The following is a 41,409-nucleotide window of genomic DNA, read 5'->3' as shown; positions in this document are numbered from 1 at the left end:
CGGGCCCATCACAAGGGGCGATATTCTGAGGGTTTGCGCCTGTCTTCAAGCAAATTTCAGTCTCGTTCGCGGCGTTTCCTGGGATACCGAAGGGCAACACTCCGCCCTGAGAGATCAGGTTCGTGTTGACCTCCGCCGCTGCGGACGTGTCCAGCTGACTTACCCCGAATATGCCTCCGAACGCTGTTGCCCACGGGATTATCGGTGTCTGGACACGCACCTCACTCAGATTCGATGTGAAGGAGATGCATTTGCTGTTGGGAGGTTCGACGAAACGAGCGGGCTTGTTCGGGTCGGCACAGTTCGCCCACTCGGTAGTCCACTCAGCTAGGGTCATGTCCGGTGAGACGGTCGCAAACGTTATCCGGATGATTTCGGTCTCGGCGTCAACCATCGCCTGGGCCTTGGTTCGATTGGCGGTAAATATTGCGCCGGCAACGGCCCCCGTGTCCGCAGCAGACTGATCTTGGCGCTTCAGTGCCCATGCCGCAGCACCGTCAACAGCTATCGCGGCGAAACCTAGAAGGACCGTCAGGACAATCATCACCGTGATTGCGGTTGCCCCATCTTCGCGTGAAGTCGTTTTACTCAAGAGCACATGAACGTCCCGCCAGCCCACCACGCAACATCGCCCGAGCCTCCGGCAGGCTGCTCAACGCGGAACTCGATGGTCGACGTCAGCGATTTGTTACCGAAGACAGCATCGAAGAACCCAGTCAGCGTTTTAAGGTCGGCGGCGACGGTTATTTGAGCCGATGCTCCCACCGATCCTTCTCCGCTCACCGTCGGCGACGTTGCAAGCGGAGTGAGTTGCACCGATACGTTCTGGTTGGGAAGGATGATGTCCATCCGATCACAGACGAGTTGACCCACGATGTCAACATCGCCAACATTCACCGCCGCCGCTCTGGCACCCTCGCGGGCTCCGAAACGAACATCGCTTATTTGAGCGAACGCCCACGAAGACTCGATGACTCCGAAGAGCAGTATCAAGAGCAACGGGAGGACCATTGCGAATTCAACGAGGGCCGCGCCTGACTCCGAACGCCTGAAACGAGAAGATCGGCTGGGTTGGTGAGTTTCCTCGCCGGACTCACGAGTCAGGTGTGGCACCCGAGGGGTGTTCTTGGCGAAGATCTTCATACGCTACCTCCAACTTCCGGCGTGCCCGGTGGCACCGTACTCGTACGGTGCCGGGGGCCACTCCAACGATCGTACCGATGTTCTTGTACGAGAGGCCCTCGATCTCGCGCATCCATAACAGGTGTCGATCCTGGTCCGACAGGTGGGACAGAGCCAGGCGAATGTCCGAGTGCTCTTCCTTGGCGATGACGATTTCGTCCAGCGTGGCGGGTTCGGGTTCCGCGGGTTCGTTCTTTTGTGCGTCGCGCCGTTTGGCTCGGAGCCAAGCTCGGATTTGGTTGCGGGTAATCGCCCAGAACCACGCTTCGAACGTACCCGAGTTTCTCAGCGTCGAGATCTTCGTAAGAACTGTCTCGGAGACGTCTGCCGCAATGTCTTCCTGTACGGTTTGGCTGAATCCTTGATACCGGAGAAATGCCGCGAGACGCGGTTGCATTGTCCGATAGACGGCCTCGAGCGCAGTTGGATCGCCGTTCTGCGCGGCCTTGACTGAAGCAACAGTGGGCGGCCACGGTTCGGGATTCATCCGACCAGCTTTGGATCTTTGGTTGATCGCGACATGCAATTAGTCGGTCCGAACACACAGCGTCCTTTAGCGTTGTCGTCCAGCCTATACGTTGTTGAACGTCCATGGCCCTACCCGTCCTCGTTTCCGTTTCCGTTACCACCGGAACTATTCTCGCTGCCGCCGTCCTGACCCGGGGGAGTGAAATCGTCGTCCTGACCCGGGGGAGTGAAATCGTCGTCCTGACCCGGGGGAGTGAAATCGTCGTCCTGACCCGGGGGAGTGAAATCGTCGTCCTGACCCGGGGGAAGCGAACCATCGGGTTGGCCTGGTGGTATGAACTCATCGTTCTGACCTGGCGGCACAAACCCACTGTTGTGGCCTGGTGGCACCCGCCACTCGGACCCTCCGGCAACAGCGACGTCGTTGGAGCGTCCTATGAGTTCTGCTCTTGCAATGCCAACACCCGAAGGTGCAGCGTTGACGAAGCTCTCCGCTGCGGCTACCAGAGCGGTGACCGAAGGTTCTAAGTCGGCGGGGTCACTCGACGGCGAAGCGGGACCATGAATCGCCGCAGCCAGGTCCTCAATGTCGCCAGCGAGCATCTGATCGGTATCTATGACTGCCTCGGACACGAGCATCAAAGCCGCATCCGATTCGCCCCGGACCAGCATGACACGGGCCTCATCGAGACGTTCGCTAGGACCGCCGAGGTCGAACCCGACAAAGCTTGCCAACCGTTCGTACACTCGGTCGATCGAATAGAGAATATCACCGGGAGCCGCTCCATCGCTTGCGGCTGCCATGCCTAAGTTTCCGAAGACAACTAGGCCAACGGAGGCGACAGCGACACGTGGGGTACGTAGGAATCGCGTAAGCGTCTGCGGCTCCCGGTGAAACCTTTCAGGGAAATCATGCTGAGTACCTGCGCGGTCCATCAGCGCATGTGCGTACCTATGAAGTTCCTCAACACCCACGCGTTTTCCCATGTCGATATACAAGACGCGTTCATGGGACAAGTGTTACGCACTATTTCCTCATGTAGTCACATTGTTCCGATCCAGTTGGCCACCACCGCCTGGCGCAGGTACAAATCTGCCGGCAGCTTTCGCCTATCACATCTGGGTGAAAGACCAGCAGGAACGCCCCTTTACGTCACAGTGACGGTTCACGCCCGAGGTTCCAGTACGAAGAAGAACTCCCCAAAAACGCCAAACACGCTGGTTGTGGAAGCTACCAACACGTCAGGATGCGAAACGCCTGTCCGGATGAAACCTTTGGTGAAATTGGGCATCGAACTGGTGCGCGTTGATTCTGGTAGCGGATAGAGGGCGCCGACCCCTCACGAGACACGTTGATAACATTGACCCAGTTTGAGGAGGATGCCACCATGCCCGGGCCGCGGCCCGGAAGACACCGTTCAAAGGTAGCGGCCATGCCGCAACATAGAACGAAGCGCCTATAATCCACGTTATGTAAAGCTAGACGGGCTTTGGTGGAACCCCACTACTTCCCACTGTGGGAAGCTCGGCTGCTCTCCAGGCTCGGAAGCCGCCGCTGATGTCGCTGATTGCGGTGAAGCCGATGTCGGATAGCACCGCGGCTGCCCAGCTTGAGGAATACCCGTCGTTGCACACGAGAATCATGTGGTGGCTTAGATCGTTCACGCGTCTGTCGGTCGCTTCGGCGTCTGGGTCCATGCGCCACGGCAACACCGACAGGGCGATGACAACCGCATGCGGGATGGCTCCCTCGGCGGTGCGGTCGGCGGCGGTGCGGATGTCGACAATGGTTGCGCCGCGACGTTGGGCGACGAAGGCGTCCGCTGGACTCAAACGTTCGATCTTGGCGCGGGCATCGGCAAGAAAATCGCCAATTGAGTAACGTGGAACTTGTTCCACATCGCCAGATTACTGCGACTCGCCCGTTGCAAGAGCGCTTGTCGTTGCATGTTCATCTGGTGTGCGCAAGAACCTACGCCTCAACACCCACACCACAATCGGAACCCACAAGAACGGCACGGCGGCGCCGGCCACCAGGGCGATGAATCCAGTCAGACCCTGCAGCGCCTCGACGCTGGCGCCGAAGCTGTCCCTGAACCCGGGTCCATCACCTGAATCCATGGCACGCAGAGCAATCCCCTGGGTGTCGCTGATAGCGCGTCCGGCCATAGGCACACCGTTCTCATCCGCCGGCTTGGCGGTGATCCGAGTCTGTGTTCTGAGGTTGCGCTCCAATGGAATCTCGTGTGCGACGACGAAGGACTGCCCCGTTTCGAGCACGCCGGTCGGGTCACCAAAGACGACCACGAGGTCCTTGAGCTCGATCGCTAGGACGTTGTCTGTTATCGCAAACTCTGTAAGTGGGGTATCACCGGTGTTGGTCACTTCCCAGCACACAGTCGCCTGCTCGCCTTCGTCGACGACCGCCGTGCCCGCTCCAGGACAGGACGCTCCCCCGTCAGTACCCGGATACGCAGAGACAGCAACGGAGATCGCCGTGCGGCTGGCGGCTTCGGTGAGATTGATGACAATCGTCGCCAGATCGACCAGTCTCTGGGTGGTGCGCAGTTGGCCCCGCTGGGTCTCAAGATCAGTTTCTCGTTGCAGGAGCTGGGTCTCAAGCTCTGTGACCGTCTTCACGTCAGTTGCCTGTTCAAGAAAGGCGCGCAACCGAGCAACGCTGGCCTCTGCTGTGACAATGCGGCTTTCAAGGTCAACGATCCGTTCTGTGACGTCGTCGGCCGTAATTCGCTGGTCACGCACCTCACCGATAGTGCCGAGGTCGTCGAGCGCTCGGAGAAAGTTCTCCGGCGGTACCTTGAACGTCAAGACGCTGCTCGGTTCAGAGCCGCCGATCGTCCTTTGGCCAAATAGGAATCCGCCATGCCCGTTGATCACGGAGATAGCTTGGCGGCTTGTCGCCGCCACGTCGCTAACTGCAACTGTCATGTCAGCGGTGAAAATGATGTTGCGGCCAATGTTCGCAACCTTTGCAGCCACCACTCCCCCATCGCCGACCTTGCGGGCGACTAGCGGGGCGTCCACTGCCACGGCCTCGGCGGCCGAGCCCTGTGTTGTGGCGGTCGCGCCGACCTGGAGTTCGACTTCTCCTTGGAACGCTTGGGCACCGGCCGACGTCACATCGGGCGATGAATGATCGAACGCACCGCTGTCGGACGAGCTACTACACGCAGCGCCGATCAGGACGAGCAGTATGAGTGCTGCAAAGACCCTTGTTGTAGAACGCATCTTGGCCTCCTCAATGGTTGTCCCTCTATGACGCAGTCAAGCGAACGAATAGTTCTATCGCCGTATCCTGCAACCATTAGACATCCGGGATGCGCTGGCGTTGGTAGGATCGCCCTTTCAAGGAGCCGTGTGACTGCCACTCTTGCCATTTTCGGAGCGTTGCTCTTTGGCACCTCTGATTTTATTGGCGGGTGGCTGGCAAGAAGGTCATCAGTCTTCCGTGTGGCATTTGGTGAACAGATCGCAAGTTTCTTGGCATTTGCGCTCGTGGCCGTCGTCGTCCCAGCACCCGAGGTAACCACCACGGACCTTGTCGCAGGCGCCGTTGCCGGCCTTGGAGTCATCGTGGGCCTCATCGCGCTTTACGCAGCGTTTACGCATGGGCCGATCAGTGCGGTCGCCCCGATCGCTGCGGTCGTCGGTGCTGTTCTGTCAGTGGCGGGCGGTCTTGCACAAGGCGACTCGGCAGGTCCGCTGTTCGTCGTCGGTTCTGTTGCGGCGCTGGGTGGCATCGTTTTGGTCACCCAGGGTGACACACAGGGGTCTTCGGCCGGTGTGTCCCGAAAGGCAATTGGACTTGCGGTTCTTGCAGGGGTTGCGTTTGCTGCTTTCTTTTTGGGCTTGGCACAAACTTCATCGGGCGCAGGTTTGTGGCCGCTCGTCGCCGCACGGGCAGCCGCCTTGCCCGTTGTGACAGTGCTCGTGTGGGTAAAGACAGGTGGATTTTTGGTAAGCCGCCGCGATCTCAGACTCAACATGGCGGGCGGGTTGATCGGGTCCGCGGCTGCGGTGTTGATCATCGTGGCGCTCCAAAGGGGGCCGGTTGTCCAAGCTGTCGTTCTCGGCGGCCTGTACCCTGTGAGCACCGTGGTCCTGGCATGGCTCATATTGCGTGAGCGGCTGCGGCCGGTCCAGTGGGGCGGCGTAGCCCTTATTCTTGCTGGAATCCCGATGATCTCGGCGACTTAGGGTGGCCGCGACGAAGGTGAGTACGCAGATGGCACAATCGGTTAATCCCACGACAGGCGAAACGATCGCCTTGTACACGCCGCATTCGCCCGAATCTGTACGACGCGCGATCGACACGTCGGCGGCCATCCAGGAGGAATGGGCGCACGTTGTCTTGGCCACAAGGGCGGTGCACATGCGTAACCTTGCTGAAGTTCTCACCGCGCAGCGCCAGGAGCTCGCGGAACTCATGGCGCTCGAAATGGGGAAACCTGTCACACAGGGCCTCGCGGAGGCGGACAAATGTGCATGGGTGTGTCGCTATTACGCCGACGGCGCGCGGCAGATGCTGGACGATCTGCCCGTCGAGACTGGGCGGTCAAAGAGCTACGTTGCCTACCGTCCGCTCGGCGTGATCCTGGCCGTGATGCCTTGGAACTTTCCGTTCTGGCAGGTGTTTCGCTTCCTCGCACCGGCTTTGATGGCGGGGAACGGCGGGATATTGAAACACGCGTCGAACGTCACGGGTGCAGCGCTGAAGATCGATGAAATGGTCGTCCAAGCGGGTTTCCCCGACGGACTCTTTAGAACGGTCGTGCTCCCTGCCGACAGAGTCACCGAGGTTCTCGACCATCCAAAGATCGTGGCCGCAACCCTCACCGGGTCAGATGCGGCGGGCAGGGCGATTGCTTCGAAAGCTGGAGGACTGCTCAAGAAGACGATTCTCGAACTCGGCGGTTCCGACCCGTACCTCGTGCTCCATGACGCCGACGTGGACCTCGCCGTCGACGTCTGTGCAGCAGGTCGTATGCTCAACGGTGGCCAGTCGTGCATTGCTGCCAAGCGATTCATCGTCCACATGTCCATTCTTGAGGAGTTCACCGCAAAACTCACTACTGCAATGGGTGGCGCTGTAATGGGAGATCCGATGCTCGCAACGACAACATTGGGTCCTTTGGCGAGGCGCGACTTGCGCGATGAACTCCATGGACAGGTGGTTCGTTCGGTCGATGCGGGGGCCCGACTAGTACTAGGAGGAGCGATTCCCGATGGGCCTGGTGCGTTCTACCCTCCGACGATACTGGCCGACGTTGTGTCCGGGATGGCCGTGTTCTCCGAAGAAACCTTCGGGCCGGTCGCCAGCATCACATCATTTAGGGATGAAGAAGACGCCGTAACCCTGGCGAATGACAGCGAGTTCGGTTTGGGTGCCGCGGTGTTCACAAAGGACATCGCCCGGGGTGAGCGGATGGCACGCGATCGGCTCCAGGCTGGAGCGTGTTTCGTGAATGCGATCGTCGCCTCAGACCCGAGACTACCTTTTGGCGGTATCAAAGCATCCGGCTACGGCCGCGAATTGGCGACCATCGGTATGCACGAATTCCTCAACATCAAGACCGTCGTTGTCAGTTGAAGACCGATGGCACCCGCCATCTATTCGATGATCGAGTTCTCAATCGCGGGTGTGCCCGCCGACAACACAAAGATTCCCGGAAGTCCTGCGGTCTCGAACCGCTCGCTGACGTTGCGCCTCAAGACCGAGTTGCGAATCGTCAGCGTACCGGTGCGGTTGTTAGATACGAAGAATATTCCGCCGCCACCCTCACGAGCATTGCTGTCGTAGATTGCGACGCCGTCGAGGGTTATGGATCCCCCGTTGCCGCTTCCGGGTGTGCCGGCCCTCTGCCCACGTGTGACAGGGTCATTTGGGCAAAACTGTAACGGGGCGCACCCCGACGTGATCGCCGCCTGGGCGATCGCCTCGATCGATGCCTCGTGCACCGAACCGTCATCGTCTACAAATGTGCCATCGGGCGGCACTGGGCTAGCCGACGCCAAACCGCCGGTGGCGAAGACCAGTGTGATAGCGAGTCCCATAAGCAAGGTTTTCCGCATGAGAGCGCGGTCGAGTGTCACCAGCGCCTCCTCACCATCGGCATCAGCGAACAGGGCTTGAGCGCTAGTCTCGGTATTGGACAGACGATGCCCAGTGGACGTGAGGAATACGAAGTGGACACGATCATTGCTAGGAAAATGTGGGGCACGTTGGAGTCGTTCCACTCAATGGTGTATTTCGTCCCCGAAGCCACGGAAGAATACGTTCAAGCCGGTCTTGAGCGTCGTGGAGCCCACTACCTCGCATCGCGGTCGGCGCCAATGGGTCGAGTCGGACCTGAGGTCGTGCATGCTTCGTTTTTCGGTTTTGCCGAATCAGCGGTACGCCGATACATCCCGGCATGCTGGGAGTCCACAACCCCCGAGGCCCTAATAGCGGCTCGATTCCGCGCAGTTGACCGGGCCCTTCGAAGGATACTCGGATCTGAAGTCGATTCTCAAGAGATGCGCAAGGCCGCTGAGTTAGCGTCTCTCGCTGCCGCCGCGTGCCCTAACGAAGGCCGTGTCTTGTTCGCCGCGACCGCTGCGGTGGTTCCCCCCGCTGAACCGCACCTGGTGTTATGGCACGCGCTCACGTTGTTTCGCGAGTTCCGCGGCGACGGCCACAACGCGGTGTTGACGCAGCGGCGGATCGATCCGGTTGTCGCCCATGCCTGGTACACCGCAAGCCCCGCCGGACCAAAAGAAGACTTCTACAAGAAGACCCGAGGATTTAGCGTCGAGGCCTGGAAGGAGGCTGACCGTGTACTCATCGGCCTGGGTTATGTCGACGCTGACGGAAGGCTTACGGAACACGGTGCCAGTGAGCGGGAGTCCATCGAAGTGGCGACAGACGAGGCAGCAATGGCACCCTGGCTTGCCATAGGGCAAGACGAGGCCGATTGGTTGCGGGCGACTGTTCGCCCCTGGAGCCGCGCGATCATTGCGTCTGGTGCGATGGCGTCAGTCATTGCATGAGGCCACTAGGCCAGCGTAAATAGAGCTATCGCCGGCGGGGGGCATGGATCAATGTGCCCACCAATGCAGATCGTTTGCTTGCAAACAGCACGATGCCCTCTCCGACCATTATGGCGCTGATCGTGCCAACGAGCGCGGTGTCATCGACGACGTGTCCATACACCATTCCCCCGGCGAGGGACACGTTGTAGAAACCCTAGTTGAGCATCGGTAGTCTCAGCACTTCAGCATCATCCCTGGGTACACCGAACACCTTCATGACGCGGGGATTACCCCACATAAGCGACTCAGCGGTGAAAAACAGCCCATGGATAACCGCAGCTGCGGTTCCGCAGACGATTGCAAGATTCGACGCCCGAGCGAGGCTACCTGGTTTGCAAGCGCCCGGGCGACTGGTTCCTCCGGGGAGTTGGCGTCACGCCATTTCTGCGGCGACACCGTAGCGCTGGAGAACCTCCGTAAAGTCGTTGAGTCCCATCCCCATCGGCGGCGGCGCGTTTGGCCTGCAATTTCTTGTTCACGACCATTCCCGCAATCCCGCCCACGCTGTGGGCCACAATCTGTCCGGATGTGGCAACGCCCAGAACGGCCTCGATGCTTTCAGTCGGCGCAAGATGCCCCGAACCGGTTTTGATGACTTTCTTAAGAATTTTCGACATTGAAATACCCGATCTCCCGATAAGGGTGGCTGGAGGCGTCCCCGGCATCTATCGATATTCGAGGGCCCGCTCTTGAGGCGCGCCGGTACACGCTTGTGCGATCTAGCTCCGCGCACCGCCCGACCTCGAAACGCAAGGAACGTCACGGTACGCCGAGAATGATGTGGTTACGCGGAGCCCTGGGCATATATGACACACTGTTTGAGTTGCTATGACTATGGAGACGCTGGACTATGTCGACGACGAAGACTGAGATTTCACGTTGGAGACAAACAGTTCAGCGGTCCATCAACCGAGGTCCCGGGTTTCAGCTGTTTGTCACCTCCATCGCTGCCTTCGTTGTGTTGGCCGTCTTGGTGGCGTCAAGGGCGTCGTGGATTGTGAGCCTCGATGGCACGGTTCAAGAGGAATTGATCGAGCTGCGTAGGCCCTGGTTAAACGAGACAATGATATGGGTCACTCGTCTCGGGAGCCGATGGACAATTGGCACCCTGCTGCTTCTTTTGGCTGTGTGGGTGGTGCGGACCGGGCGATGTCAGAGAGCGCTCACTGTGATGACCATCGCCTTCCTAGCCAACCCGCCGCTCGAATACGCCCTCAAAACGATCGTCGACCGACCTCGTCCTGACCTTGCGCGTTTGGTTCCGGGTAACGGCCCGTCCTTTCCCAGTGGACATGTGCTGGCAACGGTCGGATTCTACGGGGTGCTCGCCGCGGTGTTGTGGCGTTCATCCAATCGGACGGCGGTGCGTGTCGCGGGCTATGTCGCGGCCACCACAATCATCCTCGGCGTCGCGATCTCGCGGGTCTATCTCGACGTCCATTGGTTTTCGGACGTTGTTGGGGCTCTCCTCGTCGGAACCGCGTTTGTGATCACCGTTGCATGGTCGCTGCGCGGGCACCACTTTGGTGGCGAGCTGGGATGCGAGTTCAGCACCCGAACCCGCATCAGTGAGTAGCTGGGAAACACCGGACCCCGAGCGCCGCTAGCTCGTCGTCCTTGTGCCTTCGACGCGGGCCCGGTAGGTGCTGATCGCCCGATCGGCCAAACGAGATGGGTCCTCGTTCGTCGCCTCTGCCTGTCGTACAAGCCATTCCTGAACATCCAACCGTAGCGTGATCTGCCCGGATCCACCTTGACGTCTGAGAAGCGACACGTGGAGCATCACGACCAGCCCGATCAGGAAGAGCACTGAAACCAGAATCGAACGGGAAAAGTTATCGCCGTGCCACAGTGCAACGTACTGAAGGTTTTCGGGTTCTGCAACCCGAAAGGCACGCCACAGGTAGATAAATATGTAGATGCCGGCGTAACCGACGAAGCCAAAGAGGCTGACTGTTGCAATACGTCTTTTGTTCATCGCGTATCTCCTTCTTGAAACTCGGGGATGAGCAGCCGTGCCCGATCCAGTCTGCTCTCTGGTGGTGCGTTGAGCCGCCCCAGGGCGGTCGATTCCATCAAGGCGGTGATACCGGGAATACGCCGATTTCTGCCCAACGCCAGTAACGCTAACACGACCGCAAACGCTGTTGCGATCGCTGCTACCACAGAACCGAACACGATAGCGATGGCGTTCTCTTCGAAGAGTCCGGCGGTCGCATACGCCTCGATTCCGCGGGACACCGACGCGAACGCAACGACCGCGGCGGTGGCCGCCCCGAATGTATACCAGGCAACACTGCGGAGCTTACGCCGGGAGATATTGTCCTCGTTGATAGCGACTCCTGCCGCAGCGGCAACGTCGGCGACAATTCGTTGGACCCCGCGGGTAACGTCTATACGCCTTCTTGTGCCGCTGTTGGGGAATAGTTTCTTGATGCCGTCGCTGACAAGAATTCCTGCCGACAGCAGTATCCCTGCCCCCATGAGACCCGGGACGAAGACGTTGAGCCCAGGGGCATCGTCTGTAACCGTGAGATCTCTTCGCAGTGGGGATGTCAGCAGTTCGTACTCGGTGAAGCGCCTCATGCGGCGTCCCTGAAGTCGTCGAGCAAGGTGACGGTTCCAACAGTGCCGTCGACTTCGACCTCGGCACCTTCTTCGAGCGAGCGCAGTGCGCCCTTGACGTTGAGAACAGCGGGAATCCCAAACTCGCGGGCGACGATTGCGGCGTGCGAGAGCGGCCCGCCCTCTTCGAGAACAATGGCACCGGCGATCAGAAACAGCGGCGTCCAACTGGGGTCGGTACTCCTGGCGACCAGAACATCGCCCGCTTCAAGCTTTGCACCGTCCGCCACTGTCGCGAGAAGACGTACCCGACCGCGGGTAGTGCCGGGACTTGCCGCCCATCCATTCAGCTGTTGCCCATCGACAGGCTCGAAGACCTCAACGCCGGGTTGCCCGGTGAATGTTTGCGGCAGCGGATCGCCGAGCTTGGCTTGTTCGTGCGCATTCGAGCGCCGCGCGAGTTCCTCAACAGATACGGGTTCTTCCCCTACCAGCATGAGGGCCAATTCTTGGTCCGAGAGCATGAGGACATCATCGAGGGCGTTGATCATGCCGGACCCAACGAGTCGGCGGGCTGCTTCCTTGATTAGTCGGCGTTCCTCTCCCCCAAGGATCAATAGAGCGGCCTTCGCGCGTTCTCGAAGACTCAAGAACTGGGTAGCGTCGCCCGCTAACTTGCGAAGCATCCGTCGTCGCATGTCGACGACTTGGCCCGTCATGATCCTCGTAAGACGCCATTTCCACGAACTCTTGAAACCCGCAACGAGTTCGTCAAAAGCCTCGTCTCGGCTCTGCCTGGTGGCGGCTATGCGGGGTGCCGGGGAGATGTTGTGGCCGTCGACGTCGCACCGCGCCATGGATGCAACACACTCCCAGACCATCGCCGGATCCTCATCCCAGGTGACGTCTCCGTACAGCGCCATGCTTCCGAAGTGCCGCATAGTGCGATGGACCGCCGTCACAAACCGTGCGCCATCCTCGCCGAGTGCCTCAAGCCGAGCCTCCGTGGTCTCGACTGGTCCACTGATCAAGTAATCACAAGGTGGCTGGTTCTGCACGTCCGCGACATAGAGGTCCCACAATTCGCCTGCACAGTTGGTGCCCGCTTGCTCGCTCGGGTTTGGTCCTGCGGTCAATCTCTGGGCCCAGAGCGCAGCATCGTCTCTTCCGGCCCAACGCTCCAAGGCAATCTCTAACCCCCGATATGCCGCGGCCGCTCCCGCGGAAGCGGCGATCTCAGCCTCGTAACCACGCCACGCTAGATCTCGGATTCTCGCTCGGTAGGTCAGTAGCCGCTGGATGGGGAGAGCCTCAAGGTCTGCTCCGATGGCGAGAATGAACTCAACGGCGTCAGAGAACAGGGCGACTTCGTCCTCGACTCGTTTGCGCACCCGCAGCGACTTGAGACCCGCGATTGTCTGGCGGATTCCGGTCTTCTGATCTGCTTCATCCCCGAGATCCTCGGACACTGCCCTGCCGAGGTACTGTCTTTCGACCTCCGCGGCCGAACCGCCAGGCATCGATGCGGCCGCCTCCTTGAGGACGCTGAGGTTGAGTGCTGCGCGACCGCGGAACCGACCGATGGTGAGGAACGTGCCTGCGACCCTCGGTGGCGGTATTTCAAGATCCGCGAAAAGCCGCCGAAAAGCATTATCCAACATTGGGGCGTTGATGCTCCACAGGAGCGGTGGCATGACGCCTGGGAGCATCTCGGCGAGGCCGTATGGGGTGTACGTGTTGCCCGGTTCTGGGACGGTATCAAAACCGTCGTCGTCAGGCCGATGGAAGCCTTGAATGGTTATCGGCCGAGCCTGGAGGAGAAGCAATTGGTGGCCGTCATGAGCCCATTCGACATCCATCGGGGCTCCAAAGCGGCGTTCGACTCGCAGCGTCATGCGCACAAGGTCCTCTATGAAGGCGGGCGCTTCGCCGGCTTGGGAACCCCGCACCCTCAGGGTCGCTCGATCCACGCGATAGTCGTCTGGAGTCACCTCCCCTGATACGAGTGCCTCGCCGAGACCCTCTACGATCTCGATGCGGGCAGTTTCCGGATCGCCGAGCGGGTCTCGGGTGAAGACAACTCCGGCGTGGCGGGCGGGCACCATCACCTGGATCACAACCGCCATGGCAAGATCGACGTCGGATATCCGTTCTTTCTTCCTATATGCCCGCACCGACGGCCCCCACAGCGACGCCCAACACAGCTTGATAGCCTCTAGAGCCGCGTGCTCGTCTTCGATGCCAAGCACGGTGCGGTACTGGCCTGCGAATGATGCCGCCCCCGTGTCCTCGGCAGTTGCAGACGAGCGCACCGCAATCGGTCCCTCCGCAAGAAGCGTTCGCAGCGCCGTTCGGATTTCCTGTTCGATTGCGTGGTCGAGGCCGGCCATTCGGAACATCCCGTCAACAGTGCGGGTCTCAGCTTCGATTCGTTCAGGTGGTGGGAGTTCGCTTGCGGCGATCTTTACAAGCTCCTCCTGGAGATCGGCACCTTCTACGAAGGCTCGATAGACATCGACTGTGACGGCGAGCGCCCTCGGCACTGGAAATCCGTACGACAGAAGCCGATCGAGACCCACTGCTTTACCGCCGACTTCGTCGACGCGGGCCCCCGACCCGTCAAGCTGCCTTACAACCCTCATGGTCTGGAGAACACCCACGCACAGCGTTCTGTTCCGACACGGTACGCACAACGACGCTCCATAATGTGAAACGCAAGACGGTGTCCAGCGAGCGTCGTCATGCGCTAATGGTTCCGTGTTCCCAGTGGGCGTGCATCGCGGCGTATGTTCCATTCTTCGCGAGAAGCTCCACATGGGTGCCGTCTTCGACTAGTTCACCGTCGGCAAAGACCAGAATCCTGTCTGCCGCTTCAGCCGTAGACAGGCGGTGTGCAATGGTGAGAGACGTTCGCGAGCTGATGATGCGCTCCATTGCCTGGCGGAGTTGCACATCCAATACGGGGTCCACCGCAGACGTTGCCTCGTCGAGAACCAACAACGTCGGTCGAGCTATCCACGCCCGCGTGAGGGCGACGAGTTGGCGTTCGCCCGCGGACAGCGATGAGCCCTGCTCGCCGACCTCTGTCTGGAGTCCGTCTGGAAGCCCCTCCACCCACCCGCTGAGTCCAAGGTCGTCAAACGCGGCGCGAATGTCACCAAGCGTGCAATCCAGGTCGCCGTAACGGACGTTTTGTTCGATCGTCGTGTCAAAGAGAAACCCCTCCTGGGGCACATATGCAACATGTGATCGGAGGTCATCGAACTGCACCGCAAGCAGCGGAACTGACCCCAGGCTGATCGCGCCGCTGCTCGGGTCAATGAGGCGCGTTGCCAACTTCGCAAACGTTGTCTTTCCTGAACCCGTCTCCCCAACAATCGCGACATTTTCTCCGGCGCGAACCGTTACCGAAATGTCTCTGAGAACATCGACTTCCCCGTCCGGATAGCGGTACCGAACGGCCTCAAAAACGACGTCAAGCATCGCGGTCGGCAACTGTTGCGCTTCGGCAGGGGTCACCTCTGGCACATCACTCGGTGTGTCGAGAACATCGAGGATCCGCCTCAGACCCGATCCGGCGGCTTGCGCCTGATCAACGACTTCGACAAGCATCTGGATCGGCTCGACAAACAGGTTGATGAGGAAGAGGAATGCGATCAACGTCCCGGGACTGAGCGACCCGTTGCCGCCCAATGTAAGGCCGACCATGACTACCGCTCCGTTGATCGCTCCAGCAAAGATTTCCGCGGATGAGAAGAGGAAAGCCCCAAGACGACCCGTGTCGTACTCGGCTACGAATTGCTCGTCTATGGCGCCCCGGACGTTCTCTGACGTCTCGGCCTCGATCCCGAACGCTCGTATCACTGGCAGACCTGAGATTGCTTCGCCAATTACGGTGAGGCTCTTCGCCACGAGACCGCGGACTCGGTCGTGGGCCCGCCGCAGAATACTCTGAAACCACCAAAGGGCGGCGGCATAGACGACAACTCCGGCGACGACTACGCCCGTAAGGCGCCAATCGAAGATCATCATCACCACGAAGGTCAGCGAAACTTGGGCGGTGCCCACGATAAGTCCGACGCCACCCCACTGCATGAACTGTGCAATCGTCTCGGGATCGCTTGTCACACGCGCTACTAATGCACCGCGACGTTCCGCTTCAGTGTGGAGAACTGACAGGCTCTGTAGATGGCCAAACGTGAGGACGCGAAGGTCCGACAGTCCGGTCGCTGCTGCGGTGGCAAGCCGTATCGTCGAAGCGCGCGCAGCCAGCGCTGAGAGAACCATCGCGGCTGCGGCGATGCCACCGCTCGTGAGCACGGTGCCCGTGTCAACGGCCCCACCACCGAAGAGCTGTCTGTCGAGAATTTGCTGTACTGCAAACGGCACCACGAGGCGCAGCGCCGTCCCTGCCACAGCGAGGGCGAGAGTAACTCCGAGACCGTTACGCAGCGACGGAGCGACCACGAACGCGCGACGCAGGGCGGCCGACGTAGATACCCCGGATGTGCTCATGACAGACTCCCGGCGTCTGTTGACGACCGCCTCTGCGCATCGTGTTCGTACGCTTGCAGGAGGCGGGCGTAACCCGGGTGCGACTTCATAAGGTCACCATGGGTTGCATGTGCAACGATGCGGCCTCCCTCGATGTACACCACGGTATCGGCAAGTCGGATCGAAGAAGGTCGGTACGCCACCATGACGATGGTTGCCGGCATAGCGCTGGAACTCAGTGCCGCAAGAATTCGCGATTCCACCGTGGGGTCAACCGCCGACGTTGCGTCGTCGAGGATGAGTAGTCGAGGTTGTCGTGCGAGTGCTCGGGCGATTGCTATTCGTTGCCGCTGCCCACCGGACAGCGAGGCTCCTCTTTCACCAATTCTCGTGGCGAACCCTTTCGGCAAGGCGTTAATGAATTCGGTTGCCGCGGCGAGCTCGGCTGCCATTTCGATGATTGTGGCGTTGTTGATAGAACCAAGACCGATGTTGCCCGTAACAGAGTTGTCGAACAGAAACGTGTCCTGACCAACGTAAGCAATCTCGGAGGGCAGTTCGGACCGGGCGAAGTCTCGCAGATCGCGAGCGTCAAGCTTGATGACACCAGAAACCGGGTCCCAGAGACGCGCCAGCAACATCACGAGGGTCGACTTTCCAGACGCGGTTGGTCCGACAACGGCAACAGTTGTTCCCGGCTCAATAGTCAGATCAACGTCTGCAAGGATCCGATCACCCGATACATACGAGAACTCCACCGCATCCGTCGCAACGTCGGCGCCTGACGTGTCGGGCTTGCTACGAAGAGCACCGTAGGACTGCACATCATCCGCGTCGAGGATTTCGGCGACCCGGTGCCAGGCGGCGACCCCGGCTGCCATCTCCCACAACACAAACCCGACAATCCGAACCGGAAACACCAACTGAGACAGAAGGTACGCAACTGTGACAAGCTCTCCTGGAGTCGCACCACCGTCAGCGAAACGAAGTGCCCCAAGAACGAGAATCGCAACCGTTGCGAGCGGCAGAATCGCGTCGACAGCCGCTGTGAGGTTCCCCCTGAGAACGCCGACGTAAATCAACTCATCCCGCAGCTCCTCAGACACCCTTCTGACCCGATCGGTTTCGAAAGCCTCCCGCCCAAGAGCCTTCACCGTGAGCGCCCCGTCAAACGATTCGTGGGTGACGTCGCTGACGGCACCTCTTTTTGCCTGAACGCGCTCGAAGCCTTGGAATATCAGCCACGCTCCCCAGACATCTACCACCAACGCTGCCGCGATCGCTAGGAGAACGACCACGCCGAGCAGCGCGTCAACCGTGAACGTGATGACGACAGTGCCCACGAGGAGGACGACCGCAGCCGTACCGTATGGGAGCGGTGCGAGGACAAACGTTGCGCCACGAGCATCTGCGTCGGACACAGCAAGGAGGTCACCTACAGATCGTCCCTGGTACCACGCCAACGTGAGCGACAACTGGTGGTCAACGAGTTTTTGGCGGACATCGGCCTGCGTGCGGAACTGTAGGAAACCGGCAGCACTACGCCGCAGCACGATACCCGTGGCCTTCCACGTCGCTATACCCAGCAACACCGCTCCTGCGACGAGACCGCGGTTCCCAACGGGTTCGCCGCCTTCAATGATCGGCAGCACGAAGTTGTCAGCTATCGAACCGACAAACACCGCAGCACCGATGATCGCAGACGCGAACACCGTCGCCCCAACGACGGCCAGAGCGAACGCGAGCGGATGCCACGCTATGTAGCGCCCGACGAGCCGAAACCCGGCTGCGAGCACCGTACGCAGCGTGTCTTTCTGTTGTCGGTCGGCCATACAGACTCCCTGCGGCACGGCCGCAAATAGTACCTTCCGTGCGGGATTGCTAAGTCGCGTGCGACAGAGGAGGAGCAACGAGCCAGCTGCCCCTGCGGAGAATTCCCACAGGCGTCTGCAACTCCTTTACGTCAAGGTGCGGGTGTGCCGCGAAAAGCGTGACGTCAGCCGCACAACCCGACTCAAGGTTCGCGATCCCGAGTGCAACGTAGCCGGCCTCGGTCACTGCCCACGTTGCTTGCTCGGGTGAAAGTCCATACTCGACCAGCTTTGGAGCCTCAAGAGCCACCGCACCGTGTGGCAAGACGATATCGGTGCCGCCGAGCACTTGGACGCCCGCGTCAACCGCCGATGTCAAAAGTGACGCAACATTTTCGAGGCCCCGCGTTAGAAGCCGACGACCTGAAGACTCAGCTCCGAGTTGGTCGCGAACGCCTTCCATCGCAACTAGCGTCGGCACCCACATTCCTCTCCGAGCGCCAAGTGCTGCGATATCCGAGATGGTGAGGAAGAGACCGTGTTCGATGGAATCGACGCCGGCACGAACCGCAAACGACGGAGCCTCGGGCGCCATTGTGTGAACCGCGACTCGTCTGCCGTGCCCGTGTGCGACCGCTACGGCGGCTGCCAACTCTCCTTCCGTATAATTCGGCACAGCCCCTTTTCCCTTACGCGGCCAATCGCCCACAACCTTGATCCATTGAGCTGCCGTAGTGGAGCACGCAATTTCCACTTCCCGCTCTAGGTCATCGCCTGAAACGGCGACCGGAAATTCTGGGTAATACCCGCCCTTGGGAGCTAACGCTTTACCCGCCATTTGAAGCTCCGGCCGGTCCGGCTCGGGTATGTCCAGCATGGCGAGTGTTGTGTTGTTCTTGGCGCCCTTGTCGAGCATCAAAAGTACGCCCCCGGCAAGCTGATCTCGTGCGTACCTGCGCATTGTTCGCATATCTGAACGTTCGCCACACGTGGCGAGCATTTCGACCGTCGAGGCGGCGACGAGGTGTGCATGTGCGTCAACGAGTCCGGGGACAGCCCACAAGTGGGTCAGGTCCAGTATCTGGCCTCGCCCTGTCGCGTGCGCATACACCCCTCCCTCAACCGCGAGCGTAACGACGTGCTCATCCAGCATGCGGAGGCGGAGAGTAGGTGGCATGGGTCAAGACTAGAGAACTGCCCGCTGTCCCGGCAGATAGACTGCAATTGGAGGTGTGCATGGACATTCGGGTCGAGTCGTTGTTAGCTGATGTCCTTGCGACGTTCCTTGCGAGCTACGGCGACGCTGAGCATGGGCGATCGGTGCTTGCAGACGGAGCCCTGAAACGGGTCGGAAGCGTCGTCGATGGCTTGCCACATGACCGCGACCGCCGCGACCTGAAACGACTGTTACGTTTGCTCGACAACCCGGTAACGAGCCGAGCAATCCATAGAAGGGGCCGCTGGTCAAAGCTCACCTACCAAGGCAAAATCGACGCGCTCCGCACAATGGCGACGAGTCCGATCAGGGACGTCCGGCGAGGTTTCAGATCTCTGAAGAGCCTCTCGGCCGTCGTGTACACCACCGCCCCACAGGGCTCACTCGCACCTTCATGGAGCGCAATGGGATACCCGGGGCCGGGAGGAATCGGCGACGTGGAACGAGTTGACAACCTTCCTCGGACTCTTACCGTTGATTCCGACACGGTTCTCGATTGCGATGTTGTGATCATCGGTTCCGGCGCCGGCGGAGGTGTGGCTGCAGGCGTACTCGCAGACGCTGGTCTCAGTGTCGTGGTCCTTGAGGCCGCCCGCCCGCCGCGCCCGGATGCGTACACCTACCACGAAGACGCGGCGTACCGTCACCACTACGTCGATGGAGGGCTCTCGACAACGTCTGACGGTGCCATAGCGGTTCTCGCAGGAGCCTCTCTTGGGGGCGGAACGACGATCAACTACACGACATCGTTCGCCCCCCCTGCGTCCCTACTTGAGGAGTGGGAAAGGATATCGGGCCTCGACGGGGTGTTCACGGGCGAGGATTTCGATCGCTCTGTGCGGGCTGTGATGCGCCGTCTTGGGGTGACAACCGAGTTCTCAGCACCTGGAAGACGCGATCAGATTCTCGAGTCCGGTCTTGTGGCAAACGGATGGAGCGTCGAGCCGATGCCTCGCAACGTCCGCGACTGCGACGCAGGCGTATGTGGGTTCTGCACAATGGGGTGCCCTATCGGGGCCAAACAGTCCACGGCTGTCACTTTCCTACGCGACGCCGTGCGCCAGGGGACGACGATCGTCACCGGTGCGCGCGTCGACCGAGTCCTCTTCGAAGATTCGGCCGCCGTTGGGGTCGCCGCCTCTGTCGGCACCCATGCCCTCACGGTCAACACACGTCATGTGGTGGTGGCAGCGGGTGCATTGGGCACACCGCCGTTGCTTGCCCGCTCGGGAGTGAAGTCCCGTGCAATGGGGCGCCACCTGAGGCTGCACCCGGTGACTGTTGTGTGGGGGCGGTTCCAAGACCGCGTTGATCCGTGGTCCGGCACGCTCCAGGCTCGCGTTTCCAAACAGTTCGCCAATCTTGACGAGACCGGATACGGCTTCCTACTTGAGACCGCTCCCGTACATCCGATGCTTTCCGGACTGCTGCTCGGGTGGCACCCTGACGGGGTGTTCAAGCGCGACCTGCACGCACTTGGTAACTTCAGCCCCGTCGGCATTCTCCTGAGGGATTCTGGCGAGGGTGGCAGGGTGCGAACGCGCCGAGACGGCTCGCCGCGCTGGGACTACACAATCAATGACCTCGATCAGTCCCATCTCAGAACAGCAATCGAAGTCGCGGCGCAGGTGCTCATGAGCGCCGGAGCGATTGAGGTGCTTGGTTCATCGAACCTACGCAAGAATTGGCGCCACGACGACATCAGCGGATCCGCCGAGAGTTTCTCGCAGACCATCCATGGCGCTGGTCTTGGACCAAACCGACACGGGTACCTTTCGTTCCACCAGATGGGCACGGCGCGTATGGGCTCCGATCCCTCCGAGTCTGTCGTTGACGGTGACTGCGAAGTCCACGGCTACACCGGCCTTTCAGTCATGGACGCTTCGTTGTTCCCCAACGCCTCGGGAGTAAACCCGATGATCACCATTTCAAGTCTGGCGCATCGAGCGGCCGGTTCCCTCGCACAACGACTCACCTAGACCGACGAATGCCCAACACTTCGAGGGCTTCGACGACGCGGGGAATTGGCAGACCGATCACGGTGGACTTCAGACCCTCGATATTATCAATAAAGGTGCCCCCCTCCCCTTGCAGCGCATACGCGCCGGCCTTGTCCAGGCTCTCACCGAGGGCAAGGTAGACATCGAGATCATCGTTGCTCAGGACGCCCATGTGTACGGTGCTCTGATCGACCAAGACGGATTCGGTGTCGGGAGACACAAATGCGACTGCGGTCGCAACGATATGACTTCTTCCCATCAAGGAGGTCAACATTGCGCGGGCGTGCTCAAGATCTCGCGGCTTGCCTAGCGCAGTGTCGTCCAGGATCACCGTAGTGTCGGCGCCGACGACGACCATTGTGGGGTGTCGTCGGGCGCCCGCCCTGGCTTTCAGCATCGCCAACCTCTCGACCATCGCAATAGGGTGTTCGCCCGACAGCGTCGACTCATCGACCTCCGGCGGGTCGACGATGAACCGGTAGCCTGCCGAACTCAGCAGCAGCGCCCGTCTCGGTGAAGCGCTGGCGAGGACAAACTGTGTCATCCGAGTACGTATGTTCCAGTCCCAACAGCGATCTCCATACCGTCACTGTTCTCAAACTCCATGCGAACAACGGCTACGCGGCCGCCAGCGCGAATCACATGACCGTGGCAGATGAACCTCTCGCCAATTCCCGGCCGCAGATAGTCGACCCGCAAGTCAATGGTCCCCAGCTTGGCGAAACCTGCAAGAGCATCTTCGCTCGACGATAGGCGGCCCAACACGGCCACCATCGCAGCCATCCCACCGACGACATCGATCGCTGAGGATATGACACCACCGTGCAGCCTTTGGTCGCCAAAATTGCCGACGAGGTCAGGGTGCATGCCAAGGCTAAGGGTCACCTGCTCTTCGCTCACTTCTTCGAGGTGGATACCAAGCACTCTGTTGAATGGGATCGCCTGCTCGATCGCGTAGATCAGATCTTTGTATGTCTCGTCGGTTGAACTCATGTAGCGATTCTACGCATTCTGACGTCTCGCCAAAGTAGAGTTCTCGCTGAGGCCGGTGCGCCACCAGCCGGGAAAGGACACATGAAGTTCGGCATCATTCTTGCAAACACAGGTCCCTATGCGGAACCTGCGGCGGCGATCAACATGGCCATAGCCGCCGAGGCGGCTGGCTTCGAGTCGGTGTGGACGGTGGAACACATTGTGTGGCCCGAAACCTACGCATCCACCTATCCCTATCACCCCAGCGGCAAGATGCCCGGTGACGCCACTATCCCCGATTCGCTTACATGGCTCACGTGGGTAGGGGCGCGGACGTCCACGCTCCGTCTTGGCACCGGGATTCTGCTTGTTCCCGAACGGAACCCATTGGTGCTCGCTAAGCAGGTCGCCACCCTCGATCACTTGTCTGGCGGACGTTTCGAACTCGGGATTGGTGTCGGCTGGTTGAAGGAGGAGTTCGAGGCACTTGGCATTCCGTTCGAACGCAGAGGGGCACGGACCGATGAATACATCGCCGCTATGCGTGTCTTGTGGGCAGGCGATGATTCATCCTTCAACGGCGAGTTCACGTCGTTCACCAATGTTACATCTCGTCCGCATCCTGTCACCGGATCCGTGCCGATCGTCGTAGGCGGCCACACCGATGTTGCTGCGCGGCGTGCCGGTCGCCTCGGTGACGGCTTCTTCCCCGGGAAAGGCACGCCCGACGACTTTGCGCGCCTGATGTCTGTCGCGCGCGAGTCTGCGGAACGAGCGGATCGCGACCCTGGGGCGATACAGATGTCACTTCCCATGCCACTGAGCCGAGATCCGAGACCAGGCATCGAGGCGCTTATCGAGATTGGCGCTGACCGCATCATGGTGCCTTCTTTCTACCTGTGGGGTGATGATCCCGCCGAAGCAGTCCCGGCGTTTGCCGAAAAGATCATCGCTGCGTATCTGTGACCTGACGGCGACGGGACACCCAGGGCTATCCTCCGAAGGCAGAAACGCCTGTCAACGCTTGACCAAGTATCAATGTGTGGATCTCGTGGGTCCCCTCGTAGGTGTAGACGGATTCCAGGTTGGCCATGTGGCGAAACACCGGGTATTCCGTTGTGATCCCGTTAGCTCCGAGGACACTCCGGGCCTCACGTGCGACCTTCAGCGCCATTGCAACGTTGTCTCTCTTCCCGAAAGAGACGTGCGCCGGATGGAGGGTGCCGGCGTCTTTCATCCTCCCGACGTGCATTGCCACGAGCATTCCTCGATTCACCGCGATCATCATGTCGACGAGCTTGTTTTGAACGAGTTGAAAGCTTGCAATCGGTTTGCCGAATTGCTCGCGCTCCATGCTGTAAACGAGGGCTGTTTCGTAACAGGTACGGGCGGCACCGACAGCGCCGAACAGAATGCCAAAACGGGCCTCGTCTAAACACGACAATGGCCCTCGTAGGCCTCGAACACCTGGCAATGCAGCACTGTCAGGGAGCCGTACGTTGTCAAGCACGAGCTCGGACGTGACCGAGACCCTGAGCGACATCTTGGTGTGTATGTCCGTACAAGAAAACCCCGCGGTGTCGGTCGGGACCACAAAGCCAGTGATTCCATCGTCGGTCTGTGCCCAGATGACGGCAACGTCTGCAGTGGAACCGTTGGTAATCCACATCTTGGTACCGTTAAGAATCCAGTCATGTCCATCTCGAACTGCCTTGGTCCGCATGCTCGATGGATCTGATCCTGAGTCGGGTTCTGTCAGGGCAAAACAGCCGACGGCGTCGCCTACCGCCATTGCAGGCAGCCACCGCTGCTTCTGTTCTTCGGATCCAAATTTCCAGATTGGAAACATGGCAAGCGATCCCTGCACAGACACAAACGAACGCACCCCGGTATCTCCAGCCTCCAGCTCAAGACATGCCAGGCCGTATTCAACAGCGCTCATTCCAGCACAACCGTAACCTTCGAGATGCATCCCCAAAAGACCTAGCTCCCCCATCTTTTTGCCTAGTGCCCCCGGAAATGTGCCCGCTTCGTACCAATCCGCAACGTGGGGTGTGACTTCTCGTGCCACGAACTCGCGCACCGTATCGCGCAGGATGGTCTCGTCGGCGCTCAGGATCGCATCCGTGTTGAGGAAGTCCTTGGGATTGACCCTGGGTTGCTTTGCGGGATTGGTATTCATGTGCGTCCTTGAATGCGGCGATCGTGTCGCTGACATCCCTTGTCGGCGCTACCAAGGTAGCGTACAGTGAAAGGCCCGCGCTCGAAATTCAGACGTCAGTCGAAGAATGCCTCCTGTCGAGACGGGCGTGACAACCTTTGGACTCCCGGATGCGCAAGGTCGTCCATCCAAGCCCAACTCTTGCGGTGAACGACCGATGGACCGTACCCGTGGAGGGCGCGCCGGTGATTCGGGCTCGGGTACCCCTTGCTACTAGCGAAGTCGTACTGCGGGTAGTACTTGTCAAGATCACGCAATATTCGGTCTCGCGTCACCTTTGCGACTACCGACGCTGCTGCGATCGACAGGCATCGGGCATCCCCCTTTACAAATAGATGCGTCTGCGGACCCGCAACGAAGTCCCAGTTGCCGTCAACGAGCGCATGATCGGGACGCTGCGGGAGGAGTGCCAACGCCCGCTTTGTCGCGAGGCGTTGTGCATCAGCCATTCCGAGTACGTCGCATTCCTTTGGGGATGCGTGCCCGACGGCCCAGCTGTCCGCCCATGCAACGATGCGTTCGTAGAGAGATTCTCGTTCTGCCTCTGAGAGCATTTTTGAGTCGCGGACTTTGTAGATGCGAGATTCACGGGGCGGCGCGACGACCGCAACCGTAAGTGGTCCCGCCCAAGACCCGCGGCCAACCTCGTCCACACCGATAAGAAATCTTGCACCTGCGTTCCAGAGCGCCCGCTCGTGTTCGAGAGATGGCGATGTGGTCCTGAGCGAAGGACGTAGGCGAGGCACTAGTTAAGAAGCGGGTCGGGTCCGTCCGACGCCTCGTAGCCGCATCGGGTTGCAACCCTCTCGTACAACGAATCCGGACTGTCTGTAAAGAAGTCGTCAATGGTCGCATCGACCACAAGCCACGACTCCATCCCGATCTCCCACTCGACCTGACCAGCATCCCAACCCGCGTAGCCGGCGTACACGCGAACCATCCCGGTGTCGGTTGCCCAAAGTTCGGATACGTCGACTATATCCACCCCGGCAACACTGTCGCCATCGGTGGCTGCAACACCGATAGCATTCTCGTACTGCACCGGTCCCCCGATGTAGACAGGCGAACGATCCTCGCTGGGGCCGAGGAGACGACCAAGGACTTCGTCTACAGCGACCAGCGACGGTCGATTGAGGATAAAACCGACGGTTCCATCGTCGGTGTGTTCGATGATGCCGATAACGCTGCGATCAAAGAAGCTGTGGCGCAAAAGGTCGGAAGCCAGGAGAAGCTTGCCCTCAAGCCAACCTTGTTGCGCGCGATCAAAACTCATACGTGGCCCCATCATACGCGACGAGAAACCCGTTCCGGATAGCATCGCGGGTGACGAGATGTTCCGAGGCGCCCAAGGAATTGCTGTGGTTGATATGAGTCAGCACGATTTGAGTGTCGAGCCCCGTAAAGAGCGCCACAGTGTCAGGGACCAAAGGATGAGGCATGTCTTCGATATTTCTGCCCGGCACCTCGTCCGCGGACGAAAACGATGCATCGAGAAACGCGATGTCGACGTTCGAAACGACGGATCGTGCTTGTGGCCACGCATCCCATCGATCAATGTCAGGTAAATAGAGAATCGACCCACCGGCGACCAGATTCTTGACGACGTAGCCCACCGTGTCGGTGAATTCTGCTCGGTGGGGAACGAGATGCGCAGTCACAGACAGGGTCTCGTCAAGTTGAGTCTCAACACCCGGTACCAACACGTTATACACGAGATGCTCGCGCACAAACAGTGTCTTCCATGGCTCGTTCCGGCTCAGGAACCGAAACATGGAGTGGGTCCCAAAACAGGCAACGCGATCGGTTGCGGCGACCTCGTTGCCAAAGTGCGCCAGACCGATGTAGTGGCCCATGTGGCCATGGGTCAGCAATACCCCGCTCAACGTATTCGGATCGAACGGCGATCCACGTGATTGCTTCACAATGTCCGGCGACGCGTCAAACAGGAACGTCGCCCCGCTTGGTGCCGTTACCAGCAGAGAAGATGCCGTACGCTGGACCGCTACCTCGGGTCCGCCAAATTGCGGGGCCCCACCGTCCTGCCCCGAACCGATAACGACCACGCGTCCAGTATCGGGAGCTTGGGTCAGTTCAGCCATCCCCATCGGCCGTGGGTTGATCCTCCGAGTCGCCGAGTAGGTCCGATTCGATCAGTTGGTGCCGGTTCACAAACGTCGATACGAACGCCTGCGCAGTGGCCGCGGCGGGTAACGCCATAAACGCACCGATTGGCCCGAGCAGCGAAGCCCCGACGATCGCCGAGCCGAACGCGATCGCGGGATGGAGTTCCATCGTTCGAGCTGTGATCTTGGGTGCCAGGATGTAGTTCTCGATCATCTGGTAGACGACCATGAACGCAAGAACTCCAAGAGCCTTTGACGGTGCCTCGAGCAACCCAATGAGAAGTGGAAACGTGCCTCCCAAATAGGTTCCGATGACCGGGATGAACTGCGACAGAATCCCGAACCAGAGCGCCAGGGCGAGCGCAAACGGAATTCCAAGGGCTGTGAACACCGCCCAAGCAAAGCCCGTCCCGACGAGGGCAAGCAACGCTCTCGAATAGAAGTAGGCGCCGGTCTTTTCGATAGCGATCTCAAGAACCCGTAGAACCTCAGCTTGTTGGTGCTGTGGCAGCAGGGACAGCAGCGCCCTGCGAACGCGTGGTGCGTCTGCCGTTAGGTAGAACGAGAACATGGCAATCGTGAGTGCCTGGAACAGCGTGTTGACTAGCTTTCCTCCCAGACCGACCAGGCTGCCGGCAACATCGCCCGCAAGCGACGTGACGTTCGCACCCAGAGCGTCGAGCGCAGTCTGCGTGCCAGTCTCGGCATCGAATCCGAATCGTTCAAGAAACGTGCCGATTTGCTCCGCGTACGAAGGCGCCTTGACGACGAGCGTCGCGGCCTGATCGACGATCAACGGGATCATCAATGCAACGAAGAAAGCGCCGGCAAAGAGTATGAGCAAAAAGAGGGCGCCCGTAGCCACACCTCGTCGCCATCCACGTTTCTCAAGAATCGTGACTCCCGGGTCCAACGCGATCGCCACGAACACCGATATCGCGATCTGGATCAGAAGACCGCGCAACTGCTTGGACACTTCGAACAGGGCGTAGACACCAATGAGTACACCGAGTAGTTTCCAACCCAAGCGCGTAAGCCACGGCGGCGGTGAGTCACCCCATGGGTGCGGTATCGATGAGGGCTGAGTCATGCGCTCATTACACTACCGGTCACGCCCACGCCCTGCAGAACTTACGGAGCAAAGAAGGAGGACAAGAGCTGTGACGGACGACACGCTAAGAGCGCTCCCCAAGACCGTGTTGCACGAACATCTCGACGGTAGCCTCCGAATCGATACGATCCTCGACCTGGCACAGCAGTTTGGCTACGAAGGACTCCCCGGTAGCGACAATGAATCGCTGGCCACACAGCTCCATATGGTGGGATCCGGATCGTTGCCACGGTATCTGCAGGCGTTCGACCACACGATTGCAGTGATGCAACACGAGGAGGCGTTGAATCGAGTGGCTTTTGAAAACCTCGAGGACCTGGCCAACGACGGTGTCGTATACGCCGAAATTCGGTTTGGCCCCTCGCTACACACTACCGGCGGGCTACCCCGAGATGCCGTCGTTGAAGCCGTGATCGATGGCTTCGCACGTGCCAAAAACGAATACGGCATCTCGTGGGGCATAATCATCAACGCGCTCCGTCAGGAACACGACTCCGAAGCGGTCGCTGCGGTAGCCATTAGATACTCACGCAAAGGTGTGGTCGGGTTCGACCTTTCCGGCCCAGAAGCCGGATACCCTGTCACCGACCACCTCGTTGCGTTGCGGCTCGCCAAACAACACGGTCTCGGCATCACGATCCATGCCGGCGAAGGTGACGGAGTTCACTCCATATGGAAGGCGGTAGCCCTCGGCAGTGCGCGGCGCATCGGTCATGGTGTCCGCATCGTCGAGGACTGCGTGATCGCGGATGGAGAGATCGTCGAACTCGGCAGTGTTGCGCAAATGATCCTTGACCACCGTATCGTGCTTGAAGTGTGCCCGACATCGAACCGCGACACGGCACTCGTCGAAAGTCCGGCTCACCATCCACTGGGAATGTTGTACCGGGCCGGTTTTGCGGTCACCCTGAGTGCCGACAACCGCCTGATGTCGAACATCACCCTCACCGACGAGTACATCAGCGCCGAACGAGAATTCGGATTTGATCAAGCGGTTTTCGATGAAATGAACCGCACCGCGCTGCACGCCGGCTTCGGCGACTGGACCGTTCGCAAAACCCTGATCGATACCCACTTTCCCGCGTAGTTTCGAGTCGGCCCACGAACTACTGCGATACGGTTGTCGCCCACCAACGATATGCTCTGCAACCCGGGTTGCAGAGCATATCGTTGGACGCTGCCAGAGGTTCTAGGGCACTCAGGATTCTGGCGCTAAACGAGCCCGTATACGGTGCTGGTTAGCGCACGAATCCTGGGACTACGTCGTCGACGTGACGAACTGTTCGGCCGCGGCGACAAGATCCGCAATCACACGGGCCTTGTCGACCTCGTTGTGGGTCTCGTGGGCCATGCCTTCGTACACCACTCTGCGCACCAGCGGATTCGTCTCGAGAATCTCGCTCACCTCGGTCGGTACGAGCGTGTCAAGCGAACCATGGAACACATAGGTTGGTACCGTCAGGTCCTCAATGCGTGTTCTTACCGCCACCATTGCGTCGAGCACGCCTACGCCCATACGAGCCGTCGACTTCGTCACGACAAGCGGGTCTGCGAAATACGCCTCTCCAACGCTTGGGTCGCCGCTGAGTTGAGAGCCCTTTATCGAAGTCGGAAGGCGAAAGCCGGGCGCAAACTTCGCGATCAGCCTGCCAACCGGCTCCAAGCCGGGCGCAAGTTTCGCACCCAAGGCCGGGGAGCTGAGGATGAGTCCGTCCGGCAGATTCTTGCCTTCCACTGCGTAGGAGAGCGAAATCAATCCGCCGAGCGAGTGGCCGTACATCACAACCGGGAGGCCCCGTTCACGAACCATGGTTATCATTTCACCGACGTCGCTGATGAAGGAACCAAAGTCCTTGACGTCGATCCGTGGGCCGCCCGACTCGCCGTGTCCGCGTAGATCGAAACCGACAAGCGTTATTCCGGCGGCAGTAAAGGCGTCAGCGACGTGGTTGTACCGTGACGTGTGCTCAGAGATTCCATGAACCAGCACCACGACTGCGTGGGCATTGTCCGCCTCCCAAGTCCTCACGACCAGCGAAACATCGTCGGCGGTTACGTGGGTCCTTGTGGTGCTAGACATGTTGCTCACTCCGATCCATCTTGCTCGCAGTGTAGGCAGCTCCCACGATGCCGGCATTGTTGAGAAGGGCCGCGGGAACCACCTCGGCACTGACATCTAAGAACTCGGCGATTTCGTCGAAACGCCTAGAGATGCCACCTCCAAGAACGATCCGCACGGGACTGAAGATGTCGCATACGTGCTGCAGATATTCATTTACGCGTGACGCCCACCAGTCGATCCGCATGTCCTCACGCTCTACCAAACGAGCAGCCGCGTAAGCCTCAGCGGTCATCCCGCGAAACTCCAACTGACCGAGTTCCAGGTTCGGAATCAGGTTCCCAGAGCGGAGCATTCCGCTCCCGATGCCGGTACCGAAGGTCAGCACAAGTACGGTGCCCGCGATGCCGTTTGCGGCCCCAAATACCGCCTCAGCAATAGCGGCGGCATCGGCGTCGTTAAGAACGCTTGCAGGGACACCTACACGCTCCGCGATCGCCGCTTCTAAGTTCACCCCAATCCACGCGTCCGCCACGTTGGCGGCGGTCAGGATCTTGCCATCGACGGTTATCCCGGGAAATGTGCACCCGACAGCACCTTGCCAGGAGAAGTGCGTGACAATGTCGCTAACGACGTCTAGAACCGCGTCGACGGAGGCAGGGTTCGGTGTCGCGATTCGCAACCTATCCGAAGTGAGTTCGCCGGAATCTGTGTCGACGAGCGCACCCTTCACGCCTGAACCGCCGATGTCAATGCCGAGATATATGCTCACTCAGTGCCTTTCATGTGCTGGTCTTCGTGCTGTCGGCATTGGCGTACCCAATCCTCGACGAATCCCGTCAATGCAGCAGCGTACTCTGGAACTTCAAACCCGGGTTCGGGCACAACTCGGACCACCCCCGGAAGGAAATTCGCCAGCCGCGCCGCTGGCGGCTCGACCACGAAGTCGCCGCGAATTCTCGCCCACGCCGAAGCCGGTATTGCGGTGCGAATCGAAAACCACGGACACACAGGCCGCCCCCAAGGTAGAGATATTCCTTTGTAGGCGGACAGGGCGCCCCCAAGCCGCTGTACTGCTCGACCATGGTCGCCTTGTGAGCCACGCAGCTCGAAGACTTCCGCTCGAACTGCCCGGATACTGCCTTGTCGGTCGCAGCGAACAATATCTACGGCAGCAACCGCGCTCCCCTCCCCGTCAAGCACACCAAACCAGTTTGGAGATTCGGCGACAGCAATGTCGATCGGGGCGTCGGCTGCCCAGACGCTGCGGCCGTCAATCATCAGCGCGTCTCGGCGATCAGTCGGGTCCCCGAGCCCGACGCCGAGCCCGACACGTGTTTCATCGATTTGGAGCTGCGCCGCGATCCGCTCGCGAACTGTCACCGCTTTATGAACGGTGGACTTACGACCTCCGCCGGGGTCCAAGTGCCGCGAAAGTCGATCTCAAGGTTGGTGATGTCGGCAGTCGTGTTGACATAGGCCATCCCGATCCCGTGGCCGAGCGTAGGGCTGATGTTTCCCGAGGTCACAACCCCCGTCCCCTGATCGCACCGAACCGCGAATCCATGACGCGGGGGTCGTCGGCCAGCGGTCGTGAATCCGATGAGCCTACGGTCGAGTCCGCGGGCGCGTTGTTCTGCAAGTGCGGCCTTCCCGACAAAATCGTGGTCCCAGTCAATGACCCATCCAAGTCCAGCCTCAAGGGGACTCGTGGATTCGTCCAAGTCTTGGCCCCACAACGGATATCCCATTTCGAGTCGTAGCGTGTCGCGTGCGCCGAGACCGCACGCGGTGGCTCCTGCTTCCATCAAGGCTTCCCACAACGCTTGCGCGGCGGCGTGCGTCACTGCGATTTCCGCGCCCCGCTCCCCTGTGTAACCCGTACCTCCGACCCAAAACTTCTCACCAGCTAATACGCCAGTCGACACACGAAACCTTGCGGCTCGCGTCCCGATGACAGACTCGATTACGTCAATGGCGGTGGGACCCTGCACGGCAATCAGCACTGTGCTGTCTCGGGGAGTACCGATCGTCACTGTTTTGGGAGCGTCCGCTGCAAAGCGATGCAACATCTCATCGACGTTGGCGCCGTTGGGAAGTACCCAGTACGAGTCTTCGTCGAAACGCCAGACAATGATGTCGTCTTCAATGCCGCCTGAATCGTTGAGCGCCATCGTGTACTGGGCACGGCCTGGAGCGACGTTTGCGATGTCGTTGCAGAGCTGGCGCCGAAGAACTTCGGTCGCACCTTCACCCTGAACTGAGAAACGTCCGAGATGAGACACATCGAAAGCACCACAGGTCTCGCGCACAGCGGCGTGTTCGCCGAGAACTCCGGCATACTGGAGAGGCATTTCCCAACCACCGAAATCCGTGAACCGCGCCCCAAGTGCCTCGTGAGTTGCGCGCAGGTGGGTCGTTTTCATCGCTGCATCTCCGTAGTTGGCTCAATGTACGCAACAGACGCTAGCGCGGAGCGCGAGACTGCTCTGCCTCGATGCGATCTGCGGCTAGGAGGAGCCGACAGACACCCTCGCAGGACCCGGCGTACGGGTCGGGATGACGGGCGACACCGACCCGGCCGGCTGCTCAAGTCCGTACTTCACGACGAGATGGAGGTAGTCGCGAAGATAGAATAGTTTGATGTCGATGTGCGGGTGCAGTGCACGAAGCAACCTCAACTTCCGGTTCTTTTTCGTCACGAGCTTCTGGCTCATCGTCGTGATCTCGATGTATCGGTCATCCTCGGGCAAATAGAAGTCGGGTCGAAAATAGCTTGTGGCTGCACCGTTCCCGTCGAACTCGACAGCAAATTCTCTGGGTTCATACATCCAAGGGATGTCGTAGAAGTCAAGTAGCAGGGCGAACTGTCGTTCGCTCTCGTGAGCAAAAGCTGTCGACATTGCTGGACCAGGCACATGTGTGAGGTCCGGCGCCATAACCTACGCTTCTTGGGCTAGCGAGGCGTCGGAGGAGTCAGCGTCCGGGAAGAGCTGGTGCATTTCTCCGATTAATTCTCGTTCGACAGGGCCGACGGCGATACCAAAAACACCTTGACCTCGTTTGAACACATCGACCACTTCCTCAGGACTCGCCGCTGCGTAGATCGTGGTTCCGTCACTCAGCAGCGTGACATCCGCCAGCGGAGAATCGCTCTCGAGCTGCTCACGAAGAATCTCGATTGCCTGACGGATTCGTTTCAGACTCATGCCTGCGTCAAGGAGTCGCCGAACGACTTTGAGCTGCACGATGTCGGAGAAGGAGTACAGCCGCTGCGAACCGGATCCAGTGGCGGGTTGCACGGATGGCCGAATCAGTTTTGTCCTCGCCCAGTAGTCCAGTTGTCGATAGGTGATGCCAACAAGGCTGCACACCTGCGGTGCGCGGAAACCGGTCTCTCGGATGTCAATGTTCATAGCGTCATCGTTCACGATGAGCCTCCTTCAGACTACTTGTAGCCTACATCGTTGTAATTCCGCCCGTCGAACTACGGCCGTGAAACTACTCGGCTATCAGCCGATGTCAACGACCAATTCTTGGCAGCACTTGAGCGGACAGCTCGGAATTACTCTTGTTCAGGAGGGCTATGGCTTTCACCGAAGTCGTCAGGAGTGAGATCGTCGAGGAACTCGCGGAAACGTTTGATCTCATCTTCCGCATCTTCGTCGTCGCTCCGAATCTCGATCCCTGCCTCGTCAAGGACAGCCTGGGCAACGGAGACCGAGGCGCCCATCCGAGTGGCCAGCGCAATTGCGTCCGAAGGCCGGGCAGATACGATAACCGTGTCCTCGCCCTCTTTCTCGAGATGCAATTCAGCAAAGAACGTGCCCGAATCGAGACCTGTGACAACGACTTCCGTGAGCGTGTACGACAGCTCGCGGATGACGGTGGACAGGAGATCGTGGGTCATCGGCCGCTGGGGCTCGACACCCTCCATTGCCAATGCGATGGCGGTTGCCTCGTTGGGCCCAATCCAAATCGGCAGGTGCCGGTTGCTGCCCTGCTCGCGCAGCAACATCACGGGGCTGTTCGTCGGTAACTCGATACGGATCCCGACGATTTCGACGGGGAGGAACACGCTCATGGTCAGAGCCTATCACCGCTTCTGCGAGACATCACCGTAGATCACGGTGTCGAGACCGACGGGATCGCTCAGCAGTGTCTGCACATCCGTCACCGCCCACAGATCGGGTGCGTTTGCGAACCGACCTTGCCACCCAATCCCATATCCGACGACAAGCTCGTCGGCCGCCGAATAGGCACTGTACCGAATCGGAACGTCAACAATTCGTCGGTGTTCTTTGTTGACAAACACACAACTTTCCAGTGACGCCGGTTGCCGCTGCGCGACAATTCGCTGCAACGTTCGCAATGTGAGTCCGGTGTCGACGACGTCATGAACGAGAATAACGTCCCGACCAGTAAGAGGGCTAGCAGTGTCCAAGCTGAGGGAGACACGACCCTCGAGCGAGTACGGCCGCAGGCCCAGAAAGTCAATGTCAGTGTCGATGCGCACCGCTCGTACGAGGTCCGCCAGGAACACGATCGCGCCCGGTAGTACACCTATCAGTACGGGGCGTTTATCGGCATACGTTGAAGCTATGTCCGCGGCCAACACTTTGACGCGATCAGCAATGTCGTCGCGTGTCGCCACGAGCTCACACGGAGTCGACATCTCTAGTCGTCCGCCCCACCCGCCGCCACCGGGATGTTCAAACGAATCCATGCTTCGATCTCATCCGCCAGGACGGAGTTCTGGAACCCATTGGGTGGGCCGGATGCACTCTGTAAGGGCGCAATACCGACGACTCTCGCGATGACATCTTCGGGTAGGCCAGGCGGATAGGTGAAATCGCCAGAACCGCCCTGCTCTGGCAACGCCAGGGCGAGCAGCCTTTCGCTTGGACCGAAGGTTTCGTACGCCCACCCCAGCAACTCGGTGGTGTCACTGAAGTGATCCTCAGAGCCCATTACGACGGTAACGATTTCGCGCCCGCCCGTTCTGGCGACGGTGACGAGGACCTTGTTTGCCTTGGAGGTGTAACCCGTTTTCAACCCAACGACGCCAGGATATGTACCAAGCAGCCTATTGGTCGCGACCGCAATACGCTCGTTACCCTCCGGATCGTCAGCGAATTGGACGATCCGCACTCGCGCAGCAGCGGCGATTGAGGGATATCCGATTGCGGCCTTTGCGATGACTGAGAGATCGTACGGTGTCGTGTAGTGCGCGTCGTCATCGAGGCCGTGGGAGTTTGTGAAGTGCGAGTTCTTGAGTCCGAGAGCCGAAGCCTCGGCATTCATCATGGCTGCAAACCTGTCGACACTGCCGCCCACGTGCTCTGCAAGGGCGACCGCTGCGTCGTTGCCAGAGCGAACGATCATTGCGATCAGCAAGTCACCAACCGTCCACCGCTCGCCTTGCACGACGCCGATTTCCGACTCTCCAACGTCCGCGGCCCTACTTGAGATCGTCACGATCTCGTCGGAGTCGGTGTTCTCAACAACAACAATCGCAGTCAGAATCTTCGTTACAGACGCCATCGGGCGAGGGGTGTCGATCTCCTTGCCTGCCAGGACAAGGCCCGACGCCGAGTCGACGACGATCCACGCTTCAGCAGGAACAGCGGGAGGTGGGCCAACACTCGGACCTGGGGTGATCAGTGGAGGCAACGGCGTCAGCAAGGGCAGCGCAATCGTGAATGACGCCGCCAGTTTCCTGATCACAGCGAGGCTCGCAGTGCGGCGCGAAGGCGAGCCTTGAGCACGCCCTCTTGGAGCTGTGATGCCGCGTGAGCCGTGTCTGCGAGAATATCGGTCGCACGTTGTCGGCTGTCGGGGTTCTTGTGTAAGAGCAACGGGCCGGCGAGCTGAATAATCACGTCGTACTCGCGGTCGGCGCCCAACTTGATCGAGCGTAGATGGCGAGTGTCGAGGCCTCGGTCGAGCAGACGTGCCGCGGCGTATCCAATGTTCCGATCGACATCGTCAAACAGCCATTGATTCCGCGTGGACATCCGCGGTAGAAGGATCCCGAGATCGATGAGCTCGGCGATCACCCCTGGGGCAAGTCCACACGCGGCGGCCAGCTCAGATGCGCTCAAGAATCCTGTCGGTTCCGCGAAGTAGATATCCGCGGGGGGCCCTGCTACAGCGGCAGGACCAGACTTCGCGCCAGCCTCCCACGCTTGTAACTTCGACTTAATCACCTTCAACGGCAAGAAGTGGTCCCGCTGTTCGCGCAGTACGTATTGAATGCGACGCAGGTCGTCATCGGTGAATTCTCGGTACCCAGACGCACTGCGTTTGGGCTGTACGAGTCCTTGGCTCTCCAGAAACCGGATTTTGGACACCGAAAGATCGGAGAACTCGTCCCGTAGGAACGTGATGACCTCCCCAATGCTTCGCGTCGACTTGGAAGCCTTAGACGTCGATCGAGCGAGACGCCCAGACTTAGCCATGGCCGACAGCCACGATGAAGTGGAATTTTCCAATCCACACTTCGTCGCCGGGCGCAAGGCTGGACTCTTCGACACGATTGCCGTTGAGGTAGGTGCCATTGAGTGAACCTAGGTCCTCGACACGCAGGGTATCTCCCGCAACGGTGAAGAGTGCATGTTTGCGTGAAACGCTGACGTCGCCCAGAAAGAGATCAGAATCCTCGCTTCGACCGACCTTTGTCTCGCCATCCGCGAGCACGTATGTCATCCCGGTACGTAGTCCGCGTTCAAACACAAGCGCGTACTTGAAAGCTCCCGTGATCTCTGAGCCACTTGGCTCGGTGCCGGTCTCCTCGGCCGGGTCAAAGTACACCGTTGGGTCGTGTTCGATAAACGGCCTGTCGGCGTTTTCCTCGTTATCTGGGGAAAGGCTCATACCCCATAATACCCCACATGTCTCAACAACCGGTTGAAGGTTTCGGACGGACAGTGACTACTCAGTGAATTCATGGTAGGCGGCCGGACTCATCAGCCCATCGAGCGCCGTGCCCTCGCGGATCGAGAACTCGATGAACCATCCGTCGCCGTACGGGTCCGAGTTGACGAGTTCGGGGGCGCCATCCAGTGCCTCATTCACCGCCGTTATCGTCGCATCGACAGGGACGTATACCTCGGAGACAGATTTAGTCGATTCAACCTCGCCAAAACTGTCTCCGGCGCTCAACGTTGTGCCCACTTCCGGCAAGTCGACAAACACGATGTCACCAAGGGCGTCCTGTGCGTAGTCGCTGATGCCGAGGCGGACCGTTCCGTCTGTCTGACGAAGCCACTCATGGTTTTGCGCGTATATGAGATCGTCTGGGATTTCCATGGCTTTCCTCCTCTGGACCTTTTCCTCGTTCGCTGGAGGCTACTAGGTCCGATCGCGCCTGGCGCGCACAACGGTCCGGGCGTCTCCGACGTACTGGAACGCAACAACGTAGTACGCAATCAAGCCGGGGACTCCAAGGCTGTACGCATAGACGTTCCACGCTGTGATCCCAGTGCCCACCGCCACATAGAAGCCCGGAATCGCCGCGTACAGCAGCGCCGTGGCGATTTTTCCGAGGTGGCGAACCTCAAGCTTGTCTCGCGCTCGAACACCGACGACGAGCGCTCCAACTGCGATCGCTAACTCGCGGACAATGATGGCAACCGCAAACCAAGTCGGAAGCACGTCGGCGATCAGCCCACCGATGACGGCGGCAGCCACCGCGAGTCTGTCGGCGAGTGGATCAAGGAACTCGCCCAGCTTGCTGACCTGATTGAGACGGCGCGCCAGATATCCATCGATCCAGTCAGTTCCCCCAATGAAGCCGAGAAGGAGACCCGCCGCGGTGTAGTCCTGCGCAGAAAACACCAGCCACAGGAACCACGGGATGAGCAGTAGTCGGGCAAACGAAATCGCGTTTGGGACTGTCCACACGGCGGCTATTCCCCCTGGACGATCCGGAACGTGATCCGGGTCAGCTCCTCGTCGTCGTATCGCACCACGAAAGCGTATCCCATCGGTTTTGGAAACCTGACGTTGTAAAACGGCGTGACGATGGGCACGTAACTTGGCGAACCGGGCGGCAGCGTCGGCGGCGCGCCGACACGGAGACGCCCCTGAGCGGCAACTTGCATCTCTTGTCCGTCCTCGTCAATGAGGACCACCGCAATGTCCAGCTCGCGGTGACGCTCATCGGGTTGTACTTCGGCGATCAACGCAACTGTGATTGCACGGTGCACCACCGGGAACCGACGCGCCGAAATCGTGTCAAACCCGCCACCCATGACGAACAGCTTTCCTCCCTGCACCTGAGCTGCATCGGCCAACATGGCTGTAGTGATTTTCATGTTGTGTCACTCTCAGTTTCCACGACATGGACACGATTGTCACCGTCTTTGAACCGTAGGGACATCGTACCCCAATGCGTCGCCTCGCCGGGTGTCACCGTGACAAAGCGAACCGGACGTTCGTCTGGCTCAATCGTGTCACTCCAAGAACGGGCCCGCATATGCACATGATCGATTCCGCAATTCTCATGGAAGGCAGCCTAGCGTCGCGGTCCGTGACTTCATGTGAAGGAGCATCGACACCATTGCAGGCCGGTGTCATCTTCAATCCGTCCGCCAGCTATCCATCCCTTGCTCAACATATGGCTTGTCGGGGTCTACGCTTCCTCCGATGTCTGTGTCTTTTCGCCTAATGACCGCCAACCTTTTTGATGGGAACGTCGACCCCGATTCGTTGGCGCGTGTGCTCGGCGAGGTGGAACCCGACATCATGGTTTGTCAAGAACTTGCCACCAACGCCGCCGAGGTGATCGCCGATCACTTTCCTCACCACGACCTGCACCCAGCGGGTGGTTACCAGGGTAGAGGGATTGCATCTCGCTTCGATTTTCTCGCGGGAGTGCTTTGGCTGCCAACCCGTCGGGCGTCGCTGGCAACGTTCGCACCGGATGTCCATCCCGCAATCCCCGACGGCCTTCATGTGATCGGTACCCACCTCGTCAATCCAATCGACCGGCCCTTGCGCCTCAGCGCAAAGATCCGCCATGAACAGGTCACGGGCATCCTTGAGCACGTAAGAATGGCTGAAGGCCCTGTTGTGGTTGCGGGTGATCTGAACGCCACTCCCCTGTACCGTTCATATCGACGCCTCGCCGGCGCCATGACCGATATGCCGAAGTCGGCAGGTCCGGTACGCACCTGGTCACCGTGGCCGAAATTCCCCCGGCTACTGCGCATCGACCATATTTTTTCAGAAGGCCTCGTCTGCACCGCTATCCGCAGAGTCGATGTCGAAGGAGGCGACCACAGCCTCCTCGTCATCGATCTCCGATCGCTGACGTAACTATTGATCGCGAATTAGGGCCTATCACGATTCGGGTTCCGGATGTACGCTCGTAGTAGAGCAGCGAAAGGTGGTTTTGATGAATCAATCCGATCTCCTTCTGTTACCTAAATCCGTTCGAAAGTTCCGACCACTGTGCCCCGGATGCACGCTCGGTCGAGCAGCAAGCATCGATGCAAGACCATGCAGTTTCTACGACTGCCCCGGACTCCCCGCAGAACTCGAAGTCACGTGTGACAAATGCATGTTCGATTTCGTCGCAGACGACGGCCAGCCGGCGTGTGACCACGACGTCTGCGAAACGGCGCTCCGACTCAAGAGCAACGTGCCCACGTATCTCGCATGGATCGAGATTCTCAGAGCAGAACAACACCCGGCGACGCAATCCGGGGTGTAGACCACCTACCCGTCCACTGAGGAACGGGTAGGCCGAAAGTCGTCGGGCTGGCCGGATTTGAACCGGCGACCCCTTGGCCCCCAGCCAAAAACACCCCGTATTCGGTGGGTTCGTGTCGTCGCTCCTGATGGCCCCTGATACGGTGAATCGTCAATGAAACCGGGGGTTTACAGCGGGTTATGGCCTCTGACCTGGGGAAACGCGAAACCGCCGGAAACAGGATTTCTCGAAGGTTTCGTTGCCTACTCGTTGCCTACGGCCCGATTTCGTCCAGGGCCGCAGCGTACAACTCCACCGCCTCGCGGTGCATGCCAGGGGTCACCGCTTGGTACAGGCTCAACGTCACCTCGACCGAACTATGGCCGAGCATTTCCGACACTACTTTCATGCCTATACCGTTCGCTAGCGCGAAACTCGCGGCGCTGTGTCTCAAGCCGTGCAGCGGGATCGGTGGCAACCCTGCCTTCTCCGCGATGCGCCGGAACCGACGCGAGAAGTAGTCGGGGCGCACGGGCGTACCGTCCTCGCGGGTGAAAAGGAAACCGGAGTCTGTCCAGCCGCTCCCCCACGCCAAACGATCTTCGAGCTGCCGTTTACGCCACGCGCGTAACAAGGTGACGGTTCGTTGGTCGAGCTCGATCATGCGCACCGACCCCGGGGTTTTCGGTTCCGATAATTGTGGCGAACCGCCGACCATGATCCACGACCTCCGCACCGACAGCCTTCCCGTTGCTAGGTCCGCATCGCCCCAAAGCAACCCGAGAACCTCGCCGCGGCGCATCCCGGTCACCCCAGCGACCCGATACGCTGCCCCTAAGCGGTCCCCAGCGGCCGCATGAAGAAATGTTCGCATTTGGCCTGCCGTCCAGGTCTTGTCGAGCGGGTTGTGCTTAGACGGCGACTGAGGCCGTGCAACCAGCGCGTCGAGCGGGTTTCGTACAAGCACCCGGCGGATTACGGCATCTGCAAGCGCTCGATGCAACGTGACGTGCAACCAACGTACCGATTTTGCGCTCAAGCCACCTCGACCGTCCACCCTACCGCTACGGCGCTTGCCCGCGTAGAACTTTTCGACATCGTCAGCGGTCAGCTCGTCGAGGCGTATGTGACCGAGGCCGGGGATAAGGTGCCGGGCAAGCGCCGTTTTGTACCACGACTCGGTACTCGGACGTAGCGCCCCGACTGTCACCTGGTAGTCGAGCGTCTCGACCCACTTCTCCAACCACGTTTCCACTGTCATCTGCTTCGAGTCGGCCCGCTCGCCGCGTCTCGACGCCGTCCGCGTCGAATCGAGCCACCCCTGCGCCGCCTCGCGTTTATCGAACGTTCTGGTTCGAGTTTTCCAAACCCCCGCAATCTTGAGCCTCGCGACCGCTTTGTAGCGACCCCCGGCGGTCCGCCGAATCATGGGCCCGCGGCGGGCATTCGTTCCTCGTTGCCTCATTTCTCGTTATCCTTTCGCTTCGTTCAATAGGCGCTCGCCTTTTGCCGTGAGCCCCCAGCTTGGCCCTGGCTTACGTCGCACAATGCCCCTACGTCGAGCCTCGTATAACCAGTCTCTGATCTGCTCCGGCTTAATCGTCTCCCCCCGCGATGTGGCGCGTTGGTCCGCTAGCGCGACGTTCGGCTTCCGGCTCCCCTCCCTTACGAGTGCCGCATGAGCCGCGCCGATCTCGGCGTAGAACTCGTCGGGCTTCCCCGGACGACCTGCCCTCTTCGTGTGTGCATCACCAGCGATCACCTGCAGCGAATATCCTCGACGGCCAAGAACCTCCCCGGCTTGTGCCCCTGACGCGTCCGCCGTCCATCGCCACACGCTCAGTGCTTCCCTCCGAGCCTCGTCCGGTTTCAGTCCCCGGATCATCCGCGACTTGATGCCCCCTCGCGGAACATCGGCGATGGGTGGCCCGGGCTCCCGGTCAGTCTTCGCCGTGTCGTAGTAGTGCGATACGGTGCCGGGCAAGACCCGCATCTCGCAGACTGTCGGCTCACCGGACACATTCCGAATCCGATAGGCGACGCACCACTCAGAATCAATCTCGCCAAAGATCCACTGCTGATGTTGCCCATCACGGTCCTTTAGCTGAAGGTTGGAATAGTTCGTTTCGCTTGCCATACCAACACGGTACCAGCCGAGTGCCTCGATCGCAACGGCATGACACCCTATCGCCTATCGGAAATAAGTGACACGCGTAGTCAATATCCCGATGAAGTGTCACACTGTCGCCACAACGCCTCGACGAAGGGACAACAGCATGCTCGAAACCGCACTCAAAAACGCGGATGCCCGGCGAAGACTTCCGGCACCGGCGAGAAGGCGCGCATTACGCGAGCAGGCGGGGAGGAACACGGCCTAAATCGCAACGGCACACGGCGT

Annotated in this window: 45 protein-coding genes; 9 read left to right on the top strand and 36 right to left on the bottom strand. The window is 59.8% G+C overall.

All coding sequences use genetic code 11. The features are described from left to right. The 6 genes from IIC71_10740 to IIC71_10715 all read right to left on the bottom strand — a co-directional run. On the bottom strand, positions 1-598 hold a 598-nt coding region (locus IIC71_10740), incomplete at its 3' end, for a hypothetical protein (GenBank protein ID MCH7669655.1). Further along, positions 589-1,143 carry a pilus assembly protein gene (locus IIC71_10735; protein MCH7669654.1) on the bottom strand — a complete coding sequence of 185 codons (555 nt, stop codon included), beginning with the start codon at positions 1,141-1,143 and terminating at the stop codon, positions 589-591. The genes IIC71_10735 and IIC71_10740, both read right to left, overlap by 10 nt. Next, positions 1,094-1,669, bottom strand: a complete 576-nt coding sequence (locus IIC71_10730; protein ID MCH7669653.1) for a sigma-70 family RNA polymerase sigma factor — start codon at positions 1,667-1,669, stop codon at positions 1,094-1,096. The genes IIC71_10735 and IIC71_10730 overlap by 50 nt, the downstream gene beginning before the upstream one ends. Before the next feature lie 110 nt (positions 1,670-1,779). Then, positions 1,780-2,454: a hypothetical protein gene (locus IIC71_10725; GenBank protein ID MCH7669652.1), complete on the bottom strand. Its 675-nt coding sequence runs from the start codon at positions 2,452-2,454 to the stop codon at positions 1,780-1,782. Between the two features lie 675 nt (positions 2,455-3,129). Then, a complete protein-coding gene (locus IIC71_10720; GenBank protein ID MCH7669651.1) occupies positions 3,130-3,549 on the bottom strand; it encodes a rhodanese-like domain-containing protein in 420 nt (139 codons plus the stop codon). Between the two features lie 9 nt (positions 3,550-3,558). Continuing rightward, positions 3,559-4,899, bottom strand: coding sequence for a DUF4349 domain-containing protein (locus tag IIC71_10715; protein ID MCH7669650.1), 1,341 nt, complete (start codon positions 4,897-4,899; stop codon positions 3,559-3,561). A 129-nt stretch (positions 4,900-5,028) separates the two neighbouring features. Here IIC71_10715 and IIC71_10710 point away from each other — a divergent pair, with 129 nt between their 5' ends. Then, complete coding sequence (locus tag IIC71_10710) at positions 5,029-5,868, top strand: DMT family transporter (protein MCH7669649.1); 840 nt, start codon at positions 5,029-5,031, stop codon at positions 5,866-5,868. A 28-nt stretch (positions 5,869-5,896) separates the two neighbouring features. Then, complete coding sequence (locus tag IIC71_10705; protein MCH7669648.1) at positions 5,897-7,261, top strand: NAD-dependent succinate-semialdehyde dehydrogenase; 1,365 nt, start codon at positions 5,897-5,899, stop codon at positions 7,259-7,261. Positions 7,262-7,281: 20 nt separating this feature from the next. Here the strand turns inward: IIC71_10705 and IIC71_10700 are convergent, their stop codons facing one another. After that, positions 7,282-7,764, bottom strand: coding sequence for a hypothetical protein (locus tag IIC71_10700; GenBank protein ID MCH7669647.1), 483 nt, complete (start codon positions 7,762-7,764; stop codon positions 7,282-7,284). Positions 7,765-7,830: 66 nt separating this feature from the next. Between IIC71_10700 and IIC71_10695 the strand changes: the two genes are divergently transcribed. Beyond that, complete coding sequence (locus IIC71_10695; GenBank protein MCH7669646.1) at positions 7,831-8,700, top strand: hypothetical protein; 870 nt, start codon at positions 7,831-7,833, stop codon at positions 8,698-8,700. Positions 8,701-9,592: 892 nt separating this feature from the next. Beyond that, positions 9,593-10,318: a phosphatase PAP2 family protein gene (locus IIC71_10690; GenBank protein MCH7669645.1), complete on the top strand. Its 726-nt coding sequence runs from the start codon at positions 9,593-9,595 to the stop codon at positions 10,316-10,318. A 27-nt stretch (positions 10,319-10,345) separates the two neighbouring features. On the opposite strand, the gene IIC71_10685 is transcribed toward IIC71_10690, so the two are convergent. The 6 genes from IIC71_10685 to IIC71_10660 form a co-directional block, all read right to left on the bottom strand. Beyond that, positions 10,346-10,720, bottom strand: a complete 375-nt coding sequence (locus tag IIC71_10685; protein ID MCH7669644.1) for a hypothetical protein — start codon at positions 10,718-10,720, stop codon at positions 10,346-10,348. Continuing rightward, positions 10,717-11,328 carry a hypothetical protein gene (locus IIC71_10680; protein ID MCH7669643.1) on the bottom strand — a complete coding sequence of 204 codons (612 nt, stop codon included), beginning with the start codon at positions 11,326-11,328 and terminating at the stop codon, positions 10,717-10,719. The genes IIC71_10685 and IIC71_10680 overlap by 4 nt, the downstream gene beginning before the upstream one ends. Further along, positions 11,325-13,949: a hypothetical protein gene (locus tag IIC71_10675; GenBank protein ID MCH7669642.1), complete on the bottom strand. Its 2,625-nt coding sequence runs from the start codon at positions 13,947-13,949 to the stop codon at positions 11,325-11,327. Before IIC71_10675 ends, IIC71_10680 begins: the two co-directional genes overlap by 4 nt. 97 nt (positions 13,950-14,046) lie before the next feature. Then, a complete protein-coding gene (locus tag IIC71_10670) occupies positions 14,047-15,822 on the bottom strand; it encodes an ABC transporter ATP-binding protein (protein ID MCH7669641.1) in 1,776 nt (591 codons plus the stop codon). Then, positions 15,819-17,633 (bottom strand): ABC transporter ATP-binding protein, encoded by a 1,815-nt coding sequence (locus tag IIC71_10665; GenBank protein ID MCH7669640.1) that lies wholly within the window; start codon positions 17,631-17,633, stop codon positions 15,819-15,821. The genes IIC71_10670 and IIC71_10665 overlap by 4 nt, the downstream gene beginning before the upstream one ends. Positions 17,634-17,682: 49 nt before the next feature. Next, entirely contained in the window at positions 17,683-18,789 is a 1,107-nt protein-coding gene (locus IIC71_10660) for an amidohydrolase family protein (GenBank protein MCH7669639.1), read from the bottom strand. Between the two features lie 59 nt (positions 18,790-18,848). Here IIC71_10660 and IIC71_10655 point away from each other — a divergent pair, with 59 nt between their 5' ends. Next, positions 18,849-20,807: a GMC family oxidoreductase gene (locus IIC71_10655; protein ID MCH7669638.1), complete on the top strand. Its 1,959-nt coding sequence runs from the start codon at positions 18,849-18,851 to the stop codon at positions 20,805-20,807. Here the strand turns inward: IIC71_10655 and maf are convergent. After that, on the bottom strand, positions 20,800-21,372 hold the full coding sequence (gene maf, locus IIC71_10650; GenBank protein ID MCH7669637.1) for a septum formation protein Maf: 573 nt from the start codon (positions 21,370-21,372) through the stop codon (positions 20,800-20,802). The genes IIC71_10655 and maf overlap by 8 nt on opposite strands. Beyond that, positions 21,369-21,821: a thioesterase family protein gene (locus tag IIC71_10645; protein MCH7669636.1), complete on the bottom strand. Its 453-nt coding sequence runs from the start codon at positions 21,819-21,821 to the stop codon at positions 21,369-21,371. The genes maf and IIC71_10645 overlap by 4 nt, the downstream gene beginning before the upstream one ends. A gap of 81 nt (positions 21,822-21,902) precedes the next feature. Between IIC71_10645 and IIC71_10640 the strand changes: the two genes are divergently transcribed. Continuing rightward, positions 21,903-22,766, top strand: a complete 864-nt coding sequence (locus IIC71_10640) for an LLM class F420-dependent oxidoreductase (protein MCH7669635.1) — start codon at positions 21,903-21,905, stop codon at positions 22,764-22,766. Between the two features lie 25 nt (positions 22,767-22,791). Here IIC71_10640 and IIC71_10635 read toward each other — a convergent pair whose 3' ends face one another. The 5 genes from IIC71_10635 to IIC71_10615 form a co-directional block, all read right to left on the bottom strand. Further along, positions 22,792-23,982, bottom strand: coding sequence for an acyl-CoA dehydrogenase family protein (locus IIC71_10635; protein MCH7669634.1), 1,191 nt, complete (start codon positions 23,980-23,982; stop codon positions 22,792-22,794). Positions 23,983-24,077: 95 nt separating this feature from the next. Continuing rightward, complete coding sequence (locus IIC71_10630; GenBank protein MCH7669633.1) at positions 24,078-24,767, bottom strand: ribonuclease HII; 690 nt, start codon at positions 24,765-24,767, stop codon at positions 24,078-24,080. Then, positions 24,767-25,294 carry a YqgE/AlgH family protein gene (locus tag IIC71_10625; GenBank protein MCH7669632.1) on the bottom strand — a complete coding sequence of 176 codons (528 nt, stop codon included), beginning with the start codon at positions 25,292-25,294 and terminating at the stop codon, positions 24,767-24,769. Before IIC71_10625 ends, IIC71_10630 begins: the two co-directional genes overlap by 1 nt. Then, the gene (locus IIC71_10620; GenBank protein ID MCH7669631.1) at positions 25,284-26,120 is read right to left on the bottom strand and encodes an MBL fold metallo-hydrolase; all 837 of its coding nucleotides are present in this window, start codon (positions 26,118-26,120) and stop codon (positions 25,284-25,286) included. The genes IIC71_10625 and IIC71_10620 overlap by 11 nt, the downstream gene beginning before the upstream one ends. After that, the gene (locus IIC71_10615) at positions 26,113-27,234 is read right to left on the bottom strand and encodes an AI-2E family transporter (protein MCH7669630.1); all 1,122 of its coding nucleotides are present in this window, start codon (positions 27,232-27,234) and stop codon (positions 26,113-26,115) included. The genes IIC71_10620 and IIC71_10615 overlap by 8 nt, the downstream gene beginning before the upstream one ends. Before the next feature lie 70 nt (positions 27,235-27,304). On the opposite strand from IIC71_10615, the gene add reads away from it, so the two are divergent. Next, positions 27,305-28,342: an adenosine deaminase gene (add, locus tag IIC71_10610; GenBank protein ID MCH7669629.1), complete on the top strand. Its 1,038-nt coding sequence runs from the start codon at positions 27,305-27,307 to the stop codon at positions 28,340-28,342. 171 nt (positions 28,343-28,513) lie between these two features. Here the strand turns inward: add and IIC71_10605 are convergent, their stop codons facing one another. The 14 genes from IIC71_10605 to IIC71_10540 all read right to left on the bottom strand — a co-directional run bounded on the left by IIC71_10605 (position 28,514) and on the right by IIC71_10540 (position 37,632). Next, on the bottom strand, positions 28,514-29,335 hold the full coding sequence (locus tag IIC71_10605; GenBank protein ID MCH7669628.1) for an alpha/beta hydrolase: 822 nt from the start codon (positions 29,333-29,335) through the stop codon (positions 28,514-28,516). Next, entirely contained in the window at positions 29,328-30,086 is a 759-nt protein-coding gene (locus tag IIC71_10600) for an ROK family protein (GenBank protein ID MCH7669627.1), read from the bottom strand. The genes IIC71_10605 and IIC71_10600 overlap by 8 nt, the downstream gene beginning before the upstream one ends. Continuing rightward, on the bottom strand, positions 30,083-30,697 hold the full coding sequence (locus IIC71_10595; GenBank protein ID MCH7669626.1) for a hypothetical protein: 615 nt from the start codon (positions 30,695-30,697) through the stop codon (positions 30,083-30,085). Before IIC71_10595 ends, IIC71_10600 begins: the two co-directional genes overlap by 4 nt. Then, positions 30,694-31,740 carry a glycine cleavage system aminomethyltransferase GcvT gene (gene gcvT, locus IIC71_10590; protein MCH7669625.1) on the bottom strand — a complete coding sequence of 349 codons (1,047 nt, stop codon included), beginning with the start codon at positions 31,738-31,740 and terminating at the stop codon, positions 30,694-30,696. The genes IIC71_10595 and gcvT overlap by 4 nt, the downstream gene beginning before the upstream one ends. An 84-nt stretch (positions 31,741-31,824) precedes the next feature. Further along, entirely contained in the window at positions 31,825-32,217 is a 393-nt protein-coding gene (locus IIC71_10585) for a hypothetical protein (GenBank protein MCH7669624.1), read from the bottom strand. A 39-nt stretch (positions 32,218-32,256) separates the two neighbouring features. Next, on the bottom strand, positions 32,257-32,730 hold the full coding sequence (locus IIC71_10580) for a MerR family transcriptional regulator (protein MCH7669623.1): 474 nt from the start codon (positions 32,728-32,730) through the stop codon (positions 32,257-32,259). 149 nt (positions 32,731-32,879) lie between these two features. Continuing rightward, on the bottom strand, positions 32,880-33,398 hold the full coding sequence (locus tag IIC71_10575) for a bifunctional nuclease family protein (protein MCH7669622.1): 519 nt from the start codon (positions 33,396-33,398) through the stop codon (positions 32,880-32,882). 12 nt (positions 33,399-33,410) lie between these two features. Next, positions 33,411-34,040 carry a hypoxanthine phosphoribosyltransferase gene (locus IIC71_10570; GenBank protein MCH7669621.1) on the bottom strand — a complete coding sequence of 210 codons (630 nt, stop codon included), beginning with the start codon at positions 34,038-34,040 and terminating at the stop codon, positions 33,411-33,413. Beyond that, a complete protein-coding gene (locus tag IIC71_10565) occupies positions 33,992-35,041 on the bottom strand; it encodes a D-alanyl-D-alanine carboxypeptidase (protein MCH7669620.1) in 1,050 nt (349 codons plus the stop codon). Before IIC71_10565 ends, IIC71_10570 begins: the two co-directional genes overlap by 49 nt. After that, positions 35,038-35,775 carry a MerR family transcriptional regulator gene (locus IIC71_10560; protein ID MCH7669619.1) on the bottom strand — a complete coding sequence of 246 codons (738 nt, stop codon included), beginning with the start codon at positions 35,773-35,775 and terminating at the stop codon, positions 35,038-35,040. The genes IIC71_10565 and IIC71_10560 overlap by 4 nt, the downstream gene beginning before the upstream one ends. Then, the gene (locus tag IIC71_10555) at positions 35,768-36,190 is read right to left on the bottom strand and encodes an FHA domain-containing protein (GenBank protein ID MCH7669618.1); all 423 of its coding nucleotides are present in this window, start codon (positions 36,188-36,190) and stop codon (positions 35,768-35,770) included. The genes IIC71_10560 and IIC71_10555 overlap by 8 nt, the downstream gene beginning before the upstream one ends. A gap of 57 nt (positions 36,191-36,247) precedes the next feature. Next, on the bottom strand, positions 36,248-36,625 hold the full coding sequence (gcvH, locus tag IIC71_10550) for a glycine cleavage system protein GcvH (protein MCH7669617.1): 378 nt from the start codon (positions 36,623-36,625) through the stop codon (positions 36,248-36,250). A 42-nt stretch (positions 36,626-36,667) separates the two neighbouring features. Beyond that, the gene (locus IIC71_10545; protein MCH7669616.1) at positions 36,668-37,219 is read right to left on the bottom strand and encodes a CDP-alcohol phosphatidyltransferase family protein; all 552 of its coding nucleotides are present in this window, start codon (positions 37,217-37,219) and stop codon (positions 36,668-36,670) included. Positions 37,220-37,224: 5 nt separating this feature from the next. Then, complete coding sequence (locus IIC71_10540; GenBank protein MCH7669615.1) at positions 37,225-37,632, bottom strand: hypothetical protein; 408 nt, start codon at positions 37,630-37,632, stop codon at positions 37,225-37,227. Positions 37,633-37,963: 331 nt separating this feature from the next. Between IIC71_10540 and IIC71_10535 the strand changes: the two genes are divergently transcribed. Both IIC71_10535 and IIC71_10530 read left to right on the top strand, forming a co-directional pair. Continuing rightward, positions 37,964-38,635, top strand: a complete 672-nt coding sequence (locus IIC71_10535) for an endonuclease/exonuclease/phosphatase family protein (GenBank protein ID MCH7669614.1) — start codon at positions 37,964-37,966, stop codon at positions 38,633-38,635. 79 nt (positions 38,636-38,714) lie between these two features. Beyond that, the gene (locus tag IIC71_10530; GenBank protein MCH7669613.1) at positions 38,715-39,032 is read left to right on the top strand and encodes a hypothetical protein; all 318 of its coding nucleotides are present in this window, start codon (positions 38,715-38,717) and stop codon (positions 39,030-39,032) included. Between the two features lie 253 nt (positions 39,033-39,285). Here IIC71_10530 and IIC71_10525 read toward each other — a convergent pair whose 3' ends face one another. After that, positions 39,286-40,476, bottom strand: coding sequence for a site-specific integrase (locus tag IIC71_10525; GenBank protein ID MCH7669612.1), 1,191 nt, complete (start codon positions 40,474-40,476; stop codon positions 39,286-39,288). A 6-nt stretch (positions 40,477-40,482) separates the two neighbouring features. Beyond that, complete coding sequence (locus tag IIC71_10520) at positions 40,483-41,148, bottom strand: hypothetical protein (protein MCH7669611.1); 666 nt, start codon at positions 41,146-41,148, stop codon at positions 40,483-40,485. Positions 41,149-41,409: the final 261 nt, after the last annotated feature.

The organism is Acidobacteriota bacterium (assembly GCA_022562055.1).
In the GTDB taxonomy this organism is placed as follows: domain Bacteria; phylum Actinomycetota; class Acidimicrobiia; order Spongiisociales; family UBA5794; genus BMS3BBIN02.
Note: the sequence above shows the minus strand (reverse complement) of the source record. Positions and strands in the feature narration are given on the sequence as shown.

Coding starts and splice junctions, on each gene's coding strand:
- IIC71_10570 (MCH7669621.1), bottom strand. CDS start 34,040: ATGGATTCGTTTGAACATCCCGGTGGCGGCGGGTGGGGCGGACGACTA.
- IIC71_10645 (MCH7669636.1), bottom strand. CDS start 21,821: ATGAGTTCAACCGACGAGACATACAAAGATCTGATCTACGCGATCGAG.
- IIC71_10535 (MCH7669614.1), top strand. CDS start 37,964: ATGTCTGTGTCTTTTCGCCTAATGACCGCCAACCTTTTTGATGGGAAC.
- IIC71_10605 (MCH7669628.1), bottom strand. CDS start 29,335: ATGTCTAGCACCACAAGGACCCACGTAACCGCCGACGATGTTTCGCTG.
- IIC71_10615 (MCH7669630.1), bottom strand. CDS start 27,234: ATGACTCAGCCCTCATCGATACCGCACCCATGGGGTGACTCACCGCCG.
- IIC71_10620 (MCH7669631.1), bottom strand. CDS start 26,120: ATGGCTGAACTGACCCAAGCTCCCGATACTGGACGCGTGGTCGTTATC.
- IIC71_10680 (MCH7669643.1), bottom strand. CDS start 11,328: ATGAGGCGCTTCACCGAGTACGAACTGCTGACATCCCCACTGCGAAGA.
- IIC71_10715 (MCH7669650.1), bottom strand. CDS start 4,899: ATGCGTTCTACAACAAGGGTCTTTGCAGCACTCATACTGCTCGTCCTG.
- IIC71_10655 (MCH7669638.1), top strand. CDS start 18,849: ATGGACATTCGGGTCGAGTCGTTGTTAGCTGATGTCCTTGCGACGTTC.
- IIC71_10530 (MCH7669613.1), top strand. CDS start 38,715: ATGAATCAATCCGATCTCCTTCTGTTACCTAAATCCGTTCGAAAGTTC.
- IIC71_10735 (MCH7669654.1), bottom strand. CDS start 1,143: ATGAAGATCTTCGCCAAGAACACCCCTCGGGTGCCACACCTGACTCGT.
- IIC71_10625 (MCH7669632.1), bottom strand. CDS start 25,294: ATGAGTTTTGATCGCGCGCAACAAGGTTGGCTTGAGGGCAAGCTTCTC.
- IIC71_10560 (MCH7669619.1), bottom strand. CDS start 35,775: ATGGCTAAGTCTGGGCGTCTCGCTCGATCGACGTCTAAGGCTTCCAAG.
- IIC71_10695 (MCH7669646.1), top strand. CDS start 7,831: ATGCCCAGTGGACGTGAGGAATACGAAGTGGACACGATCATTGCTAGG.
- IIC71_10635 (MCH7669634.1), bottom strand. CDS start 23,982: ATGAATACCAATCCCGCAAAGCAACCCAGGGTCAATCCCAAGGACTTC.
- IIC71_10660 (MCH7669639.1), bottom strand. CDS start 18,789: ATGCCACCTACTCTCCGCCTCCGCATGCTGGATGAGCACGTCGTTACG.
- IIC71_10705 (MCH7669648.1), top strand. CDS start 5,897: ATGGCACAATCGGTTAATCCCACGACAGGCGAAACGATCGCCTTGTAC.
- IIC71_10520 (MCH7669611.1), bottom strand. CDS start 41,148: ATGGCAAGCGAAACGAACTATTCCAACCTTCAGCTAAAGGACCGTGAT.
- IIC71_10665 (MCH7669640.1), bottom strand. CDS start 17,633: ATGGCCGACCGACAACAGAAAGACACGCTGCGTACGGTGCTCGCAGCC.
- IIC71_10675 (MCH7669642.1), bottom strand. CDS start 13,949: ATGAGGGTTGTAAGGCAGCTTGACGGGTCGGGGGCCCGCGTCGACGAA.
- IIC71_10555 (MCH7669618.1), bottom strand. CDS start 36,190: ATGAGCCTTTCCCCAGATAACGAGGAAAACGCCGACAGGCCGTTTATC.
- IIC71_10540 (MCH7669615.1), bottom strand. CDS start 37,632: ATGAAAATCACTACAGCCATGTTGGCCGATGCAGCTCAGGTGCAGGGA.
- IIC71_10575 (MCH7669622.1), bottom strand. CDS start 33,398: ATGAGCGTGTTCCTCCCCGTCGAAATCGTCGGGATCCGTATCGAGTTA.
- gcvH (MCH7669617.1), bottom strand. CDS start 36,625: ATGGAAATCCCAGACGATCTCATATACGCGCAAAACCATGAGTGGCTT.
- IIC71_10580 (MCH7669623.1), bottom strand. CDS start 32,730: ATGAACATTGACATCCGAGAGACCGGTTTCCGCGCACCGCAGGTGTGC.
- IIC71_10585 (MCH7669624.1), bottom strand. CDS start 32,217: ATGTCGACAGCTTTTGCTCACGAGAGCGAACGACAGTTCGCCCTGCTA.
- maf (MCH7669637.1), bottom strand. CDS start 21,372: ATGACACAGTTTGTCCTCGCCAGCGCTTCACCGAGACGGGCGCTGCTG.
- IIC71_10640 (MCH7669635.1), top strand. CDS start 21,903: ATGAAGTTCGGCATCATTCTTGCAAACACAGGTCCCTATGCGGAACCT.
- IIC71_10670 (MCH7669641.1), bottom strand. CDS start 15,822: ATGAGCACATCCGGGGTATCTACGTCGGCCGCCCTGCGTCGCGCGTTC.
- IIC71_10725 (MCH7669652.1), bottom strand. CDS start 2,454: ATGGCAGCCGCAAGCGATGGAGCGGCTCCCGGTGATATTCTCTATTCG.
- gcvT (MCH7669625.1), bottom strand. CDS start 31,740: ATGAAAACGACCCACCTGCGCGCAACTCACGAGGCACTTGGGGCGCGG.
- IIC71_10690 (MCH7669645.1), top strand. CDS start 9,593: ATGTCGACGACGAAGACTGAGATTTCACGTTGGAGACAAACAGTTCAG.
- IIC71_10730 (MCH7669653.1), bottom strand. CDS start 1,669: ATGAATCCCGAACCGTGGCCGCCCACTGTTGCTTCAGTCAAGGCCGCG.
- IIC71_10685 (MCH7669644.1), bottom strand. CDS start 10,720: ATGAACAAAAGACGTATTGCAACAGTCAGCCTCTTTGGCTTCGTCGGT.
- IIC71_10525 (MCH7669612.1), bottom strand. CDS start 40,476: ATGAGGCAACGAGGAACGAATGCCCGCCGCGGGCCCATGATTCGGCGG.